The sequence below is a fragment of the Streptomyces sp. NPDC048349 genome (assembly GCF_040651925.1).
Classification (GTDB): Bacteria; Actinomycetota; Actinomycetes; order Streptomycetales; family Streptomycetaceae; genus Streptomyces.
The window spans coordinates 57,235-111,568 of sequence record NZ_JBEZLA010000018.1 but is presented as its reverse complement, the minus strand read 5'-3'; the positions used below and the strand labels follow the sequence as shown (position 1 = coordinate 111,568).

Here is a 54,334-nt window from a genome sequence, read left to right as displayed (position 1 = left end):
CCCCCGTACTGGACGTACTTGGGCTTTCGGCCGGTGCGGCGAGAGTGCGTGCCGGGCACCGCGACGCCGCGGACCTCCGTCAGACACCCCCTAGTGCTCCACGCGACGCACCCGGCAGCGCGCCGGGCCGGCCGGCCGCAGGGTGATGCCGGCGCTGACGGGGATCTCGGTGTCCACGGCCTCGAACTCGTACGCCCGCAGGATCATCGCCAGCGCGATCACCGACTCCAGCATCGAGAAGTGCTGCCCGATGCACGCGCGCGGCCCGCCGCCGAACGGGAACCAGGCGTAGCGCGGGCGGCCGGCCTCGGCCTGCGCGGTGAAACGCTCCGGGTCGAAGCGGTCCGGGTCCGGCCAGTGGAGCGGATGGCGGTGCGTCACCCACGGCGCCAGGATCACGTTCGCGCCCGCCGGGATGGTGTGCCCGTCGATCTCGGTGGCGGCGACGGCGTTGCGGCCGATGACCGGGGCGGCCGGGTAGAGCCGCATCGTTTCCTTCAGGACCCGGGTCAGGTAGGGGAGCCGCTCCAGGTCGGCGGCCTCGGGCGTACGGTCGCCCAGGACACGGGTGATCTCCTGGCGCGCCCGGTCCTGCTCCTCGGGGTGACGGGCCAGCAGGTGCAGGGCGAAGGCCAGGGAGGTGGCGGTCGTCTCGTGCCCGGCGAGCAGGAAGATCAGCACCTGGTCGCGCAGCTCGGAGACGTCGAACTCGGCGTCGTCCGAGCTCTTGGCGGCCGCGAGCAGCGTCAGCAGGTCCTCGCCGGCGCCGCCCCCCGCCGCCGTCGCCCGGTCCGTCGCCGAGGCCGTCCGCGGGCTCGGTGCGCCGCGCACCGATGATCTTGTCGCAGACCGCGTACAGCTCGTCCATCGCCGCGGCCGCCCGCCTGTTGGCCGGGGTCGGCCAGCTGCGCGGGAGGTTGGCGGGGGAGTAGCCGCGGCGCAGCACGTAGTCCGTGATGACCGGAAAGCACCGGTCGACGACGTCGACGGTGGCCTCCACGTCGGTGCCGAACAGGATCCGGGCGACCGCCCGCAGCGCCAGGTGCATCATCTGGTCGGTCACGTCGACGACACCGTTCGGGGCCTGCTCCCAGGAGTCGACGACGGCCTGCGTCTCGGCGGCGACGGCCCCCGCGTACCCGTCCACCCGGCGCCGGGTGAACAGCGGCTGGACCAGCCGGCGCTGGCGCAGGTAGTCCTCGTCCTGGCTGGTCAGCAGCCCGTTGCCGAAGGAGTCGCGGATCTCCTGGTAGAAGCGGTTGTCCTTGCGGAAGTTGGCCGACTCCGAGGCGAGCACCTGCTGCGCCCCCTCCGCGGAGAACACGCAGTACAGCTCGGCCCGCAGCCCGGGCGGCCCGGCGACGATCCGTACGACGTCCCCGTGCTCCTGCCGGGCCCGCAGATAGGTGCCGAGCGAGTCCGACTTCAGCTCGAAGAGCGACCCCAGCAACGGCACCCCCGCCAGCGCGGGCACCTCGGTTCCGACGCCCGTCCCCGCCCCAACCGCCATGGCCGTCCCCCTCGTTCGCGTACCGGAACCCCGATTCTGCCGGTCCCCGGCCGGTGATGGCGAGGATTCCGGCCACCGGGGCCGAATGCCGCGGTGGGCCGGCCCGGCGGGGCAGCGGGAGCCGAGGGGGTGACCGCGTCGCGGCTCAGATGTCCCGGAAGATCTCGATCTGGGCGCCCACCGAGTTGAGTCGCTCGGCCAGTTCCTCGTAGCCGCGGTTGATGACGTAGACGTTGCGGAGCACCGAGGTGCCCTCCGCCGCCATCATCGCGAGGAGGACGACCACCGCCGGGCGCAGGGCCGGCGGGCACATCATCTCCGCCGCGCGCCAGCGGGTGGGGCCCTCCACCAGGACGCGGTGGGGGTCCAGGAGTTGGAGGCGGCCGCCGAGGCGGTTGAGGTCGGTCAGGTAGATGGCGCGGTTGTCGTACACCCAGTCGTGGATCAGGGTCTGGCCCTGGGCCACGGCCGCGATGGCCGCGAAGAACGGGACGTTGTCGATGTTCAGCCCGGGGAACGGCATCGGGTGGATCTTGTCGATCGGGGCTTCGAGCTTGGAGGGGCGGACCGTGAGGTCGACCAGGCGGGTGCGGCCGTTGTCGGCGCTGTACTCCGCGGAGCGGTCGTGGTCCAGGCCCATCTCCTCGAGCACCGCGAGCTCGATCTCCATGAACTCGATCGGGACCCGGCGGATGGTCAGCTCCGACTCCGTGACGACGGCGGCGGCGAGCAGGCTCATCGCCTCGACCGGGTCCTCGGAGGGGGAGTAGTCCACGTCCACGTCGATGTTCGGGATGCCGTGGACGGTCAGGGTCGTGGTGCCGATGCCCTCGACCTTGACGCCCAGCGCCTCCAGGAAGAAGCACAGGTCCTGGACCATGTAGTTGGAGGACGCGTTGCGGATGACCGTGACGCCGTCGTGCCGGGCGGCGGCCAGGAGGGCGTTCTCGGTGACGGTGTCCCCGCGCTCGGTCAGCACGATCGGGCGGTCGGGGGAGACGCCGGTGGCGACCTGCGCGTGGTAGATGCCCTCGGTCGCGGTGATGTCCAGGCCGAAGCGGCGCAGGGCGATCATGTGCGGCTCGATGGTGCGGGTGCCGAGGTCGCAGCCGCCCGCGTACGGGAGGCGGAACTGGTCCATGCGGTGCAGCAGGGGACCCAGGAACATGATGATGCTCCGGGTCCGGCGCGCCGCGTCCGCGTCCATGGCCTCCATGTCGAGGCGGGCCGGCGGGATCAGCTCGAGGTCCACGCCGTCGTTGATCCAGCGGGTGCGCACGCCGATGGAGCCGAGGACCTCGAGGAGGCGGTAGACCTCCTCGATGCGGGCGACGCGCCGCAGCACGGTACGGCCCTTGTTGAGCAACGAGGCGCACAGCAGGGCGACACAGGCGTTCTTGCTCGTCTTGACGTCGATGGCACCGGACAGCCGGCGGCCGCCGACGACGCGCAGGTGCATCGGGCCGGCGTAGCCGAGAGAGACGATTTCGCTGTCGAGCGCCTCGCCGATGCGGGCGATCATCTCAAGGCTGATGTTCTGGTTGCCGCGCTCGATCCGGTTCACGGCGCTCTGGCTGGTGCCCAGCGCGTCCGCGAGCTGACTCTGTGTCCAGCCCCGGTGCTGCCGGGCGTCACGGATGAGCTTGCCGATGCGTACGAGGTAATCGTCTGCCATGGCTGCACCGTATCTCAGATATGAGATGTTGATCGCGTGGGGTAGGCCGAACGGGTGTTACCGACCGTCAGATCCCATGGTGGGGTGGGCGGACGGGTGAGGCCATTTGCAGTTGTCTGCCCCATTTGGCCCCTCGGGTGAGGTGTCGCTGCGCATGTGCGGAGACCCGCCCCGCCATCCTTCGGGCGCGCCCGTCCGTGTCCCGGCTATGTCCCGGCCGTGCCCCGCTTATGCCCGGCCGTCGCGGGCGCACGCGCGGTGCCGTGCGTCGCAAGCGCTTCCCGGCGCGGGTGTACCCCCAGGTGCACCCACACTCGCGACGCGGTCAACTCCCGCTCGCGATTCCCGGCGTACACGGCGCCCGGGCCGGCCGGGCCCCGCCCCCGTGACCGCCGTCACCCCCCACCCCGAACGGATTGCCGACGCAGCGGGGTCCGGGCCGGTCGTGCCGGTCGCGTCCGGGTATGCGGAATGGCCGGCGCGGCGCGCCGTCCCCACATCCCTGGGGGTGCGTGCCTCGTCCCCGCCCCCCGACATGTACTAGAGTTATCTCGACATCGAGATATCTGCCGAAGGCGTACCGCAGCCGCCCCCGCTGGTAAGGGTTACCTAACTTAGCCTGACCTTAGCGGATTGGCCAAGGGGCGTGGCGGCAGGATGCGGTCATACGCGCGAAATTCATGCATGAAGGAGACTGTCGTGTCGGCGAACAGCTTCGACGCCCGCAGCACGCTGCAGGTGGGCGACGAGTCGTACGAGATCTTCCGGCTGGACAAGGTCGAGGGCGCCGCGCGCCTTCCCTACAGCCTGAAGGTCCTGCTGGAGAACCTGCTCCGCACCGAGGACGGCGCGAACATCACCGCCGACCACATCCGGGCGCTCGGCGGCTGGGACTCCCAGGCCCAGCCCAGCCAGGAGATCCAGTTCACGCCGGCCCGCGTGATCATGCAGGACTTCACCGGCGTTCCCTGCGTCGTGGACCTCGCCACGATGCGCGAGGCCGTCAAGGCCCTCGGCGGCGACCCGTCCAAGATCAACCCGCTGGCCCCGGCCGAGCTGGTCATCGACCACTCGGTCATCGCCGACAAGTTCGGCACCAACGAGGCGTTCGCCCAGAACGTCGAGCTGGAGTACGGCCGCAACAAGGAGCGCTACCAGTTCCTGCGCTGGGGCCAGACCGCCTTCGACGAGTTCAAGGTCGTCCCCCCGGGCACCGGCATCGTCCACCAGGTCAACATCGAGCACCTGGCCCGCACGGTCATGGTCCGTAACGGCCAGGCCTACCCCGACACCCTCGTCGGCACCGACTCGCACACCACCATGGTCAACGGCCTGGGCGTGCTGGGCTGGGGCGTCGGCGGCATCGAGGCCGAGGCCGCGATGCTCGGCCAGCCGGTCTCCATGCTGATCCCGCGCGTCGTGGGCTTCAAGCTGACCGGCGAGCTGCCGACCGGCACCACCGCCACCGACCTGGTGCTCACGATCACCGAGATGCTGCGCAAGCACGGCGTCGTCGGCAAGTTCGTCGAGTTCTACGGTGAGGGCGTCGCCGCCACCTCCCTCGCGAACCGCGCCACCATCGGCAACATGTCGCCGGAGTTCGGCTCCACCGCCGCGATCTTCCCGATCGACGACGAGACGCTGAAGTACCTGCGCCTGACGGGCCGCGACGCCCAGCAGGTCGCCCTGGTCGAGGCGTACGCCAAGGAGCAGGGCCTGTGGCTGGACCCGGCCGCCGAGCCGGACTTCTCCGAGAAGCTGGAGCTCGACCTCTCCACGGTCGTCCCCTCCATCGCCGGCCCCAAGCGCCCGCAGGACCGCATCGTCCTCGCCAACGCCGCGCAGCAGTTCGCCCAGGACGTGCGCAACTACGTGGACGACGTGGACGAGGCGGGCAAGGAGTCCTTCCCGGCCTCCGACGCCCCGGCGAACCACCCGAACGGCGCCCCGTCGAAGCCGACCCTGGTCACCCTGGCCGACGGCTCCTCCTTCGAGATCGACCACGGCGCCGTCACCGTCGCCGCGATCACCTCCTGCACCAACACCTCGAACCCCTACGTCATGGTCGCCGCGGCGCTCGTGGCCAAGAAGGCGGTCGAGAAGGGCCTGACCCGCAAGCCCTGGGTCAAGACCACCCTGGCCCCGGGCTCGAAGGTCGTCACCGACTACTTCGACAAGGCCGGCCTGACCCCGTACCTCGACAAGATGGGCTTCAACCTCGTCGGGTACGGCTGCACCACCTGCATCGGCAACTCCGGTCCGCTGGACGAGGAGATCTCGAAGGCGATCAACGAGCACGACCTCGCGGTCACCTCGGTGCTCTCCGGCAACCGCAACTTCGAGGGCCGGATCAACCCCGACGTCAAGATGAACTACCTGGCGTCCCCGCCGCTGGTCGTCGCGTACGCCATCGCGGGCTCCATGAAGGTGGACATCACCACCGAGGCCATCGGCACCGACACCGAGGGCAAGCCGGTCTTCCTCAAGGACATCTGGCCCTCCGAGGCCGAGGTCAACGACGTCGTGGCGAACGCCATCGGCGAGGACATGTTCAACAAGTCCTACCAGGACGTCTTCGCGGGCGACGCCCAGTGGCAGGCGCTGTCGATCCCGACCGGCAACACGTTCGAGTGGGACCCGCAGTCCACCTACGTGCGCAAGCCCCCCTACTTCGAGGGCATGACGATGGAGACCACCCCGGTCTCCGACATCGCCGGCGCCCGCGTGCTGGCGAAGCTGGGCGACTCGGTCACCACCGACCACATCTCCCCGGCCGGTGCGATCAAGGCCGACACCCCGGCCGGCACGTACCTCACCGAGCACGGCGTCGAGCGCCGCGACTTCAACTCGTACGGTTCCCGCCGCGGCAACCACGAGGTCATGATCCGCGGTACCTTCGCCAACATCCGCCTGCGCAACCAGATCGCGCCGGGCACCGAGGGCGGCTTCACCCGCGACTTCACCGTCGAGGGCGCGCCGGTCTCCTTCATCTACGACGCCTCGCAGAACTACCAGGCCGCCGGCATCCCGCTGGTCATCCTGGCCGGCAAGGAGTACGGCTCCGGCTCCTCGCGCGACTGGGCGGCCAAGGGCACCGCGCTGCTCGGCGTCAAGGCCGTCATCGCCGAGTCCTACGAGCGCATCCACCGCTCCAACCTGATCGGCATGGGCGTCCTGCCCCTGCAGTTCCCCGAGGGCGCCACCGCGGCCTCCCTGGGCCTCACCGGCGAGGAGACCTTCTCCTTCACCGGTGTGGAGGAGCTGAACAACGGCACCACCCCGCGCACCGTCAAGGTCACCACCGACACGGGCGTGGAGTTCGACGCGGTCGTCCGCATCGACACGCCGGGTGAGGCGGACTACTACCGCAACGGCGGCATCATGCAGTACGTGCTCCGCAACCTGATCCGCGGCTAAGCACCACCGCGGACCGGTCCGACCGGTGCCACAGGGCCGTATCCCCCGTCAAGGGGATACGGCCCTTCCGCTTGTCCGGCCCGCGGCCCAGGTGTCGGCCAGGTCTCAACTCGGAAAAGCTGGCCGCCATCCGTGTGCATGATCTTGCTCACGTGAGCGGAAGTGGACTATACCTGTGCCCGTCCGGATCACCGCGAGTCAGCGGCCCGGACCGGGGGGATGGGCGGGGACCTGCGGCGATGTCCGCACGCACGGCAACCGCCGTGACGTCCCGGCCTCCTTCACACTTCTGACGAAGGCGAGGACATGAGCATGGGATCCACTGGTGAGGGCCTCGGGCGCCGTGATCTGATCAAGCGTTCCGCAGCACTCGGACTGATCACGGTGCCGACGATGAGCTTCCTGTCCGCCTGCGCCTCCGGCGGCGAGGAGAGCACCAAGGGCCCCGACAAGGGGGTCGTCTCCAAGGAGAACCCCTTCGGCGTCGCCAAGGGCAGCAAGCTGGACGTCGTCGTCTTCAAGGGCGGGTTCGGCGACGACTACGCCAAGGCCTGGGAGGCCGCCTTCGACAAGAAGTGGGGCACGACCAGCTCCCACCTGGGCACCCAGGAGATCACCGCCAAGCTCCAGCCGCGCTTCAACGGCGGCAACCCGCCGGACGTCATCGACGACTCCGGCGCCCAGCAGATCAAGCTGGACGTCCTCGCCAAGGGCAACCAGCTCGCCGACCTCACCGCCGTGCTCGACGCGCCCTCCCTCGACGACCCGACCAAGAAGGTGCGCGACACCCTGGTCGCCGGAGCCGTCGAACAGGGCACCATGGGCGGCAAGTTCGTCACCCTGAAGTACGTCTACGCCGTCTTCGGCTTCTGGTACTCAGGCAAGCTCTTCAAGGAGAAGGGCTGGACGCCGCCGAAGACCTGGGACGAGTTCCTGGCCGTCTGCACCAAGGCCAAGGAAGCGGGCATCGGCGGCCTCGCCCACCAGGGCAAGTACCCGTACTACATCAACGTGGTCATCATGGACCTGATCGCCAAGAAGGGCGGTCTGGACGCCATGAAGGCGATCGACCACCTCGAGCCGAACGCCTTCGAGGGCAACCCGGCCGCCCTCGCCGCGGTCGAGGCGGTCTACGAGGTGGTGGAGAAGGGCCTGCTGATGCCGGGCACCAACGGCCTCACCCACACGGAGTCCCAGACCGCCTGGAACCAGTACAAGGCCGCCTTCATCCCCTCCGGCTCCTGGCTGGAGAACGAGCAGCTGAAGCAGACCCCGGAGGACTTCGACATGAAGTTCCTGCCGGTGCCCCTGCTCGCCGACAGCAAGCTGCCCTTCGAGGCGATCCGGGCCGGCGTCGACGAGCCCTTCATCGTCCCGGAGAAGGCCGCCAACAAGGCCGGCGGCCTGGAGTTCCTCCGCTCGATGCTCTCCCGCGAATGGTCGACGATCTTCGCCCAGCAGGCCAATTCGCTCACCGTCGTCAAGGACGGCGTGGACCCCAGCGTCAAGCTGCGCCCGGGCACCCAGTCGGCGGTGGACGCGCTCAAGGCGGCGGGCACCCAGACCTTCAGCTACCGCTACCCCGACTGGTACAGCGAAATGGACACGGAGATCCAGAACGCGTCCAATGAGCTGATGGCGCAGCGGATCCAGCCAAAGGAGTGGATCAAGCGGGCCCAGGCTGCGGTAGACAAGGCGGCCAAGGACCCGAACGCCAAGAACAACCGCCGCAGCTGAGACCGCAGGGACGGACACCATGAGCCACGTAGCCCAGAGCAAGGGGCGGGCCGGTTTCATCACCGGCTTCCTCTTCGCGCCCCTCGCGCTGTACTTGGCCTTCGTCATCTGGCCGTACGTGCAGACGTTCGGCTATTCCTTCACCAACTGGACGGGGCAGTCCCCGACGTTCGATTTCGTCGGCCTGGACAACTACGCGACGTTGCTGCAGGACGAGGTCTTCCGCGGCGCACTCTGGCACAACCTGCTGCTCCTGGTGTTCGTCCCGGTGATCACCATCCTGCTCGCCCTCTTCTTCGCCTTCATGGTGAACGCGGGAGGGCGCAGCGGGGCCGGCGGAGTCCAGGGCGTCGGCGGTTCGCGCTTCTACAAGGTCGTCTACTTCTTCCCCCAGGTCCTGTCCCTCGCCATCCTCGCCGTCCTCTTCGGCGCGATCTACCGCAGCGACGAGGGCGGCCTGCTCAACGGCTTCCTCATCAAGCTCGGCCTGATCTCCGCGCAGCACCCCGTCGAATGGCTCAACGAGCCCTCCTTCGTGCTCTGGTGCCTGCTGTTCGTGGTCGTCTGGCACGGCGTCGGCTTCTACCTCGTGCTGTTCTCGGCCGCCATGCAGTCCGTCCCGAAGGACATCTACGAGGCCGCCCTGCTCGACGGCGCCGGGCGCGCCCAGACCTTCTTCAAGGTCACGCTGCCCCTCCTGTGGGATTCTGTGCAGACCTCCGCGGTCTACCTGGGCATCGCCGCGATGGACATGTTCGTCCTCGTGTCGACCATGACCTCGGGCCAGTTCGGCGGCGGACCCGACCACCACAGCGAGGTCATGGCGACGGTGCTGATGCGCAACTTCCTGTACTTCGGCAAGAGCGGCTACGCCTGCGCCATGGGCGTGGTCATGCTCGTCCTGACCATGATCCTCTCCGTCATCACGCTGCGTGCCACCCGCCGCGAGCGCATCGAGTTCTGAGCGGGAGACCACCATGACCACAGTGATCAAGGCTCCGGGCGAAGACGCCGCGGAGCGGTCGGGAAAGACCGGCCGGACGGGGGAGGGCAGCCCGCGCCGCTCCGAGGGCGTGGTCCTCAACGTCTTCTCGCACGGGTTCCTCGCCCTGTGGGCGATAATGATCGTGCTCCCGCTGATCTGGCTGGCGCTCGGCGCCTTCAAGACCGACGCGCAGATCGGCGGCTCGGCCCTCAGCTGGCCCTCCAACTGGCATTTCGACGCCTTCGGCCGGGCCTGGGACAAGGGCATCGGCGGCTACTTCGCCAACACCCTCATCGTGCTGGTGTTCTCGGTGCCGCTGACCATGCTGTTCGGCTCGATGGCCGCGTACGTCCTGGCCCGCTACCCCTTCAAGGGCAACCGGATCATCTACTACTTCTTCGTCAGCGGGGCGATGTTCCCGGTGTTCCTGGCGCTCGTGCCGCTGTTCTTCATGGTCAAGCGCTTCGACATGCTGAACACCTACCAGGGCCTGATCCTGGTGTACGTCGCCTACTCGATGCCGTTCACCGTCTTCTTCATGCACTCCTTCTTCCGGACGCTGCCCACGGCGATCCACGAAGCGGCGGTCATCGACGGGGCCTCCGACACCCGCATCTTCTTCCAGGTGATGCTGCCGATGGCCAAGCCCGGCCTGATCAGCGTCGGCATCTTCAACGTCCTGGGCCAGTGGAACCAGTACATCCTGCCCGCCGTGCTGATGCAGCCGCAGACGAGCGGTGAGCCCGAGCGCTACATGCTCACGCAGGGGCTCATCCAGCTCCAGTACCAGATGGGCTACGAGACGGACCTGCCGGTGCTGTTCGCCGGCGCCACCATCGCCGTCATCCCGATGCTGGCGGTCTACCTGTCGTTCCAGCGCCAGATCCAGGCCGGGCTGACCTCGGCCACGCTCAAGTAGGGACGCCCGCCCCGAGCCGGTGGCGGAGCGGGCTTCCTTCTCCGCCTCCCGGCACAGGGCCGGCCAGGTGCCCGGCCATGAGCCCCTCGTTCGGTAGGTGCCACGCGCCCGATAGCGCGGAGCCGCACGGTTACGTGGAGTGGTCACGAGGGGGCGCGGCGTGCGCACAGGGGGCACGGGATGCGCCGGGGGCATGGATGACGTATGCCTGACAGAAGGATCAGGACATGCGGAAGGAAGGGGCGACGCGAAACGCACGGAGGCGCGACGGATCCCCGCGGCCGTGCGCGCTCAGGTAAACGGCCGCAGAGGCCGGCGCCTCAGCGACCGTAACACGATCTCGACGACCGTTCTCTCCCCTTTTTGGTCGATAAGGGTGATGTGGTGCTGTGTCAGCCTCTTGACGTCTGGATGTGCAAAGGCTCGACTTAAGGTTCACAAGTTGGAGAGACGCTGGGGTCTCGGAGCGTACAGCCGTCCCCGGCCGGGGGGCGACGGCTGGCCGTCGCTTATGGGCAGGAGTGGATGAGTCGTGCAGACTCCCGGATCGCAGTCCTCGCTGCATCGCGCGAATCTCGAACGGGTCGTGCGGGCGGTGCGGCTCGCGGGTTCGCTGACCCAGGCGGAGATCGCCCGGACCACCGGACTGTCGGCGGCCACGGTCTCCAACATCGTCCGCGAGCTCAAGGAGGGCGGGACCGTCGAGGTCACCGACACCTCGGCGGGCGGCCGGCGGGCCCGCAGCGTGTCGCTCAGCGGCGATGCGGGCATCGTGATCGGCGTGGACTTCGGCCACACGCACCTGCGGGTGGCCGTCGGCAACCTCGCCCACCAGGTGCTGGCCGAGGAGGCCGAGCCGCTGGACGTGGACGCCTCCTGGGTGGAGGGCTTCGACCGGGCGGAAGCGCTGGTCGGACGGCTGATCGCCGGCCTGGGGGTGAGCCTGCACAAGGCCATCGGCGTCGGCCTCGGCGTCCCCGGCCCGATCGACGTGGAGTCCGGGACCCTCGGCTCGACCGCGATCCTGCCGGGCTGGGCCGGGATCAACCCGCGCGAGGAGCTCTCGCGGCGCCTCGGCGTGCCCGTGTACGTGGACAACGACGCGAACCTCGGAGCCCTCGGAGAACTCGTTTGGGGGAGCGGGCGGGGAGTGAAGGACCTCGCCTACATCAAGGTGGCCAGCGGCGTCGGCGCAGGGCTGGTGATCAACGGCCAGATCTACCGCGGCCCGGGCGGCACGGCGGGCGAGATCGGGCACATCACCCTCGACGAATCGGGCCCCGTCTGCCGCTGCGGGAACCGCGGCTGCCTGGAGACCTTCGCCGCGGCCCGGTACGTGCTCCCGCTGCTCCAGGGCAGCCACGGACCGGAGTTGACGATGGAACGGGTGGTCGAGCTGGCCCGTGACGGGGACCCGGGCTGCCGCCGGGTCATCACCGACGTCGGCCGCCACGTGGGCAGCGGGGTGGCCAGTCTGTGCAACCTCCTGAACCCGAGCCGGGTGGTGCTCGGCGGCTCGCTCGCGGAGGCCGGTGAACTCGTCCTGGCCCCCATCCGTGAATCCGTGGGGAGGTATGCGATTCCCAGCGCTGCCCGCCAGCTTTCGGTGCTCACGGGCTCTTTGGGCGGTCGGGCCGAGGTGCTGGGCGCGCTCGCCCTCGTGCTCAGCGAAATGGGCGATTCGACGCTTTTGTCAGATCATGGAAGTGGAGTGCGAACTCCAGCCGCCATGTCTTCAGTTAGATAACGGATGGCACCGTTGTCATCTCGTTAAGGATTCACTCCTTGACGGCAAACTTGCGGCCGGGGTTGACTCACACCCACCTCGGCCGCAGTGTTGCGGCCTCGTCAGGGAGGTTCAAGTAATGAACACGCGTATGCGCAGAGCCGCCGTAGCCGTCGCCGCTGGTGCCATGGCCGTCTCGCTTGCCGCCTGTGGCAGTGCCAAGGAGGCCGGAGACAAGACCAAGGAGACCGGAGCCGCCGCCGGGGATGCCATCAAGGTCGGTCTCCTGCTCCCGGAGAACCAGACCGCGCGCTACGAGAAGTTCGACAAGCCGCTCATCGAGAAGACGGTCAAGGAACTGACCGGCGGCAAGGGCGAGGTCGTCTACGCCAACGCCAAGCAGGACGCCACCACGCAGAACTCGCAGGTCGACACGATGATCACCAACAAGGTGAACGTCCTCATCGTCGACGCGGTGGACTCCAAGGCCATCGCCGGCTCGGTCAAGAAGGCCAAGGAGGCCGGCATCCCGGTCGTGGCCTACGACCGCCTGGCCGAAGGCCCGATCGACGCCTACACCTCCTTCGACAACGAAGAGGTCGGCAAGGTCCAGGGCAAGGCGCTGCTCGAGGCGCTGGGCGACAAGGCCAAGGACGGCCAGATCGTCATGATGAACGGCTCGGTCACCGACCCGAACGCCAAGCTCTTCAAGTCCGGCGCCCACTCCGTCCTCGACGGCAAGGTGAACATCGGCAAGGAGTACGACACCGTCGAGTGGAAGCCGGAGAACGCCAACACCAACATGGCGGCCGCCCTCTCGGCGCTCGGCAAGGACAAGGTCATCGGCGTCTACTCCGCCAACGACGGCATGGCGGGCGGCATCATCACCGCCCTCAAGGCCGCCGGCCTGTCCACCCTGCCCCCGGTCACCGGCCAGGACGCCGAACTCGCCGGTGTGCAGCGCATCGTCGCGGGCGAGCAGTTCATGAGCGTCTACAAGCCGTACGCCCCCGAGGCCGAGGCCGCGGCGAAGATGGCCGTCGCCCTCGCCAAGGGCGAGAAGGTCACCGGCGTCACCACCTCGACGGTCGACAGCCCGACCACCAAGGGCGTCCCGGCCGTGCTGATCCCGGTCGTCTCGCTCACCAAGAACAACATCAAGGACACCGTCATCAAGGACGGCGTCTACACGGCCGACGAGATCTGCACCGACAAGTACGCGGCCGCCTGCGCCACCCTCGGCCTCAAGTAGGCCCCCGTCGCCCCCCAGGGCGACCCCCCGTGCCTGACCGGCGCCCCGCTCCTTCTTCCCCGCCACCCGCGGGGCGCCGGGCAGAAACGTTCTCCCGAGCTCTCCCAGGCTTTTATTTCCCCCATTCGCCCCGCTCCTGCTCTTTTGCACGACATCCCCGCCGGTCAGGCGGCGAAGGAGATGGTTCATGTGTCCGCTGCGCCCGTGCTGGCGTTGCGAGGGGTCTCGAAGCGGTTCGGCGCCGTTCAGGCCCTGACCGACGTAGAACTCGAGATCCACTCCGGTGAAGTGGTCGCCCTCGTCGGCGACAACGGCGCCGGCAAGTCCACGCTGGTCAAGACGATCGCCGGCGTGCACCCCATCGATGACGGCGTCATCGAGTGGGAGGGCCGCCCGGTCTCCATCGGCAAGCCCCACGACGCCCAGAACCTGGGCATCGCGACGGTCTACCAGGACCTCGCCCTGTGCGACAACATCGATGTCGTCGGCAACCTCTTCCTCGGCCGCGAGCTCAAGCGCCGCGGTGTGCTGGACGAGGTGGAGATGGAGCGCCGTGCCCGCGAGCTCCTGACCACGCTCTCCATCCGGATCCCCAGTGTCCGGATCCCCATCGCCTCGCTCTCCGGCGGTCAGCGCCAGACCGTGGCCATCGCCCGGTCGATGCTGGGCGAGCCCCAGCTCGTGATCCTGGACGAGCCCACCGCCGCCCTCGGCGTCGAGCAGACCGCACAGGTCCTCGACCTCGTGGAACGGCTGCGCGAGCGCGGCCACGCCGTCATCCTCATCAGCCACAACATGGCCGATGTGAAGGCCGTCGCCGACAAGGTGGCGGTCCTGCGGCTGGGCCGCAACAACGGCGTCTTCACCGTCGCCGACACCTCGCAGGAAGAGATCATCTCCGCCATCACGGGAGCCACGGACAACGCCGTGACCCGCCGGGCGGCCCGCACCGGGGAGGCTCGCAAGTGAGCACCGACAACCCAGCCGCCGACCCGCTCGACAAGGCGGCCCAGAACGCCGCCGAGCACGAGGTCGTCAACCCGGCCGCCGCGGCGGACGCCATCCCCGCGGTGGACCCCCGCCTGCTCGTCCGCGAGCAGGGCCTGTCCGGGTACCTGAGCGAGTTCGGGCGCAAGATGAAGGCCGGCGACCTGGGCTCCATCCCGGTCGTCATCGGTCTGATCATCATCTGGTCCATCTTCCAGGGCCTGAACTCGAACTTCCTCTCCCCGGAGAACCTCTCCAACATCGCCATCACGATGGTCGCCACCGGCATGATGGCCGTCGGCATCATCTTCGTGCTGCTGCTCGGCGAGATCGACCTCTCGGTCGGCTCGGTCAGCGGCGTCTCGGGCGCGATCGTCGCCGTCCTCGCCGTCACCCACGGCGTGAACGAATGGCTGGCCATCCTCGCCGCCGTCGCGGGCGGCGCCCTGATCGGCTCCGTCCACGGCTTCTTCTTCGCCAGAATCGGCGCTCCGGCCTTCGCGGTCACCCTCTCGGGCCTGCTCTTCTGGTCCGGCGCCATGCTGCAGATCCTCGGCAGCAACGGCACGATCAACCTCGACTCGGACGGCGTGGTCGGCCAGCTGACCACGTACTTCTTCTCGGACGTGGCCGTCGGCTACGGCCTGGCGGCGGTCGCGGTGGTGGGGTACTTCCTCGCCACCTTCTTCGACAACCGCCGCCGCGAGGCCGCCGGGGTGCCCTCGCGGCCGCTCGGCGAGATCCTGCTGCGCACCGGCCTGCTCGCGGTGTTCACCTTCGGGCCCGCGATCGTGTTCAACCAGTACAAGGGCCTGCCGCTCGCGGTGGTGCTGTTCGTGGTGGCCCTGGTCGCCACCGACTTCGTCCTGCGCCGCACGACCTTCGGCCGAAACGTTTTCGCACTCGGCGGCAGCGTCGAGGCCTCCCGCCGCGCGGGCATCAACGTCACCGGGATCCGCATCGCGGTCTTCGCCATCGCCGGCACCTTCGCCGCCATCGGCGGCCTCTTCTGGGCCTCCAAGATCGCGGCGGCCAACCAGAGCGCCGGCGCCGGCGACCTGCTGATGAACGTGATCGCGGCGGCCGTCATCGGCGGCACCAGCCTCTTCGGCGGCCGGGGCCGGACCTGGAACGCCCTCCTCGGCGTCATGGTCATCACCTCGATCCAGTACGGTCTGGCCCTGGAGGGGATCGCGACTCCGATCCAGTACATGATCACGGGTGCCGTGCTGCTGGCCACCGTGGTGATCGACTCGGTCACGCGCAAGACCCAGAAGACGGCCGGACGGGCCTGACGCCTGCCCGGTCGCCCGGGTCGCCGGTAAGACCCGTCACAGTGCCCGGTGCCACTTCGTGTGGCGCCGGGCATCCGTGCGTGCGCCGCCGCGTGCGCGATCGGGTACGTCTGTGCGGGTATACGCCCGTTCGGGATGTGTGACCCCGCGGCGGTACGTCCATGTATGACAAAGGTGTGACCCTCCGGGGACGGCCCGATGACCGCGCCCGCCGACGGAACATTAGACTCGACAGACCAGCAAGCAACTGCAAGGAGGCACGGGTGCTGCTGACCCGCATCAAGGGACCGCGCGATCTGGACCGGCTCAGCCAGGAGGAGCTCGACCAGCTCGCCGCCGAGATCAGGTCCTTCCTCGTCGACGCCGTCTCCAAGACCGGCGGGCACCTCGGCCCCAACCTCGGGGTGGTCGAACTGACGATCGCCCTGCACCGGGTCTTCGACTCGCCCAAGGACAAGGTCCTGTTCGACACCGGCCACCAGGCCTACGTCCACAAGCTGCTCACCGGCCGTCAGGACTTCGCGGGCCTGCGCTCCAAGGGCGGCCTGTCCGGCTACCCCTCGCGCGCCGAGTCCGAGCACGACGTGATCGAGAACTCGCACGCCTCCACCGTGCTGGGCTGGGCCGACGGCATCGCCAAGGCCAACGAGGTGCTCGGCCGCGAGGACCACCACGTCGCCGCCGTCATCGGCGACGGCGCGCTGACCGGCGGTATGGCCTGGGAGGCGCTGAACAACATCGCCGCCGCCAAGGACCGCCCCCTGGTCATCGTCGTCAACGACAACGAGCGCTCGTACGGCCCCACCATCGGCGGCCTCGCCAACCACCTGGCGACCCTGCGCACCACGGACGGCTACGAGCGCTTCCTGGCCCGCGGCAAGGAGATCCTGGAGCGCACCCCGGTCGTCGGGAAGCCGCTCTTCGAGACCCTGCACGGCGCCAAGAAGGGCCTGAAGGACTTCATCGCCCCCCAGGGCATGTTCGAGGACCTGGGCCTGAAGTACATCGGCCCCATCGACGGCCACGACATCGAGGCCCTGGAGTCCGCCCTGCAGCGCGCCAAGCGCTTCAGCGGTCCGGTCATCGTGCACTGCCTCACCCAGAAGGGCCGCGGCTACACCCACGCGGAGCAGGACGAGGCGGACCGTTTCCACGGCATCGGCCCGATCCACCCCGACACGGGTCTGCCCGTGTCCGCCGACGCCGCCAGCTGGACCTCCGTCTTCGCCGACGAGATGGTCAGGCTCGGCAAGGAACGCAAGGACATCGTCGCCATCACCGCGGCCATGCTCCAGCCGGTCGGCCTGAAGAAGTTCGCGGACGCCTACCCCGACCGCATCTTCGACGTGGGCATCGCCGAGCAGCACGGCGCCACCTCGGCGGCGGGCCTGGCCACCGGCGGAGCCCACCCGGTCTTCGCCGTGTACGCCACCTTCCTCAACCGCGCCTTCGACCAAGTCCTGATGGACGTCGCCCTGCACAAGTGCGGGGTCACCTTCGTCCTGGACCGCGCCGGTGTCACCGGCACCGACGGCGCCTCCCACAACGGCATGTGGGACATGTCCATCCTCCAGGTCGTCCCCGGCCTGCGCCTGGCCGCGCCGCGCGACGCGGAGCAGCTGCGCGCCCAGCTGAACGAGGCCGTCCAGGTCAAGGACGCGCCGACCGTGGTGCGCTTCTCCAAGGGCGTCGTCGGCCCGGCCGTCCCGGCCGTCGGCCGCGTCGGCGGGATGGACGTCCTGCGGGCTCCGGCCCCCGAGGTCACCCGGCCGGACGTACTGCTCGTCTCGGTCGGCGCACTGGCCCCCATGTGCCTGGAGATCGCCGACCTGCTGGACAAGCAGGGCATCTCCACGACCGTGGTCGACCCGCGCTGGGTCAAGCCCGTGGACGAGGCGCTGGCCCCGCTCGCCGACCGCCACCGCGTGGTCGTCACCGTCGAGGACAACAGCCGCGCCGGCGGTGTCGGATCCGCCGTCGCCCAGGCCCTGCGGGACGCGGGCGTGGACGTGCCGCTGCGTGACTTCGGCATTCCGCAGCGGTTCTTGGACCACGCCTCCCGCAAGGAGGTCATGGCCGAGATCGGGCTGACCGCTCCGGACATCGCCCGGCAGGTCACCGGCCTGGTGGCCAGGCTGGACGGGCGCTACGACAGCGAGCCGGCCGCCGCCGTCGACTAGACGGCCCAGGGCGGTATCGGCCACCGGGTCGACGCGCGGTTGCACGTCACGGGCCGGGAGATCACCCTTGAAGGGGTGGGCCTCCCGGCCCGTTCGCGTGCGTCACCTTGTTCGGAGGTGCGTTGGTGAGTACGGATCTGAACAGTCCTTTTCGCACCAAGTCGGTCGAGCAGTCCATCCGGGACACCGAAGAGCCGGAACACGCGCTCAAGAAGTCGCTCTCGGCTTGGGACCTGACCGTCTTCGGCGTCGGCGTCATCATCGGCACCGGCATCTTCGTCCTCACCGGCAAGGTCGCCAAGGAGACCGCCGGCCCCGCCACCGCCCTGGCCTTCGTGGCCGCGGGCGTGGTGTGCGCGCTCGCGGCCCTCTGCTACGCCGAGTTCGCGTCGACCGTGCCCGTCGCCGGTTCCGCGTACACCTTCTCCTACGCGTCGATCGGCGAACTCCCGGCCTGGATCATCGGCTGGGACCTCGTCCTGGAATTCGCCCTCGGTACGGCGGTGGTGGCGGTCGGCTGGTCGGGCTACGTCCGCTCGCTGATGGACAACGCCGGCATCCACCTCCCGGTCTCGCTCCAAGGACCGGACATCGAGGGGGGTACCTTCGACCTGCTGGCCTTCCTCCTGGTGCTGGTGCTCACCGCGATCCTCGTGGTCGGGGTGAAGCTGTCCGCGCGGATCACGGCGCTCGTCGTCGCGATCAAGGTCACCGTGGTGCTGATCGTCATCGTCGCGGGCCTGTTCTTCATCAAGGGCAGCAACTACAAGCCCTTCATCCCGGAAGCGGTGAAACAGGAGGGCGGCGCGGGACTCGACGCGCCACTGGTCCAGCTGATCTTCGGCTACGAGCCCACCAACTTCGGCATCATGGGCATCTTCACCGCGGCCTCCGTCGTGTTCTTCGCCTTCATCGGCTTCGACGTGGTCGCCACCGCGGCCGAGGAGACCAAGCTGCCGCAGAGGGACATGCCGCGCGGCATCCTCGGCTCGCTGCTCATCTGCACCGTGCTGTACGTGGCCGTCTCCCTCGTGGTCACCGGCATGCAGCACTACAGCGAGCTGTCGGTGAGCGCACCACTGGCCGACGCCTTCAAATCCGCCGGGCATCCGGTGTACGGCGGCATCATCAGCTTCGGCGCCGCGGTGGGCCTCACCACGGTCTGCATGATCCTGCTGCTGGGTCAGACCCGCGTGTTCTTCGCAATGAGCCGCGACGGCCTGCTGCCGCGCTTCTTCTCGGTGACCCACCCGAAGTTCCGCACCCCGTACCGGCCGACGATCCTGCTCGGTGTGATCATCGCGATCGTCGCCGGGTTCACCAGCATCAACGAGCTGGCGACGCTGGTGAACATCGGCACGCTCTTCGCCTTCGTCGTCGTGGCCCTCGGCGTGATCATCCTGCGGCGCACGCGCCCCGACCTGCACCGGTCCTTCCGCACCCCGTGGGTGCCCGTGGTGCCGATCCTGTCGATCGCCGCCTCGGTCTGGCTGATGCTCAACCTGCCGGCCGAGACCTGGCTGCGCTTCGGCATCTGGATGGCCATCGGCATCGTCGTCTACTACGCCTACGGGCGCAGCCACAGCCGGCTGGGCCGGCTCGGCCCCGACGCGAAGTACTGACCACGTGCCTAACCCTTGGCGGGGGAGTCCTTCGCGGAGGCCGGGATCTTCTGGTCCTTGCGGAGGGCTTCCCACAGCTGGGTCGCCTGCGGCTCGGCCACGACCACCCGGTTGGGGTCGACCTTGTCGTAGGCGACCGGCAGCATGATGGTCTCCATCGTCTCCGGGTCCACGCCCTTCATGCTCTGCGCGAAGTCGGAGAGCGCGGTGAGCGAGGCGAGGTCGCGGTCGGTGGTCAGCGACTTGGTCGCGGCGTCGGCGAGCTTGTACAGGCGGGCCGGGTTGCCGAAGGCGTCCTGCTTCTTTATCTCGGACAGCATCGCCATCATGAACTGCTGTTGCAGCCCGATGCGTCCGAGGTCGCTGCCGTCCCCGTAGCCGTAGCGGGTACGGACGAACCGGAGCGAGTCGGTGCCGTTCAGCCGGTGCGTGCCCGCGTCCAGCTTGAGCCCGCCCTTGGCGCCGGTCATCGGCTTGTCCAGGGTGACGGTGACCCCGCCCAGTGCGTCGACCAGGCCCTTGAAGCCGGCGAAGTCCACCTCGACGAAGTGGTCCACGCGGACCCCGGACAGCTGCTCCACGGTGTTGACCACGCAGGCCGGACCGGCCAGCGAGTACACCGAGTTGAACATGACCCGCTTGGCCGACGGCAGGGTCTTGCCGTCGTTGGTCTTGCACTCGGGCCGGGTGACCAGGGTGTCGCGGGGGATGCTCACCGCGGTCGCCTTGGCCCGGCCCTCGGGTATGTGCACCAGCATCGCGGTGTCCGAGCGGGCCCCGCTGACGTCGCCGTGGTCGAGGTCGCCGTTGGCGCCGGCCCGCGAGTCGGAGCCGATCACCAGGATGTTCTGCGCGTTCGCGACCACCTTCGGCGGCCGGTTGTCGCCGATCGCCTGGTCCAGGTCGACGCTGGAGATGTTGCCGTCGAGGTGGCTGTACGCCCACCAGCCGGCCCCGGCCGCACCCAGGACCAGCACGGCGACCAGCAGCAGGGTGATCCGCAGAATGCGGCGTCGGCGGCGCCTGGGCCGCGCGTGCGTGTCCGTCATGGGGGTGAATCTTAGACAGATATTCGAACGGCTGAAGCCCGCCCCCCGAAGGGGGCGGGCCAGGCCGTGGATTACCGGTCCGCGACCCGGACTAGGCCGGGACGCTCGCCAGGCCGGGGGCGAGGAACTTCTTGCCGTTCACGCGCTCCGAGACGCCTTCGCGGTCCAGGTACGGCGTGATGCCGCCCAGGTGGAAGGGCCAGCCGGCACCGGTGATGAGGCAGAGGTCGATGTCCTGGGCCTCGGCCACGACACCCTCCTCCAGCATCAGGCCGATCTCCTGCGCCACCGCGTCCAGGACGCGGTCGCGGACCTGCTCCTCCGTCAGGACGCTGTCGCCCTGCACCAGGAGGGCGGCGACCTCGGGGTCCAGCTCCGGCTTGCCGGAATCGTAGACGTAGAAGCCGCGCTTGCCGGCCTTGACGACGGCCGCCAGGTTCGGGGAGACGGTGAAGCGCTCCGGGAAGGCGCGGTTCAGGGTCTCGGAGACGTGCAGGCCGATCGCCGGGCCGACGAGCTCCAGGAGCACCAGCGGGGACATCGGCAGGCCGAGCGGCTCGATGGCCTTCTCGGCGGTGACCACCGGGGTGCCCTCGTCGATGACGTTCTGGATCTCGCCCATGAAGCGGGTCAGGATGCGGTTCACGACGAACGCCGGGGCGTCCTTGGTGAGGACCGCGGTCTTCTTCAGCTTCTTGGCGACACCGAAGGCCGTGGCCAGCGAGGCCTCGTCCGTCTGCTCACCGCGGACGATCTCCAGCAGGGGGAGGATCGCGACCGGGTTGAAGAAGTGGAAGCCGACCACGCGCTCGGGGTGCTGGAGCTTGGAGGCCATCTCCGACACCGACAGCGAGGAGGTGTTGGTGGCGAGGATCGCGTGCGCCGGGGCGACCGCCTCGACCTCCGCGAACACCTTCTGCTTGACGGACATCTCCTCGAACACGGCCTCGATGATGAAGTCCGCGTCCGCGAAGCCCTCGGCCTTGTCCAGGACGCCGGTCACCAGCGCGGTCAGGCGGTTGGCCTTGTCCTGGTTGATGCGGCCCTTGCCGAGCAGCTTCTGGATCTCGGCGTGGACGTAGCCCACGCCCTTGTCCACGCGCTCCTGGTCGATGTCGGTGAGGACCACCGGCACCTCCAGGCGGCGCAGGAACAGCAGCGCCAGCTGCGAGGCCATCAGGCCCGCGCCGACGACGCCGACCTTGGTGACCGGACGGGCCAGGGACTTGTCCGGGGCGCCGGCCGGGCGCTTGCCGCGCTTCTGGACCAGGTTGAAGGCGTAGATGCCCGAGCGCAGCTCGCCGCCCATGATGAGGTCGGCCAGGGCCGTGTCCTCGGCGTCGAAGCCGGCCTGCAGGTCGCCGTCCTTGGCCGCGGCGATGATGTCCAGCGCGCGGTAGGCGGCCGGAGCGGCGCCGTGCACCTTGGAGTCCGCGATGAAGCGGCCCTTGGCGACGGCCGCGTCCCAGGCCTCGCCGCGGTCGACCTCGGCGCGGACGACCTCGGTGGTGCCGTTCAGCACGTTCGCGGTCCACAGGAGCGACTGCTCCAGGAAGTCCGCGCCCTCGAACAGCGCGTCCGCGATCCCCAGGTCGAAGACCTGCTTGCCGCGCAGCTGCTTGTTCTGGTTGAGCGAGTTCTCGATGATCACCGAGACCGCGCGCTCCGCGCCGATCAGGTTCGGGAGGATGGCGCAGCCGCCCCAGCCCGGAACCAGGCCGAGGAAGACCTCGGGCAGGGAGAAGGCCGGGATGGCCTTGGAGACGGTGCGGTAGGTGCAGTGCAGGCCGACCTCGACACCGCCGCCCATCGCCGCGCCGTTGTAGTAGGCGAAGGTCGGGACGGCCAGCGCGGAGAGGCGCTTGAAGACGTCGTGGCCGCCCTTGCCGATGGCGAGCGCCTCGTCGTGCTTCTTCAGCAGTTCGACGCCCTTGAGGTCGGCGCCGACGGCGAAGATGAACGGCTTGCCGGTGATGCCCGCGCCGACGATGGAGCCGGCGGTGGCCTCCTGCTCGACCTGGTCGATGGCCGCGTTCAGGTTGGCCAGCGACTGCGGGCCGAAGGTGGTCGGCTTGGTGTGGTCGAAGCCGTTGTCCAGCGTGATGAGCGCGAAGCGCCCGGCGCCGAACGGCAGGTCCAGGTGGCGGACGTGCGCGGACGTGACGACCTCGTCCGGGAACAGCTCGGCCGCGCCCTTCAGGAGCTCAGCGGTGGTGCTCACTTGGAGTCTCCCTCGGCGTTGAAGTTCGGGTTCTCCCAGATGACCGTGGCGCCCATGCCGAAGCCGACGCACATGGTGGTCAGGCCGTAGCGGACGTGCGGCTGCTCCTCGAACTGGCGGGCCAGCTGCGTCATCAGACGCACGCCGGAGGAGGCCAGCGGGTGGCCGAACGCGATGGCGCCGCCGTACTGGTTCACGCGGGCGTCGTCATCGGCGATGCCGTAGTGCTCCAGGAAGGCCAGGACCTGGACCGCGAAGGCCTCGTTGATCTCGAACAGGCCTATGTCCTCGATGGACAGGCCGGCCTGGGCGAGGGCCTTCTCGGTGGCCGGGATCGGGCCGTAACCCATGACCTCGGGCTCGACACCCGCGAAGGAGTACGAGACCAGGCGCATCTTGACCGGGAGGTTGTTCTCGCGGGCGAAGTCCTCGGACGCGATGATCGCGGCGGTGGCACCGTCGTTGAGACCGGCGGCGTTGCCCGCGGTGACCCGGCCGTGCGTACGGAACGGGGTCTTCAGGCCGGCCAGGTTCTCCAGGGTGGTACCCGGGCGCATCGGCTCGTCGGTGGTGACCAGGCCCCAGCCCGTCTCACCCGCGGCCTCGTTGGTGTTGCGCACCGAGATCGGCACCAGGTCCTGCTGGATCTTGCCGTCGGCGTACGCCTTGGCGGCCTTCTCCTGCGAGCGCACGGCGTACTCGTCGGCGCGGAGCTTGGTGATCGTCGGGTACCGGTCGTGCAGGTTCTCGGCGGTCATGCCCATGAACAGGGCGGACTCGTCGACCAGCTTCTCGGAGACGAAGCGCGGGTTCGGGTCCACGCCCTCGCCCATGGGGTGGCGGCCCATGTGCTCGACACCGCCGGCGAGGGCGACGTCGTACGCACCGAAGGCCACGCCGCCCGCGACGGCGGTCACGGCGGTCAGCGCGCCGGCGCACATGCGGTCGATCGAGTAGCCCGGGACGGACTGGGGGAGACCGGCGAGGATGCCCGCGGTACGGCCCAGCGTGAGGCCCTGGTCGCCGATCTGCGTGGTCGCGGCGATGGCGACCTCGTCGATCTTCTTGGGGTCCAGGTCCGGGTTGCGGCGCAGCAGCTCCCGGATCGCCTTCACGACGAGGTCGTCGGCGCGGGTCTCGTGGTAGATGCCCTTCGGGCCCGCCTTGCCGAACGGGGTGCGGACGCCGTCGACGAAGACGACGTCCCTGACGGTACGAGGCACGTTGGCTCTCCTCCAGGTACGGGATGGCGCTGCTGCGCGGGGGCGGCTCGGCCGGTGTGGCTGAGCGCCCGCTCACCCGGCCCATGCTACTTGCGGGTAACCCTTGTGCACACCCCCTCCCCCAACAGCGGTGAACGTCACACTCCCGCACCGCGTGCGCACCCCGTGCGCTCCCCGCGCGCGCCCGTCCGATCGGAGCGCGCCGGGCTACCCGAACGGGTCGAACACCGTCCCGCACGGTCGCGTCGACGGTCCGTCGCAGGCCGCCCCTCCCGATCCTGGCCCGGTCTCGGCTCTCCGGCGACCCGACCGGACCGAGCGGACCGAAAGGGGCCCGCCATGGATGTCATCACCACCGACCACGCCGTACCCCACGTCTCCCAGCTCCCCGTCAACAAGGGGGAGACCATCAACCTCTTCGTGCGCGAGCGCGACGGTACGAAGAACCCCGCGGAGCGCACCGCGGTGCTGATCTTGCATGGCCGCAGCATCCCGGTGCTGCCCGGCGCCGACTTCGGCACGGGCAAGTACAACTGGATGATGTTCTTGGCCGACGCGGGCTACGACGTCTTCGCCATGGACCTCCAGGGCCACGGCCGCTCGTACCGGCCCCCGGTGATGGACGACCCCCGCAACGCCAACCCCAAGCAGCAGGGCATCGTCCACGACGGCCACCCGCTGCCGGGGCCGGGACCGGACCCGGTGCAGGACCCCCGGCAGCTCGGTGACACCCGCAGCGACGTGTCCGAGGTGCACACCGTCGTGGAGTTCATCAAGAAGCGGCACAACCTGAAGAAGGTCGCCCTCCTGGGCTGGTCCGCCGCGGCGCAGGCGTTCGGTCCCTATGCCATCCAGTACCCGGAGAACGTGACGAGCCTGTTCCTCCTGGCGCCGGTCTTCCCGCCGGACGGCCCGGCCGCCCTGAGCGGGACCAACTGGGATCCGCCGCTCGGGCTGCCGCGCACCACTCCTGTCGAGACGTGGGGCTTCCCGATGAACCTCCTCAGCAGGAAGGGCTTCGCGGACGCCTGGGCCAAGGAGCTGGGCTGTCCCGGCCAGCGCGACGACGGCATCGAGGACAAGGTGTGGGCCGCGATCATGGAAAGCGACACGCTGGGGCGCACCTGGGGTCCGACCGTCTCCGGGGCGCCGCAGGGGGTGCTCCGCTACCGGAACCCCTTCTGGTGGGGCTGGAACAAGACCGGGGCCAAGCTGCACGGCGTGCTCGGTGACAAGGTGCCCGTGCTGATCGCGTACGGGGAGCGCGACAAGACGGTCAACAGTCCGCCGGGAACCGTGCCCTTCCTCTCCGTCACCGAGCTCTACAAGACCATTCCGGGCGCGAGGAAACTGATGTTCAAGGTGGCCTGCGCCGGTCATCAGATCCCGTGGGAGCGGGTGTCCAAGCACGTCCACCACCTGTCCCGCGAATGGCTCAAGCACACCGCGATCGACGGGCACACCCAGGGCAGCTTCCTCATGGACAAGGACGGCAACATCACCTCCGCGCCCTGAGACGCGCGCAGGCCCCCGGCGGGGAGCCGGGGGCCTGCGCGTGGTGGAGCGGGATCAGGCGGTCGCCGCCAGGGCGGTCAACAGGGCGGCGGTGACCTGCTCGATCTGCCACGGGCGGGCGCCGTAGCCGGCCAGGGCCTCGGCCACCGCGTCCGCCTCGAGCCGCTGCGGCGGCTCCCAGCACAGCCGGCGGACCGTGTCGGGGGTGATCAGGTTCTCCTGGGGGAGGTTCAGCGCCTCCGCGAGCGCCGACACGGCCGCGCGGGCCGCCGACAGCCGGGCCGCGGCCGCCGGGTCCTTGTCGGCCCAGGAGCGCGGCGGCGGGGGACCGGCCGGCGAGGTGCCGGGCTGCGGCAGCTCGTTCTCGGGCAGGGCCTTGGCCCGGTCCACGGCGGCCATCCACTGCTCGAGCTGGCGCCGGCCCATGCGCTGCCCGTAGCCGGGCAGGGCGGACAGGGTCTGCACGTTCGCCGGCAGGGCCAGGGCGGCCTCGACGATCGCGGCGTCGCCCAGCACCTTGCCGGGTGACACGTCACGCCGCTGCGCGATCCGGTCCCGCGACTCCCACAGCTCCCGTACGACCGCCATCTGCCGGCGGCGGCGCACCTTGTGCATGCCGGAGGTGCGGCGCCACGGGTCCTTGCGCGGCGGCGCGGGCGGTGCGGCGGCGATCGCCTCGAACTCCTGGCGGGCCCACTCCAGCTTGCCCTGCCGGTCCAGCTCCTTCTCCAGGGCGTCCCGCAGGTCGACCAGCAGCTCCACGTCCAGGGCGGCGTAGCGCAGCCACGGCTCGGGAAGCGGGCGGGTCGACCAGTCGACCGCGGAGTGGCCCTTCTCCAGCGCGTAGCCGAGCACGCTCTCGACCATCGCGCCCAGTCCGACCCGGGGGAAGCCGGCGAGGCGGCCGGCCAGCTCGGTGTCGAACAGGGAGGTGGGCACCATGCCTATTTCGCGCAGGCACGGCAGGTCCTGGCTGGCGGCGTGCAGGATCCACTCGGTGCCGGACAGGGCCTCCCCGAGTGCGGAGAGGTCGGGGCAGCCCACGGGGTCGATGAGCGCGGAGCCCGCGCCCTCGCGCCGCAGCTGCACCAGGTAGGCGCGCTGGCCGTAGCGGTACCCGGAGGCGCGCTCGGCGTCGACGGCCACCGGGCCGGTGCCGGCCGCGAAGGCCGCGACCACACGGGCCAGGGCCTCGGCGTCGGCGACGACCGGGGGGATCCCCTCGCGGGGTTCGAGCAACGGAATCGGCGGCCCATCGGACGAACTGACGACGTCGTCCGGGGGGCCGCCCCCGGTGGTGGTGCGCAGGTCTGCTGCGGTCTCTTGGGCGTCGGTCACCGGTCAAGGGTATCCGTGGATGCGCCGCGCCCGTCGCCGGAACGATCCGTCGACGGGCGCGAGGAGGGAAGGCGGACGTTTCCCGGGGTTTCCCCGGCATTCGCCCGGGAGCCCCGGCCCGGAGCCGGGACGCGTCCTAGTGGATGATCCCGGTCCGCAGGGCCACGGCGACCATCCCGGCCCGGTCGCCGGTGCCCAGCTTGCGGGCGATCCGGGCGAGGTGGGACTTGACGGTCAGGGCGGACAGGCCCATCGAGACGCCGATGGCCTTGTTGGACTGGCCCTCCGCGACGAGGCGCAGGACCTCGACCTCGCGGCCGGAGAGCTCCCGGTAGCCGCCCGGGTGGCTCGGGGCACCCGGGGGGCGGCGGTGCATACGGGCGGCGGCGGCGCCGATGGGGGCGGCGCCGGGCCGGCTGGGCAGCCCGATATTGGTCCGCGTGCCGGTGACGACGTAGCCCTTCACTCCGCCCGCGAGGGCGTTGCGCACGGCGCCGATGTCGTCGGCGGCGGACAGGGCCAGGCCGTTGGGCCATCCCGCGGCGCGGGTCTCGGAGAGCAGGGTGAGACCGGAACCGTCGGGCAGGTGTACGTCGGCCACGCAAATGTCGCGCGGGCTGCCGACGCGGGGGCGGGCCTCCGCGATGGACGACGCCTCGATCACGTCACGTACTCCGAGGGCCCACAGATGGCGGGTCACGGTGGAACGCACGCGCGGGTCGGCCACGACGACCATGGCCGTCGGCTTGTTCGGGCGGTAGGCGACCAGGCTTGCGGGCTGCTCGAGAAGAACGGACACCTAGGCCTCCTGGGGGAGTGGCGGGACGGCCGGCTCGGGGAAGGAAGCCGGTGCGAACCGTGCGGATGGTCACTGACTCCTTCGGCACGTCACCCGCCCGGCTTTAGGGAATGATCACGATTTGGTGAGTAACAATTCGGGCAATTCGGACGCACGATCGATCATAGGGTGATCAGAAGCCCACAACGGACGCCGTGTTCCGACACGTCATCGAGGACTTCGACCGGATGTTCCCCGCTCCTCGCGCGCCGTCGGGCCGGGCGGCTACGGGTGGTGCGGACCGCGCCGCTGCGGCAGGGAGACCACGCCCGTGACGCTGTCGGTCGGCCCGACCGGCGGCAGCCCCGCGATCTGGCACAGCAGCTCGCACCACGCCGACAGGTGCGCCGAGGTGTCCGGGACCCCGCCCACGCCCTCGCGCGGCGTCCACGAGGCCCTGATCTCGATCTGCGTGGCCGGGCGCCGCTCCGCGAGCCCGCCGAAGTAGTGCGAGCTCGCCATGGTCACGGTCCCGCTGGCCTCCCCGTAGGCCAGGCCGCGCGCCTCCAGCGCCCCCGTCAGCCAGGACCAGCACACCTCGGGCAGGAGCGGGTCCGCGGCCATCTCCGGCTCGAGTTCCGCCCGTACGAGCGTCACCAGCCGGAAGGTCCCGTGCCAGGCCTCGTGCCCGGCCGGGTCGTGGAGCAGGATCAGCCGGCCGTCGGCCAGGTCGTCCTCGCCCTCGACGACGGCCGCCTCCAGGGCGTAGGCGTACGGCGCCAGTCGCTGGGGCGGTTTGGTGGGGTCGATCTCGATCCCCGGACGCAGCCGCGCCTTCTTCAAGCCGTCGACCGCCCGCCGGAACGGGAGCGGGACGGAGCTCTCCTTCGCGCTGTCCATACCGTCGGCGCCATCTGAAAATCGTCCCTGAGCCGCAGCCATGCGGGGAAGACTAGGCGGAACGGGCGCCCGTACGGCGCAGGGACACCCGCACCGGGCCGGACAACTCTTCATACGTGCGAAGATTCGGGTCGTGAGCGCCAACGACCGCCCGACGGGCCAGCCGAGTCAGACGTACGATTCCGCCTTCCTGAAGGCGTGCCGGCGGGAGCCGGTGCCGCACACCCCGGTGTGGTTCATGCGGCAGGCCGGGCGCTCGCTCCCCGAGTACCGCAAGGTGCGCGAGGGGACCCAGATGCTCGAGTCGTGCATGCGGCCCGACCTGGTCACCGAGATCACGCTGCAGCCGGTGCGCCGCCACAAGGTGGACGCGGCGATCTTCTTCTCCGACATCGTGGTCCCGCTGAAGGCCATCGGGGTCGACCTGGACATCAAGCCGGGCATCGGCCCGGTCGTCGCCCAGCCCATCCGCCGCCGCGAGGACCTCGCACAGCTGCGCGACCTCACCCCTGAGGACGTCCCGTACGTCACCGAGGCGATCGGCATGCTCACGGGTGAACTGGGCTCCACGCCGTTGATCGGTTTCGCGGGTGCGCCTTTCACCCTCGCGAGCTACCTGGTCGAGGGCGGCCCCTCGAAGAACCACGAGCACACCAAGGCCCTGATGTACGGCGACCCGGAACTGTGGGCCGACCTGCTGGACCGCCTCGCCGAGATCACCTCCGCCTTCCTGAAGGTCCAGATCGAGGCCGGGGTCTCCGCCGTCCAGCTCTTCGACTCCTGGGTCGGCGCGCTCGCCCCGGCGGACTACCGCCGCTCGGTGATGCCGGCGTCGGCGAAGGTCTTCGAGTCGGTGGCCTCGTACGGCGTGCCCCGCATCCACTTCGGCGTGGGTACCGGAGAGCTCCTCGGCCTGATGGGCGAGGCCGGCGCGGACGTCATGGGCGTCGACTGGCGGATCCCGATGGACGAGGCCGTCCGCCGCGTCGGCCCCGGCAAGGCCCTGCAGGGCAACCTGGACCCGGCCGTGCTGTTCTCCACCCCCGAGGCCGTGGAGGCCAAGACGGACGAGGTCCTGGCCGCGGCGGCCGGCCTGGAGGGCCACGTCTTCAACCTGGGCCACGGCGTCCTGCCGACGACGGACCCGGACGCCCTGACCCGCCTGGTGGACTACGTCCACACCAAGACGGCCCGCTGAGCGAACGGTTAGCCGGCCGGGACCTCCCGGCCGGGTCGGCCCCGCGCGGGGAAACCGCTGGTGGACCGGGGACGCGCTGGGCAGGGTGTGTGTATGAATCAGGTAACCCACTGGATCACCACGCCCCTCACCCCCGACCTCCTGCGCGGAGCCCTGGAGGTGGAGCGCACCGGGCGCGGGCTGCTGCCGCACCGGTTGCCCGCCCGGGCCCGGGCCCAGTTCGCCGACGGGCAGCTGGCCAGGGTCGAGGCCCAGCCCTCCGGCGTACGGCTGGCGTTCCGCACGCGGGCCACCGCCGTCGAACTGGACGCGCTCCGCTCGAAGTTCGCCTACCAGGGCGCCCCGCCCCGGCCCGACGGCCTCTACGACCTGCTCGTCGACGGCCGACCCGCCGGGCAGGGCCGGGTGAGCGGCGGCAACGTCCTGCTGGTGGACATGGTCACCGGCTCCGTGGAGACCCGGCCCGGCCCGGCCGGCACCGTGCGGTTCTCCGGCCTCCCGGACCGCCTCAAGGACGTCGAGGTCTGGCTGCCGTACAACGAGATCACCGAGCTGATCGCGCTGCGCACCGACGCCCCCGTCGAACCCCTGCCGGAGACCGGCCGCAGGCAGTGGGTGCACCACGGCAGTTCGATCAGCCACGGCTCCGACGCCGCGAGCCCCAGCACCACCTGGCCGGCGCTGGCCGCCTCGCTCGGCGGAGTGGAACTGACCAACCTGGGCCTGGGCGGCAACGCCCTGCTCGACCCGTTCACCGCCCGCGCCCTGCGCGACGCCCCCGCGGACCTGATCAGCGTCAAGATCGGCATCAACCTCGTCAACACCGACCTGATGCGCCTGCGCGCCTTCGGGCCCGCGGTGCACGGCTTCCTCGACACCATCCGCGAGGGCCACCCGACGACTCCGCTGCTGGTCGTCTCCCCCATCCTGTGCCCCATCCACGAGGACACCCCCGGTCCCAGTGCCCCGGACTTCAGCGGCCTCGCCGAGGGCAGGCTCCGGTTCCGCGCGGTCGGCGACCCCGCGGAGCGGGCCGCCGGGAAGCTGACGCTGCGCGTCATCCGGGAGGAACTGGCCCGCCTCGTCGCGCAGCGGGCGGCCGACGACCCGCACCTGCACCACCTCGACGGCCGCGAGCTCTACGGGGAGAAGGACGCCGCCGAACTGCCGCTGCCCGACGATCTGCACCCGGACGCGGCCACCCACCGGCGCATCGGCGAACGCTTCGCCGCGCGGGCCTTCGGCGACGGCGGCCCCTTCGCCGGGCCGACGCCCTGATCCGGCCTGGTCCGCGCCCTGATCTGACCTGATCGGGCCTGATCCGCCTCGATCCGGCCTGATCGCGGGGCCGGCCCTAGACCGCGGCCCGCACGGCGGAGACGGCCTTGCGGGCCGCGACCAGGACCGGGTCCCAGACCGGGGAGAAGGGGGGTGCGTAGCCCAGGTCCAGGGAGACGACCTGTTCCACCGTCATGCCCGCCGTGAGCGCGACCGCCGCGACGTCCACCCGCTTCGCGGAGCCCGCCCCGCCGACGATCTGGACCCCCAGCAGGCGGCCCGTGCGGCGCTCCGCCAGCATCTTGACCGTCATCTCCGCCGCGTCCGGGTAGTAACCGGCCGTCGTGGTGGAGGTGATGGTCGCCGTGACGAACCGCAGCCCCGCCTCCAGCGCGTCCTTCTCGCGCAGGCCCGTACGGGCGATCTCCAGTTCGCAGACCTTGCTGACGGCCGTGCCGACGACCCCGGGGAAGGTCGCGTAGCCGCCGCCCACGCCCGAGCCGATGACCTGGCCGTGCTTGTTGGCGTGCGTGCCGAGGGGGATGTGCCGGGTGCGGCCCGCGACGAGGTCCAGGACCTCCACGCAGTCGCCGCCCGACCAGATGTTCTCGTGGCCCCGGACCCGCATCGAGAGGTCCGTGAGGAGGCCGCCCGAGGGGCCGAGCGGCAGGCCCGCGGCCCGGGCCAGGGCCGTCCGGGGCTCCACGCCGATGCCGAGCACGACCACGTCCGCCGGGTACTCCTCGCCCGCCGCCGTGGCCACCGCGCGGGCCCGGCCCTCCTCGTCGGTGAGGATCTTCGTCACCTCGGCGCGGGAGACCGTACGGATCCCCATGCGGTTCATCGCGCTGTGCACCAGGCCGCCCATGTCCGGGTCCAAGGTGGCCATCGGCTGCTCGCCCCGGTGCAGGACGGTCACCTCGTACCCCCGCCCGACCAGGGCCTCGGCCATCTCCACACCGATGTAGCCCGCTCCGACCACGACCGCCCGACGCCCTTGCGCACGCGCGAGGGTGTCCATCAGGCGCTGGCCGTCGTCCAGGGTCTGGATGCCGTGGACCCCGTGCGCGCCGATGCCGGGGAGCCCGGGGCGGACCGGTCGGGCGCCCGTCGCCAGGACGAGCTTGTCGTAGGCCGTCCAGGATTCGGCTCCGGAGTCCAGATCGCGGGCGCGGACCCGGGAGCGGGGCAGGTCGAGCTCCACCACCTCCGTACGGGTGCGCAGGTCGATGTCCCGGGCCCGGTGCTCCTGCGGGGTGCGGGCGATCAGGTCGTCCCGCTCGGGCACCAGGCCGCCCACCCAGTACGGGATCCCGCAGGCGGAGTACGAGGTGAAGTGCCCGCGCTCGAAGGCGACGATCTCCAGCTCCGCCGGGCCCTTGAGCCGCCGGGCCTGTGACGCGGCGGACATGCCCGCCGCGTCACCGCCGACCACCACCAGTCGTTCCCTTGCCGCCGCCATCGTCCGCACGCCCCTTCGCCGCCGCCCACCGGATGGTGAACACGCTACGGGCGAACGCGCGTTCAGTCGCGCGCGTCGGCCTCGGCGGGGTCCTGCGACGGCGGCGGGGCAGTCGCCGGACGGGCCGCCGGGACCGCGACCGCCGGGGTCGGGCCCGTCTTCGGCTTCGCCGGACGCAGCCGGCGGTACAGCCGGAAGCCGAGCCCCACCAGCGCGGCCGCCAGCGCGAACGGCAGCAGCGCGCCGACCGCCACCGTCAGGTAGCGCACGATCCTCGTGAAGACCTCCCAGCCGCCGCCCAGGGCGCCCAGGAACGTCGGGTCCTTCTCCTTCTCCTTCTGCGCCGCCGGCTCCGCGGGCGGCTCCGAGACCTCCAGCGTGATCGTGCCCAGCGAGGTCTGGTCCTTCAGGGCCGTCTGCTGCGCCAGCAGCGACTCCAGGTCGGACTGGCGCCGGCTCAGCTCGCTCTCGAGCATCACCACCTCGCTCAGCGCCGACGCCTTGCCCATCATCTCCCGCACCCGGGCGACGCTGGCCTGCTGGGACGCCACCCGGCTGCCGATGTCGGCGACCTTCTCGGTGACGTCCTGCGCCTCGACCTTGCGGTGCAGGAGCTTGCCGCTGCCCTCCATGGCGCCGAGCACCGCGTCGTAGCGCTCGCCCGGCACCCGCAGGGTGAGCGTGGAGGTCATCCGGCCGTCCCCACCGCGTTTGGTCGACTCGTTGCCGACGTAGCCGCCGGCCCCGTCGGCCGCGGTGCGGGCCGCGGCGAGGGTCTTCTGCACGTCCTGCGTCTCGATGCCGAGCGTCGCCGTGCGGATCACGTTCGGGCGGACGGCGACCGGCTGCTGCCCGCTCCGGTCGGCGGAGACGGCGCCGGACGCCGCCGGGGCGGGGGCCGCGGCGGCCCCCTTCGCACCCTCCGGGGCCTTGTGGTCCTGGGCGGGTGCGACCGCCGCCGTGTCGTTCGCGCTGCCCCGGCTCTCGCCGGAGGCGCCGCAGCCGGTGAGCGTGAGCGCCCCGGCCAGGAAGAGGGCGGCCGCCAGGCCCGCCGCAGAGCGATGCATCGTGTCAAACCCCCGAGTTTCGGCTGGTGTTGCCGTTTCGACGTACAGGGTCCCGTCGCGGGTTTCACCTCGGCGGTTCCGGGCCGGTCCCGATGCGGTCACGGTCCGGCCTCGGCGCGCGGCCGGTGATCGGTCTGAGACGATGTGTCCATGCACGAAGCGGACATGCGTACGGATCGCCCCGGCCGGACCCGGCACGTCGTCGTCATCGGCGGCGGCATCGCGGGCCTGGCGGCGGCCCACAGGCTGCTCGCCGAGGGCGTCCGCGTCACGCTGCTGGAGGCCGGCCCGCGGCTCGGCGGCAAACTGCGGTCCGGGGAGCTCGCCGGCGCCCCCGTGGACCTCGGCGCCGAATCCGTGCTGGCCCGCCGCCCCGAAGCCGTGGACCTCGCCAAGGCCGTGGGCCTCGGCGGGGCCCTCCAGCCGCCCGCCACCGCCACCGCCCACCTGTGGACCCGCGGCGCGCTGCGGCCGATGCCGCGGGGGCACGTCATGGGCGTCCCCGGGGACCTCGGGCCGCTCGCCGCGTCCGGCGTGCTCTCCCCCGAGGGCCTGGCCCGGATCGAGGCCGAGCACGCGCTGGCGCCCGCCGAGGTCGGCGAGGACGTCGCCGTCGGCGCGTACGTGGCCGCCAGGATGGGCCCCGAGGTCGTCGACCGGCTCGTGGAACCGCTGCTCGGCGGGGTGTACGCGGGCAACGCCTACCGCATCTCCATGCGGGCCGCCGTGCCCCAGCTCTTCGAGGCCGCCCGTACGCACGCCCTGCTGGGCGAGGGGGTGCGGGAACTGCAGCGCCTGGCGCAGGCCCAGTCCCCGACGGCCGGGCCGGTCTTCGCCGGCATCGAGGGCGGGATCGGCCGGCTCCCGGTCGCGGTGGCCGAGGCCTGCCGCGCGGCCGGGGCGCGGATCGCCACCACGAGCCCGGTCCGCGAGGTCCTGCGCACCCCCGAGGGCTGGCGGGTCGTGGCCGACGCGGAGGTCATCGAGGCCGACGGCGTGATCCTGGCGACCCCCGCCGGTCCCGCCGCCCGGCTGCTCGACGGGCTCGCCCCGGCCGCCGCGGCGGAGCTGCGCGGGGTCGAGTACGCCTCCATGGCGCTGATCACCATGGCCTTCCGCCGCTCCGACCTGCCGGCCGCCATCACCGGGGGCGGCGCGAGCGGGTTCCTCGTACCGCCCGTCGACGGACGGACCATCAAGGCCTCCACCTTCTCCAGCAACAAGTGGGCCTGGGCCGGGACCGATCCGGAGCTGTTCCTGCTGCGCACCTCCGTCGGCCGCCACGGCGACGAGAAGGACCTCGTGCGCGACGACGCCGAACTCGTCGACGTCTCGCTCGCCGACCTCGGCGCGGCCGTGGGCCTCGCGGCCCGGCCGGTGGCCTCCACCGTCACCCGCTGGGACGGCGGGCTGCCCCAGTACCCGGTCGGCCACCTCGGCCGGGTGGCCCGGATCCGCACGGCCGTCGCCGCCCTGCCGGGCCTGGCGGTGTGCGGCGCGCTGTACGACGGTGTGGGCATCCCGGCGTGCATCGCCGGCGCCGACCGGGCCGTGGACGCGGTGCTCGCCGCCTTCGCCGCCGGTTCGGCACCCCTGGCGCAGACCACTGATCAGCACACGGGACAATAGGCACATGACTGCACCAGAGAAGATTCCCAACGCGGGGAAGAAGGCGAAGGACCTCAACGAGGTCATCCGCTACACCCTGTGGTCCGTCTTCAAGCTGAAGGACGTCCTCCCGGAGGACCGCGCCGGCTACGCCGACGAGGTCCAGGAGCTGTTCGACCAGCTGGCCGCCAAGGACATCACCGTCCGCGGCACCTATGACGTCTCCGGCCTGCGCGCCGACGCGGACATCATGATCTGGTGGCACGCGGAGACCGCGGACGAGCTGCAGACCGCGTACAACCTGTTCCGCCGCACGAAGCTGGGCCGCGCCCTGGAGCCGGTCTGGTCGAACATGGCCCTGCACCGCCCGGCCGAGTTCAACAAGTCGCACATCCCGGCCTTCCTGGCCGACGAGGTCGCCCGCGACTACGTCAGCGTGTACCCCTTCGTGCGCAGTTACGACTGGTACCTGCTGCCGGACGAGGACCGTCGCCGCATGCTCGCCGACCACGGCAAGATGGCCCGCGGTTTCCCCGACGTGCGCGCCAACACCGTCGCCTCGTTCTCCCTGGGCGACTACGAGTGGCTGCTGGCCTTCGAGGCCGACGAGCTCTACCGCATCGTCGACCTCATGCGTCACCTGCGTGCCTCCGAGGCCCGTATGCACGTCCGTGAAGAGGTGCCCTTCTACACCGGACGCCGCAAGTCCGTCGCCGATCTGGTGGCCGGGCTCGCCTGATACCTCCCCTGGGGGGAAGGGCCGGAGCACCGCTCGTGACACAAGAGCGGCCTCCGGCGGATCGGGAGGCCCTGCCCCCGAAACGACGCAGCCGGAGACCCCGCCCGGAAGTTCAGACGACTGGCGGCAGCACTGCCCCGAGGGCACGTGCTGCCCGGTCGTCCAGCGACACCGGTGCGGGCTCCGGATGCGGCGCACACGTGACACGCCACCCCGAGGTGTCACCTGTCAGCAGATACCGCTCCACGTGACGGTCCACGCAGTCATTGCGTCCGCCGAAGACTCCGTGGCTGCCGGCCCCCATCTCCGTGACCAGCGCGGCCTCGGCGCCGAGCCGCCGCTGGAGCTCCAGCGCGCCCGCGTACGGGGTCGCCCCGTCCCGTTCCGCCGCGACGACCAGGGTGCGGGGCAGCCGGGACGAGGGGGCGCCACCGACCGCCACCGGCCGCTGCCGGGCCGCCACCGGCCAGGAGGCGCAGGGCAGGTTCAGGAAGCCGTTGGACCAGGTCTCGAAGGGGGCCGTGCGAGCCAGCGCGGTGTGGTCGCGGTCCCAGGTCTCCCAGTCCTCGGGCCAGGACGCGTCGTTGCACAGCACCGCCGTGTAGACGGCCGTCGCGTTCTCCGCCTCGGTGGCCGCCGCCGGGTCCGGGGCCGCCTGGCCGGTCAGCGGCTCGGGATCGCCGCGCAGGAAGGCCGCCAGGGCCGCCGCCCGCTCCGGCCAGACCTCGTCGCGGTAGGCCGTCTCGAGGTACGCCGCGTGCAGCTCACCGGTGCCGATGTTGCCGCCCGCCGGAGTACGGGCCAACGCCTCCCGGACCCGGTCGTAGCTCGCCTGCACGGCAGCCGGGGTGCTGCCGAGGCCGTACGCGGCGTGGTGGCGGGCGACCCAGGACCGGAAGTCGTACCAGCGGCGCTCGAACGCCGGGGCCTGGTCGAGGTTGTTGCGGTACCAGACGCGGGCCGGGTCGGGGTTGACCGCCGAGTCCAGCACCATGCGGCGGACGTGGCCCGGATACAGGGTGGCGTAGACCGCGCCCAGGTAGGTGCCGTACGAGGCGCCCGCGAAGGTCAGCCCCTCCTCGCCGAGCGCGGCGCGCAGCACGTGCAGGTCGCGCACGTTGTTCAGCGTCGTGTAGTGCCGCAGGGCGGCGCCGGCCCGCTCGGCGCAGCCGCGGGCGTACGCCCGGGCGGCGGCGCGGCGCCGCTCCTTGTCCGCGGGGGAGGGGCGGACCGGGACCTGGGTGGGGCCCGTGGAGCGGGCGGCCGGGTCCTGGCAGGACAGCGGGGCGGAGCGGCCGACGCCGCGCGGGGCGTAACCGACGAGGTCGTAGGCGGCTGCGATGCGCCGCCACGCGGGGAGCGGGGCGAGCAGCGGGAAGTACATGCCGGAGGCGCCGGGGCCGCCGGGGTTGTGGACGAGCGCGCCCTGCCGGGCGGCGCCGCCGGCGCGGCTCGCCGGCACCCGGCTGACGGTGAGGGAGATCTGCGGGCCGTCGGGACGGGCGTAGTCGAGCGGGACGCGCAGGACCGCGCAGCGCACCGGGTCGGGCAGTGCCTCGACGGCGGGGCACGTACGGAAGTCCAGGCCGGAGGCGGCGGCACGGCGGGCGGCGAGTGCGGCGCCGGCCGACTCGGCGTCGGGGGCCGCTGCCGCCGGCGCGGGGGAGGAAGCGGTGGCAGCGGTGGTGATGGCGGTAACGATGGTGACGTTGGTGCCTGCGGTGCCTGCGGTGCCTGCGGTGCCTGCGGTCCCTGCGGTCCCTGCGGTGCCTGCGGTGCCTGCGGTGCCTGCGGTGGCCGCGAAGGCGGTGGCGGCGGTGACGGCGGTGGCCATCAGGGCGAGGGCTGCCGCTGCGGCTGCGTGACGTGCGGGCGTCGTCCGCATGGCGGCCCCTTCTCCCCGGCGGCGTTGGTCCGATGAGATGACCAGGGCGCCGGGCGGAAGTAAAGGATCGGCGGGTGGTGTCGTCCTCAATGGCCCCGTTGCCCCGGGATCCGTCCCCGGTTGCCGCACCGCAGCGCCGCCCGCAGCTCGGGCTCGGCGACCGCGCGCGTCCCGCGCACGGCCGCAGCGGTCAGCGGTTCGCCCGCGGCCCGCTCGCGTTCCAGCGCGTGGAGCAGCCGCTGCCCCGCGGGGGAGGCCCAGCGGGAGTACGGGTGCGTCTCGAAGCGGGCGATGGCCAGGCAGCCGGCGCCCAGCAGCAGCGGCAGGGCGAACCAGCCCAGGACGATGGTCGTCGTGCTCCCGCCCGTGGGGGCCGCGAGGGCGGCCCCGGCCATCGCGAGGACCAGCAGGGTGGCGGCGCGGACCGCCCGGACCCCCTCGCCGACGCCGAGCGCGGCATCGGCGGGCGGGGCCAGGCCCGCTTCGCCCAGCCGCTCGGCGAGGGCCCGTACCGCGTCGCCCGCCGCCACCGCGGACCGCAGGTCCGGCACCGGGGACTGGCCGTCGGGACCGAACGCCCCGAGGACGGACCGCTCGTGCGCGTCGCGGCCGACCGGGTCGAGGACGGTCGCCCAGCCGGTGTGGGCCAGCAGCAGCCGGCGCTGACGGTGCATGGACAGCAGCGTCAGGTCGGCCACCCGGCCCGGGCCGCCGGCGAGGTACGCGGCCTCGTACAGGTTCAGCTCGTGGTGGTGGTACGGCGCGGCGGCGCCGGCGGGCGGCTCCGCCGCACGGGAGGCGGCCCTGAGCAGCAGGGTGCAGGACGTCAGCACCCCGGCCCAGGCCACGAGGAGGAACAGGACCCAGAACATGGGTGAGTTCTATAGGCGTTTGATATGCCCGGTCGAGGGGGCGTCTGTAGGAACTCAGGAGCTGGAGCTGCTGGAACAGCTGGAACCGGACGAGCTGCTGGAACAGCTGGAACCGGACGAACTGCTGCAGCCCGAACCGCCGGAACTGCCTCCGGAGCAGCTGGAACCCCCGCCCGAGCAGCTCGAACTGCCGCTTCCGCAGCCGGAGCCCCCTCCGCAGGAGGACCCGGAGCCGCCCCCGTCGCTCCCGGCGCACCACAGCATCGGCAGCATCTCGGTGGAGGACCCGGACGAGGAGGCGGAGCGGTGCGCGGGCCGTGACCCCGACTGGGCCGCGGCCAGGCGCGTGCCGCGTGCGGCGGGCACCAGCTGGGCCCGCAGGAAGGGGTCGCGCAGGCCGCGCAGCCCGAACAGCGCGGTCTGCACGTGCGGGGTCCGGTCGTTGACGTAGTGGGAGCGGATCTCGCGCAGCGCCCGCCGCCCCGCCGGGGTGATCCGCCGCTTGGCCGCCGCGGCGCACAGCGCGCCCACGATGATTCCGCCGAGCAGGACGGGAAGCACCTTGGCGATGAACGGCACCTGCCCGTCCGGCTCCAGGGCGAACGCGACGAAGGTCAGCGGCAGCGACATCGGCACCAGGAATCCGCACACCACGGCCTGGGTCAGGCCCCAGCGCCGCCAGGTCCGCCCCCAGCCGGGCGGCGAGAGCAGCCCGCGGGCCGCCAGCGCGTCCCCGGTCTCCTGGACGGCCGGGTCGAGCATGGCGGCGTACCGCACCTGGTAGAGCCATCCCGAGGGCGCGCCGCGGTGGGCCTGCAGGACGGCGCGCTCCGCCGGGTCGGCCGCCCGCGCCCCGGGGCGTACGTGGACGATGCCCGGGCCCCCGGCCATCAGGCGGCCGTCCCCCAGCATCGAGACGAGGGCGGTGTCCACGACGGCGCCCGGCCCGCCCGCCATGAACGCGGCCTCGGACAGGTCGTGGAGGACCGGCGCTGGACCGGTCGACCGGGGCCGGGACCGGTACAGGCCGAGGGCCAGCAGCCCGCTGGACGCGGCGACGGCGATCCAGATCGCCAGGGCGAGCAGGTTCACGCCGCCCTCCCCACGAGGGCGCGGGCCCAGCGCACGACCCGGCGGGGCGGCCGCGCCCCGGCCCGGTCCCGCCACCACACGGTGAGCCGGCGCCGGGCGGCCGGGTCGGCCGGCAGGTCCTGGATCAGCAGGTGCTCGGCGAAGTCCAGCGCGTCCCGGCGGTATCCGGCGGTCATCGGGCGGCCCTTGGCGTAGGCGAGGAAGGCCGTACGGTACGGCTCCCCGCCGCCCAGGACCTCGGGCAGCTCGGGAGCCAGCCGGGCCACCACATCGGCCCGCTTGGCGGCCAGGGCCCGGGACTGCACCCGGATCCGCTGCCGGTCGAAGCCCTCGGGGACCGGAGTCCCGGCCACCAGCGCCGACAGCAGCGCCGCCTGCCCGAGCCCCAGCCGGGTCCGCGCGGCCTCGTCCGGCTGCGCGTGCGGGGCGTCCGCCGCGGCCGCGGGCCGCGGCTCCGCGGGGAGCTCCGGCCCGGCCGCCACGACCGCGCGGATCGCGGCCAGCTCGGCCGCCAGTTCCGGCTCCGGCGGGAAGTCGTCGTCCCGCTCCAGCAGGACGCCCGGCGGGTCCACCCGGGAGCGGAGCGCGGCCAGCAGGTCGAGGACGGCCGGCGGCACCGGGTGCGCGTGGGTGTCGTGCCAGACACCGCCCCGTTCGACGCCGCCGGCCACGTGGACGTACGCCAGTGCCTCCAGCGGGACCGCGTCCAGTACGGCGGCCGGGTCCTCGCCCCGGTTGACCCGGTTGGTGTGCAGGTTGGCCACGTCGATGAGCAGCCGCACGCCGGTCCGCTCGACCAGCTCCGTCAGGAACTGCCCCTCCGTCAGCTCCTCGTCCGGCCAGGAGAACAGCGCGGCGATGTTCTCCAGCGCCAGCGGCACGGGCAGCGCGTCCTGCGCGATGCGCACGTTCTCGCACAGCACGTCCAGCGCGTCGCGCGTGCGCGGCACCGGCAACAGGTGGCCGGCCTCGAGCGCGGGCGAAGAGCTGCGGACGAAGGCGATGTGCTCGCTGACCAGCGGCGCCCCCAGCGCCACCGCCCGCTCCCCGAGCGCCGCCAGCTTCTGCGGGTCCGGCCGGTCCGCGCCGCCGAGGCCCAGTGAGACCCCGTGCGGCACCACGCGGACGCCGCGCTCGCGCAGCCTCAGCAGCGAGTCGGGCAGATGGCCCGGGCAGACGTTCTCGGCCACCACCTCGACCCAGTCCAGGCCGGGCAGCCGCTCGACCGCGTCCGCGATCTCGGGCCGCCAGCCGACGCCCACCCCCAGGTGTGCCATGGGCTTCATGTCCCTCGCCCCCCTTTCAGCACGGTTCCATGCACCGTGTGCCGATGTGATGGCCCCGGCGGAGTCCGGCCAACCGCGGAGGAGGGACGTTCAGAGCAACATTTGAGGTTCCCGCGGACCCGGAGGTCCGTCAGAGCCGCGCGCGCAGCGCCGGGTGGTCGGCCACCACCGTCGCGCTGCCGGGTGCGATCTCCGTGAAGCCTGCGTCGCGGACCACCGGCAGTCCGCTGCCGCTCAGTTCCGCCCACCGCTCGCGCGGAGCCGTCCGCACGGCCAGCCGGAAACCGCAGGCCTGCCACCCGCCGCGCTCCGCTTCCGTCAGCTCCCACCAGGCCAGCTGCGCCGCGTGCCCGGCCTGGGCCATCGCCTTGCCGGCCGACATGTCGAGGGCGGGGTTGAGCCACAGCACGGGCAGGTCCGGCTCGGTGACGGCGGCGACCGGCTCGGGGTCGTCCAGGTCGGTGCCCGACACCTGGAGCTTGGCCAGCTCCTTGGGCCAGCCGTCCAGGGGCACCGGCGGGAACACCCGTACCTCCGAGGTGTCACCGTGCACCGTGACACCCGGCAGGGCGCCGGCCTTGCGCCACTCCGCCCCGCGCGCCCGCCGGACCACCTTGCGGATCCGCGCGTCCTGCCAGTCGCGCACCGCCCCCGCCCACTCGCCCTCGCCCCGCGACCGCTCGTCGGTCAGCAGGACCAGCACGGCGCGGGCCGCCGTCTCCAGGGCGTCCGTCCGCGCCGGCGGCTCGGCCTTCTCGATCCGCACCACCAGCGGCAGGACGAACTGCGGGGCCTCGTCGCGCAGCGCGTGCTCCCGCCGGAAGGGGCTGTCCGCGCCGACCGCGGGTACGTCTGTGGCGTCGTGCGTGTGCTGGCTGCTCATCCCGCCAAGGATGCCAGCCTCCCCCCTCAGGATGATGCCGCGGGGGTCCGGGCCGGGCGAGGATCACAGCCATGAAGAGCGACCTTGCCATCGTGCCCCCGAGCGAGCTCACCGGGACGGAGGCGGCCCACTGAACCTGACCGGCGTGGGCCGGCGCCACGGCCCGCGCCGGCCCTGGGTCCTGCGCGGGGTCACCCTGGACCTGCCGCCCGGCGCCCTCGTGCGGATCGAGGGCGGCAACGGCGGCGGGAAGTCCACGCTGCTCAGGCTCGTCGCCGGCATCGACACCCCGACCGAGGGCCGCGTCCGGGGCCGTCCGCGCCGCACCGCCTACGTGCCCGAACGCTTCCCGGCGGCGCTGCCCCTGGACGCCACGGCCTACCTGACCCACCTGGGCCGGATCCACGGACTGCGGCGCGCCGAGGCGGTCCGCCGGGCGGGGGCGTGGCTGGAGCGGCTCGGCGCGGCCGCGTACGCGCGCACCCCGCTGGCCGAACTGTCCAAGGGCAGCAGCCAGAAGGTGGCCGTCGCCCAGGCGCTGCTCGGCGAACCGCAGCTGCTCGTCCTCGACGAAGCCTGGACCGGACTGGACTGCGCCGCCCGGGCGGAGCTGGACCTCGCCGTGACCGAACGCACCGCCGCCGGCGCCGTCGTGGTGTTCGTCGACCACGATCCGCGGCGGCTCGCCGCCGCCACCGACGCCCGCTACCGGATCGAGGGGGCCGCCGTCCTGCCGACGGCCGCGACGCACGGGCCCCGCGTACGGATCCACGCGTCCGGCCCGCCCGGCAGCACGCCGCCCCCCGGACTGGCCGCGCAGCCCGCCCCTGACGGCGGCGTCCTGCTGACCGTGGACGCAGCCCGCTCCGACACCGTCCTGCGGGACCTGCTCACCGCCCGGCCGCCCTGGCACATCCGCGCCGTGGAGGAACTGCCGTGACCGCACTGCTCCGTTACCAGTGCGCGCTGCTGCTGCGCTCCCAGCGCTGGCTCGCGCCCCTGGCCGCCTACGCCGCCTTCGTGGCCATCGGCATCAGGCCCGGGGACCCGGTGGCGGACTCCCTCGGCTACGCGGCGGCCGGCCTGGTCCCGCTCGCCGCCTGGCTGGTGCGGATCTGCGTGGCCCACGAGCCCGACGCGGCCCGCGCCTGCACGGCAGCCGCCCGCGGTCCACTACGGGTGCACGCGGCGGCCCTGCTCACCGCGCTGGCCGGGGCGCTGCTTCCCGGGACGGCGGCCGCCGCGGCGGCGCTGTTCCTCGGCGACCGGGCCGGAGCCGCCCCGGGCCGGGCGGCCCTGGCCGGGGCGCTGGCGGTGGCGGTGTGCGCGCTGACCGGCGCGGCCGTGGGCGCGCTGTGCAGCCGGCCCCTGGTACGGCGCCGGGGGTACGCCGTGGCGGCGGGCAGCATCGGTTCCCTGCTGGCCCTGGTCCTCGCGGGCTCCCCGGCCCGCGGCGCGGTGTCCGCCCTGGTCGCGGGGGCCCGCGCGGGCGCCGTACCGCTGCCGCTGACCGCCCTGGCGGGCGCGCTGCTGTTGGCTGGCGCGGCGGGGGCGGCGGCCTGCCTGGCTGCCGCGCGGCGGGGCGGCCCGTAGGGGCCGGTGCGCACCGCGGCCGATTCACCGGTGCGCACCGCGGCCGTTCAGTGGAGGAACGCGGGCGAGGAGGCGCCCGGCGCCAGGAGGCGGGGCGGTCCCGTGCCGTCCGCCGGGACGGAGCGGACGTCGCCGTCGAGGCCGTAGCCGACGGTCGCGTCGTCCAGCCAGGCGGGCTGGTCGTCGACGCTGTGCGGCTCGGCCAGCGGGTGTTCGCGCATCGTCGCCAGGTCCAGCACGTACAGCCGCCAGGGTGCCCGGGGATCGTCGGAGACCTTCTTCTTGAAGGCGACGCGGGTGCCGTCCGGTGAGAGCGAGGGGCATTCGGCGTTCTCGCGCAGCGCCTTCGCCGACCAGTTCCGCAGGTCGCCCTCGACGAGGTGGGTGCGGCCCCCGGTGGAGACGGTGGCGTAGAAGCGGTTGTCGTCGCGGGCGAAGCTCACGCCCCAGTAGTTGACGTCGGAAGCGTGGTACCGGGCCCCGTCCACGGTCAGCGGGATCTGCTCCATCGACTTGACCAGGTAGCCGGTGCGCAGGTCCAGGATCGAGGTCCGGGTCGAGAACGCGGAGGTGTTGTACGCGTCTCCGGTCGTGAAGGCCGTCCAGGACAGCAGCTGCCCCGAGGCGGAGACGCGGGCCCGGTTGGGGATGCCGGGCACGGTCACCCGGCGGACCTCGCGCAGCTGCCGGTCGAGCACGAGGGCCTCGGTGCGGGGCGGGGCGCCGGGCAGCAGGCGCAGGCACAGGGCGTGTTCCCCGGCGGCGTGGAAGCGGTCGCAGGAGGGGCCGCCGGGCACGCGGGGCGCCTCGGGCCCGGGCAGGTGCGCGACCCGCCCGGTGGCCGTGTCGCGGAAGTAGAGGCCGGGCTGCGCGAGGCTGAAGGAGGCGTCGGCCGCGCTGTGCGGGGCGGGGCGTTCGCGGTGCCTCGCGTGCAGGACGTAGCCCAGCGAGCCGCCCGCGAGGAGGAGGACGGCGGCGAGGACGAGGAGGGGGCGCAGCCGCCCGTGGCGGAGGTTCACGAGAGCTCCCGGGAGGGGTCGGGGCCGGGCAGGAAGCGCCGGGCGGCCGCGAGTGCCGCGGCCAGTGCGAGGGCCGCCGCCCACAGGGCCGGCCGCTGCCCCCACAGGGTCCACGCCGCCCCGAAGCCGGCGGCGCCGAGGAGCCGGGCCAGTGCCTGGCCGCTCTGCAGCAGGGCGAGGCCGCCCGCCCGGCCGTGCGCGGGCAGCAGGGGCGCGGCGAGGGCCATCAGGACGCCGTCGGTTCCGGCGTAGAAGACTCCCAGCAGGGCCAGTACGGCGACGACGCTCGGCCAGGAGACGGGCGCCAGCAGCACGGCGTACGCGCAGAGCAGGGCGCCGTGCCCGAGCAGGAAGGCGGGCCGCCGCCCGGCCCGGTCGGCGATCCGGCCCGCCGGGACGGCGAGCAGGAGGTAGACGGCGCAGGCCCCGAGCGGCAGCAGCGTGAACAGGGCGGGCGGCAGGTCGAGTCCGCGCAGGAGCAGCAGGTACAGGAAGGCGTCGCCGATGGTGGTGGCGCCGAGGAGGGCCGCGGCGTACAGGACGCGGCGGAAGGCGGGGTCGCGGAGGGCCGCGGTCTTGGGGACAGGGGCGGGCCGGGCCGGGGCCGGAGTCGTGGGCCGGGCCGCTCCCGCGGGGGCCGCCGGGACGTACACGACGAGCAGGAGCACACCGAGCAGGCCCACGCAGAAGCTGACCGCGAACACCGCGTCGTAGGCGTCGGCGGTGGCCGCCAGCACGGCGAAAGCGGCGAGCGGGCCGAGGACGGCGCCGGTGGTGTCCATGGCGCGGTGGACGCCGAACGACCGGCCGAGTGCCTCCGGCGGCCCGCTGAGGGAGATCAGCGCGTCGCGCGGGGCGGTGCGGATGCCCTTGCCGAGCCGGTCGGCGGCGAGCGCGGCGGCGATCCCGGCGGTCGCGCCCCCGGCGAGGAGCAGCCCGAGCCGGGACAGTGCGGAGAGCAGGTAGCCGGTCCCGGCGACGCGCTTGTGGCGGCCGCCGCGGTCGGCGAGGCGTCCGCCGAGCAGCCGTACGAGCGCGGTCGCGCCCTGGAACATGCCGTCGAGGAAGCCGAACTGGAGGGGTGAGAGGCCGAGCCCGAGGACGAGGTAGAGCGGCAGCACCGCGGTGACCATCTCCGAGGAGACGTCGGTGACCAGGCTGACCGTGCCGAGCGCGAGGACGGCGGCGGGGACGCGCCGCCGGGCCCCCGGGGTGCGGGGCGGCGCGTCCGGGCGGCCGTGGGCGGCCAGGTACATCAGTGACAGCTGTACTTCGGGCTGGTGTCCTTGACCTGGCCGTCGGTGGCGACGTACGTCCACCCGTAGCCGGAGTCGGTGAACTCCAGCTTCACCACGCCGTACGGGCCGCTGATCCGCTTCTGGCTGTTCGGCTGGACCTCCTCGATAGGGTAGGGCTCGGCGCCGCCCATCCCGCCGACGACCTCCACGATCCCGTCGGCGGTGGCCCTGCCGTCGGGGTCCTGCGGGGCGAACCGCTCGTAGTGGTGGTCGTGGCCGTTCAGGACGAGGTCGGCCTTGGCGGCGTACAGGATCTTCCACACCGGCTTGGAGACCGGGTCGTTGCCGTGCCCGCCCGAGGAGAACAGGGGGTGGTGCCAGTAGGCGGCGACGCACGGCTTGGCGGTGGCGGCGAGATCGGCCTTGAGCCAGTCGGTCTGGGCGGCCTGGTCGAAGGCGTTGGAATCGAGGGCGACGAAGTGCCAGTTGCCCTCGTCGTAGCTGTACCAGCTCTTGCCCTGCGGGAAGGCGATGCTTCCGAAGTAGGCCTTGTACCCGGCGAGGGAGCCGGCCGGGTCGTACGTCTCGTGGTTGCCCGGCACCGGCCGGGTCTTGGCCTTGAAGGCGCCCCAGCTCTTGTCGTAGTAGTTCCGGAAGTCGGAGAGCCGGGCGTCGTCGTACTGGTTGTCGCCCATCGTCAGATAGAACTTCGGGTCGATCCGCTGGGCGAGCGCGGCGGTCCTGGGGTGCGCGCAGCCGCTGTCGGAGGCCGTGCACTGCGCGGCGATGTCGCCGGCCGCGACCACCGTGAAGGCGCCGCCGGGCGGCGGTCCGCCGTCGAGGGTGCCGTACACCTCGGTCTCGAACAGCGAGTAGCCGTAGGTCGTGCCGCGGGCGGTTCCGTAGACGCGCAGGTACCGGCCCTTGCCGGAGAGGCCGGTCCAGTCGTCCACGCCGCCGTTGCCCGCGGCCTCCGTGGCGAGCGGGGTCCAGGAGGCGCCGTCGGCGGAGATCTCGACCCGGTAGGCCTTGGCGTAGGCGGCCTCCCAGGTGAGCCTCACCCGCGAGACGGCGGCGGTGGACCCGAGGTCGACCCGGATCCACTGCGGGTCCTTGCCCTCGGCGCTGGCCCAGCGGGTGGCCGGGTCGCCGTCGAAGGCGTTCTTCGCGCCCAGGGACGAGGTTTCGACGGAGGACGCCGTGGCCGGCTTCCCGCGCGATATGAGGGGGTCGGCGGCGGCACCGGCCCGTTCGGGCCAGGCGAGAAGGAGCCCGCCGACGAGGACGAGTACGGCGGTGCCGGTGAGGAGGAGGGTGTGGAGCCTGCTGCGGAAAGAGGGGGGCGGAGCGGAAGCGTTCAGGTACATGCCTGGACTCCCTGGCCTTGGGGGCGGCGAGAGCTGGACTCTGGCGCGGAGCAGCGCACTTCGGCCCGCGAACGGGCAGGGGGCGTTGCACGGCGGCCGGGTCAGAGCTCTCGCTGAGCGCGTCATGCCCATGGGGCCGGGCACCGCGCCAAGCCGCCGCCCGGGAGACTAACAGGAAGGAAAGTTTCCTACCAGTACCGGGGATAGGATCGTCCCCATGGATCAGCCGCAGGAGAACCCGTCGTACTGCCCCGCTCCCGCCGCCCCGGCCGGGCAGGTGCCCGGCCCGCCGTACGCCGACTGCCTGGAGTGCGGCAAGCCCACCGAGTACGGCGTCGCCACCCCCGGCGTGGTGCTCTGCCCGGTGTGCGAGTGGCAGGACGCCGAGCGCTCGGCCTGTTCCGGCTGAGCCCCCTCGCTACGTTCCGATCAGCTCGGAGACCTTCACGAACCGGTAGCCGCGCTTGCGCAGCTCCGGAACGATTCTGCGGACGGCCTCCTCGGTGACGGGGGCGGCGCTGCGCGTGCAGTGCATGACCACCACCGAGCCGGGCCTGACGCCCGCCAGCACCTGCTCGGCCACCGCCTCCGGATCCTGGGCGAAGGCGTCCCCGCTGACCACGTCCCACTGGACGGCCGTGACCTTGGCCGTGGACAGGGCCCGCAGCGCCCGGTCGTCGTAGCAGCCGCCGGGGAAGCGGAAGTAGGGGACGGTGTTGACCGCGCCGGCCGTGCGGAAGGCGGCGAAGGCCCGGTCCACGTCGGCGCGGGCGGCGGCTGCGTCGAGCGCGGGCAGTCCGTAGCAGGGGGACGTGAAGGCGTGGTGGCTGTACGAGTGGTTCGCGACCTCGAAGACCGGGTCGGTGCCGATCGCCTTCGCCTGGTCCGGGTACTCCTCGGCCCAGCGGCCCGTCATGAAGATCGTCGACGGCACCTGGAGGGCGCGCAGGGTCGCGATCAGCTGGGGGTTGTCGAAGCGCTCCCCGCCCGCCGCGCGCGGCCCCTGGTCGGCGGTCATGTCGGCGTCGAAGGTCAGCGCCACGGTCTTGTCGGTGTGCTGCTTCGCCCGCTCGAAGACCGGGGCCAGGCCGTTCGGGCCGGGAGCCAGGGTCGGGGGTTTGGCGGGGGCGCCGGCCTGCGGGGCGGACCCGCCCGCCGAGGGCGGGGCGGAGGCCGGAGCGGACGCGGCGGCGGACGCCGCGGGGGTCCCCAGACGGGCCTCGCGGCCGGCGTCCGACCTGCCGGTGCCGCCCCCGCATCCCGCGAGGGCGGCACCGAGGACGGCACTGAGCACGGCAGCGGACGCCGCTTTGCGCACGGAAATGGTCACACAGGCAAAATATATGACTATGTGGCAAGTAGTCGTGCGCGGCACTCCCCGACGTCGAAGTCACCCGGGGGATACCTCGGACCGATCTCCTCGAGGTGCTCCAGCAGCAGTCGGCTCACCGCCCAGTTGCGGTACCACTTGCGGTCCGCGGGGACGACGAACCACGGTGCGGCGTCACTGGAGCAGCGCTCCAGGGCCAGCTCGTAGGCCTCCTGGTACGCGGGCCACAGGGCCCGCTCGTCGATGTCGGCCGTGCTGAACTTCCAGTGCTTGTCGGGGTTGTCGAGCCTCGCCAGGAGCCGTGCGCGCTGTTCCTCGTACCCGATGTGGAGGAAGACCTTCACCACGCTCACGCCGTCCTCGGCCAACGACTCCTCGAAGCGGTTGATCTGCGCGTAGCGGCCGTCGATCCGGCTGCGCGGCGCCAGCTCGCGGACGCGGGCGATGAGGACGTCCTCGTAGTGCGAACGGTCGAAGATCCCGATCTCGCCCGGCTGGGGGAGGGCCTTTTCGATGCGCCAGAGGAACGGGTGCTCCCGCTCCTCTGGGGTGGGCGCCTTGAAGGACTGGATGCGGCAGCCGGAAGGGTTGAACAGGCCGATCACGTGCTTGACGGTGCCGCCCTTCCCGCTGGTGTCCATGCCCTGGAGGACGAGCAGCAGCCGGCGCCGGTCGCCCGCGGTGCTGGCCGCGTAGAGCCGCTCCTGGAGCGAGGCGAGCGGCCGGGCCATCGCGGCGGTGGCCGCGCGCCCGGCCGTCTTGTCCGCGGGTCCCCCCGGGGTCGCGGCCGGGTCGATGCGGCCCAGGTCGGGCCGCTCGCCGACGGGGACGCGCAGCAGCTCGCGCAGCGGCCGCGCCGTCATTGCCAGGGCCCCGTCACCGCGAAGGTGGTGCCCGGCGCGTAGGCGTTGACGTACAGGGTCCCCCCGTCGGGCGAGAAGGTGACCCCGGCGAACTCCCCCCACTCCGGGGCCCCCGGCGGCCCGATGTCCTCGGCGTTGCGGGCCACCGGGTACACCTCGCCGCCCACCGTCACCCCGAACACGTACTGCGCCCCGCCGCCGTCCTCGCACACCATCAGGCCGCCGTCCGGGGCCAGGCAGATGTTGTCGGGGGAGTCCCCGGGCAGCCGGACGTCGGAGGCCGGGCCGAACAGCACGTCCAGCCGGAGCCGGGCGCGCCGCGGGTCGTAGAACCACACCTGCCCGTGGTGGTCGGCGCCGGCGCCCTCGCCGCGGCGGGCGTAACTGGAGACGAAGTGGACGCCGGAGCCGCCCCAGTAGCAGCCCTCCAGCTTCTGCGCGTGGGTGATCCCGCCGGGCCCGAAGTCCTGGAACCGGATCGCGGTCGCGGCCGCCGAGGGGTCGGGTACGCGGACCCACTCGACGGGGAACTCCGCCCCGGGCCGGTCCACCACGGCCAGGTCCGCCAGGCCCGGGACGCGCAGGGCTTCCAGGACGCCCCCGGCCCGCAGCGAGCCGGGGCCGCCGAGCGGCCGCGCGGGCAGGAAGCGGTAGAACAGCCCGAAGGGCCGCACGAAGGCGTCCTCGGTCTCGTAGACGACCCCGCGGTAGGGGTCCACGGCGACCGCCTCGTGCGCGAAGCGGCCCAGCGCGGTGAGCGGGACGGCCCCCGAGCGCCGGGGGTCGGCGGGGTCCACTTCGAAGACGTATCCGTGGTCCCGGGCGTAACCGGAGGTGCCCGCCCGGTCCTCGGTCTCCTCGCAGCTCAGCCAGGTGTTCCAAGGGGTCCGGCCGCCCGCGCAGTTGACGGCGGTACCGGCGAGGGCGACGCGCTCGCCGGTGACCCGCCCGTCCGGGCCGAGTTCCAGGGCCGTGCAGCCGCCCAGGGCCCCGGGGTCGTACGTCAGCCCCGCCACGGCGGGCACGCGCAGCGCGGCCGTGGCGCGGTTCTCGTGGTTGCGGACCAGCCGTACGCGGCCGCCGCCCGCGTCGAAGGCGGCCATGCCGTCGCAGTGGGCCGGGACGGCGCCCTCACCGGAGCGCAGGGGATCGCCCGCGCGGGACAGCACCCGGTAGGAGAATCCCGCGGGCAGATCGAGCAGGCCGCGCGGGTCGGGCAGGAGCGGCCCGTATCCGTGCGTCGGCCGGACGGCGCCGGCCCGGCCGGTGAACAGGGCGCCGAGCGCCCCGCTGAAGGCGATCGCGCCGGCGGCGAGCAGGCTGCGTCGGGTGACGGACATCGGCAACTGGTACCACGGCGGAACGCCCGCCGCGGGCCGCCGCGCCGCAGGGGGCCGGTGCGCCGCCCGGGCCCGCTGCCCGGGCCCGCGCGAGAGCCGGCCGGGACCGGGGCGGCCGGTCCCGGCCGCCCCGGTCCCCGCGGGGCGTCAGGCGAGCTTGGCGCTCAGGGTGATCGTCGTGCCGGTCAGGGCCTGGCTGACGGGGCAGTTCTTCTTCGCGTCCTCGGCGGCGGCGACGAAGGCGTCGTCGTCCAGACCCGGCACGTCGCCCTCGACCGTGAGGTGGATGCCGGTGATGCCCTTGCCGGGCACGAAGGTGACGGCGGCCGAGGTGGTCAGCTTGACGGGCGGGTTGCCCGCCTTCGCCAGTCCGTTCGAGAAGGCCATGTTGAAGCAGCTGGAGTGCGCGGCGGCGATGAGCTCTTCCGGGCTGGTCCGCCCGTTCGCCTCCTCGTCGGTGCGCGCGGGCCAGGAGACCGGGTAGCTGCCGAGGCCGGACGAGTCGAGGGTGACGACGCCCTTGCCCTCGAACAGGTCGCCTTCCCAGACGGCGTGTGCGTTGCGTGTGGCGGCCATGGGGGATCCCTTCGCAGAAGTGGAAACGGCCGGGCCCCCGGAAGGGCGCGGCGTTCCCAAACCTACTGCGACACCAGGGGCTTCGCGTCGCGGGCGAGCGCGGTGAGCCGCGATATCGCGCGGAAGTACTTCTTCCGATAGCCGCCGTTGAGCATTTCTTCACTGAACAGCTTGTCGAAGGGGACCCCGGAGGCCAGGACGGGGACCTCGCGGTCGTACAGCCGGTCGGCGAGCACCACCAGCCGCAGGGCCGTCGACTGGTCCGGCACCGGGCCCACGTCGGTCAGGCACACCGCCGTGATCCCGTCGGTCAGCGCTCCGTAGCGGCTCGGGTGCACCCGGGCCAGGTGCTCCAGCAGGCCGGGGAAGTCGTCCAGGCTCGCGCCTTCGGTCGCGTACGCGGCCTTGGCGACCTGCTCGTCGGAGAACGGGGCCGGGGCCTCGGGCAGCCCGCGGTGGCGGTAGTCCTGCCCGTCGATCCGCAGCGGCCGGAAGTGCGCCGACAGCCCCTGGATCTCCCGCAGGAAGTCGGCGGCGGCGAAGCGGCCCTCGCCGAGCTTGCCGGGCAGCGTGTTGGAGGTCGCGGCCAGCGCCACGCCCTGCTCGACCAGGCGGCTGAGCAGCGAGGACACCAGGACCGTGTCGCCCGGGTCGTCCAGCTCGAACTCGTCGATGCACAGCAGCCGGTGCCCGCCCAGGGTCTGCACGGTCTGCTGGAAGCCGAGCGCGCCGACCAGATTGGTCAGCTCCACGAAGGTGCCGAAGGCCTTGAGCGCCGGCTCGGCGGGGGTGGCGTGCCACAGGGAGGCGAGCAGGTGGGTCTTGCCGACGCCGTAACCGCCGTCGAGGTAGACCCCGCGGGGGGCGGCCGCGGCCGCCGGCTTCTTGCTGAACCAGCGCCGCTTGCCGGCGCCGCTCGCGTGCGCCCCGCCCAGGCCGGCCGCGAAGCCGCTGAGGACGGTGACCGCCTCGGACTGGCTCGGCTGGGTCGGGTCCGGGTTGTACGTGTCGAAGCGCACCGAGTCGAAACGCGGCGGCGGCACCATCTCGGCCACCAGCCGTTCGGCGGGTACCCGGGGCTCGCGGGCGCACAGGGCCTGGGGCCCCGCGTCGGCTATCTGAGGCCGACCGGACGTGGCACCGGAGGTGGAGAGTGATGTTGACACAGCACTCAACTCTACGGGTCGTGGCACACTGCACCGATGCGACGCCTGTTCCCTGTGACCGATCAGACATCAGCTCCGTCCCAGGCCACGGCCGACCGCGAGTGGTCCCTCGACGAGCTCGCGGAGGCGTACGCGTACCCCGCCCTCGACGACGGCGCCCACTGGCTGCGGGCCAACATGGTCTCCACCCTGGACGGCGCCGCCCAGCACGAGGGCCGCTCCCAGCCCATCTCCGGCGAGACCGACATGCGGATCTTCGGCACCCTGCGGGGCCTGGCCGATGTGGTGGTCGTCGGAGCGGAAACGGTTCGCCAGGAGGGGTACCGCCCGGCCCGGGCCCGGGAGGTCTTCGCCGCCCGCCGGGAAGCCGCCGGCCAGGGCCCCGCCCCCGCCATCGCGGTGGTCACGGCGAGCCTGGACCTGGACTTCACCCTGCCCCTGTTCACCTCCCCGCTCGTGCCGACCCTGGTGCTCACCGGGGCCACCGCGCCGGCCGGCAAGGTCGCCGAGGCCGTCGCGGCCGGGGCCGAGGTCGTGGTGGCGGGCGAGGGGGCCGGCGTGGACCCGGCCCGCGCCCTGCGGGAGCTCGCCGCGCGGGGGCTGCGCCGCCAGCTCACCGAGGGCGGGCCCCGGCTGCTGGGCCAGCTCGTGGCCGCCGACGCGCTGGACGAGCTGTGCCTGACGATCTCGCCGGTGCTCACGGCGGGTGGCGCCCAGCGGATCGCCGGCGGGCCCTCCGTCACGGTTCCGCACCGGCTCGCGCCGGCCTCCGTGCTGGAGGAGGCCGGGTTCCTCTTCACCCGTTACCGTCGGATCTGAGAAGGAGCGGAATTTCTCGTTCCGCTTAGCTTCCGACGGGCACAAATCTGGGCACATATATCTGCGCAAGGCCCCGCGCGCGAGCGGGGCAGGATGGTTTCCGCAGGGGCCGGCCAGCCGGCCAGGGCCCATGAAGGAGAGGGCGTCCGTGTTCACGAGCGTATTGATGATCGAGCAGCCGCTGACCACGGTGGACGTGGACTTCGTCACCACCCTGCACGGAGACGACCCGGTCTCCTTCGTCGTCCTCATGCAACCCCGCGGCGACCAGGACCGACTGCTGCGCGCCATCGACGACGTCGCGCTCGGTGAGCTCCCCGAGGCCATCCGCGAGGGCGACGAACCCGAGGGCGAGGAAGCCCTCGGCCCGGCCGCGCACGCCCTCGCGCACTCCCTGAACGCGCTGCGCGCCAAGGGCGCCAAGGCCGTCGGGCAGATCGTCGAGGACCACCCCCTCGACAAACTGAAGGCCGTGGTGGAGGGGACCGGCGCCGACGAGGTGATCGTCCTGACCGCTCCGCACTTCGTGGAGGAGTTCTTCCACCGGGACTGGGCCTCCCGGGCCCGCCACAAGGTGGGCGTTCCGGTGCTCAAGCTCTTCGCCCACAACGAATAGGCTGGGGCGGTCAGAGCTCGAAGCACCACCCTCGATCCTGGAGCGACCTGAATGAAGCCCGGCCTGCCGACCGCCATGGAACGGCCCCACTTCATCGGCATCGGCGGCGCCGGCATGTCCGGCATCGCGAAGATCCTCGCCCAGCGCGGCGCGCGGGTCGCCGGCAGCGACAGCAAGGGCGACTCCGAGACCGCCGAGGCCCTGCGCGCCCACGGCGTCACCGTCCACGGCGGCCACGCCCCCGGCAACCTCGCCGACGACTCCACCTGCGTGGTCGTCTCCAGCGCCATCCGCGCCGACAACCCGGAGCTGGCCCGCGCCGCCGAGCTGGGCGTCCCCGTCGTGCACCGCTCCGACGCGCTCGCCGCCCTGATGGACGGCCTGCGCCCGATCGCCGTGGCCGGCACCCACGGCAAGACCACCACCACCTCGATGCTGGCCGTGTCCCTGTCGGCCCTGGGCCTGGACCCCTCGTACGCCATCGGCGGCGACCTGGACGCCCCCGGCTCCAACGCCCACCACGGCGAGGGCGACATCTTCGTGGCCGAGGCGGACGAGAGCGACCGCACCTTCCACAAGTACGCCCCGCAGGTCGCGATCATCCTCAACGCGGAGCTCGACCACCACGCGAACTACGCGTCGATCGAGGAGATCTACGAGTCCTTCGAGACCTTCGTCTCCAAGATCGTGCCCGGCGGCACCCTGGTC

Annotated in this window: 43 protein-coding genes and 1 pseudogene (1 of these 44 cut by a window edge); 21 read left to right on the top strand and 23 right to left on the bottom strand. The window is 72.2% G+C overall.

Going from position 1 to position 54,334, the window contains the following annotated elements; translation table 11 throughout:
- Positions 1-90 precede the first annotated feature (90 nt).
- Positions 91-1,510: pseudogene (locus AB0D44_RS13120) on the bottom strand (cytochrome P450).
- A 145-nt stretch (positions 1,511-1,655) separates the two neighbouring features.
- A complete protein-coding gene (locus AB0D44_RS13115) occupies positions 1,656-3,185 on the bottom strand; it encodes a UDP-N-acetylglucosamine 1-carboxyvinyltransferase (protein ID WP_362588850.1) in 1,530 nt (509 codons plus the stop codon).
- A gap of 699 nt (positions 3,186-3,884) precedes the next feature.
- Between AB0D44_RS13115 and acnA the strand changes: the two genes are divergently transcribed.
- The 10 genes from acnA (at position 3,885) to AB0D44_RS13065 (ending at position 19,305) form a co-directional block, all read left to right on the top strand.
- Positions 3,885-6,602, top strand: coding sequence for an aconitate hydratase AcnA (acnA, locus tag AB0D44_RS13110; protein WP_362588848.1), 2,718 nt, complete (start codon positions 3,885-3,887; stop codon positions 6,600-6,602).
- Positions 6,603-6,908: 306 nt separating this feature from the next.
- Positions 6,909-8,339, top strand: coding sequence for an N-acetylglucosamine/diacetylchitobiose ABC transporter substrate-binding protein (gene ngcE / locus AB0D44_RS13105; RefSeq protein WP_362588845.1), 1,431 nt, complete (start codon positions 6,909-6,911; stop codon positions 8,337-8,339).
- A 19-nt stretch (positions 8,340-8,358) separates the two neighbouring features.
- Entirely contained in the window at positions 8,359-9,303 is a 945-nt protein-coding gene (locus tag AB0D44_RS13100; protein ID WP_362588843.1) for a sugar ABC transporter permease, read from the top strand.
- Positions 9,304-9,316: 13 nt separating this feature from the next.
- Positions 9,317-10,243: a carbohydrate ABC transporter permease gene (locus AB0D44_RS13095; protein ID WP_362588840.1), complete on the top strand. Its 927-nt coding sequence runs from the start codon at positions 9,317-9,319 to the stop codon at positions 10,241-10,243.
- 532 nt (positions 10,244-10,775) lie between these two features.
- Positions 10,776-11,990 carry an ROK family transcriptional regulator gene (locus AB0D44_RS13090; RefSeq protein ID WP_362588837.1) on the top strand — a complete coding sequence of 405 codons (1,215 nt, stop codon included), beginning with the start codon at positions 10,776-10,778 and terminating at the stop codon, positions 11,988-11,990.
- Between the two features lie 118 nt (positions 11,991-12,108).
- The gene (locus tag AB0D44_RS13085; RefSeq protein ID WP_362588834.1) at positions 12,109-13,221 is read left to right on the top strand and encodes a substrate-binding domain-containing protein; all 1,113 of its coding nucleotides are present in this window, start codon (positions 12,109-12,111) and stop codon (positions 13,219-13,221) included.
- A gap of 180 nt (positions 13,222-13,401) precedes the next feature.
- A complete protein-coding gene (locus AB0D44_RS13080; RefSeq protein ID WP_362588831.1) occupies positions 13,402-14,190 on the top strand; it encodes an ATP-binding cassette domain-containing protein in 789 nt (262 codons plus the stop codon).
- 92 nt (positions 14,191-14,282) lie between these two features.
- Complete coding sequence (locus AB0D44_RS13075; protein WP_362588864.1) at positions 14,283-15,503, top strand: sugar ABC transporter permease; 1,221 nt, start codon at positions 14,283-14,285, stop codon at positions 15,501-15,503.
- 263 nt (positions 15,504-15,766) lie between these two features.
- The gene (dxs, locus tag AB0D44_RS13070) at positions 15,767-17,683 is read left to right on the top strand and encodes a 1-deoxy-D-xylulose-5-phosphate synthase (RefSeq protein WP_362588828.1); all 1,917 of its coding nucleotides are present in this window, start codon (positions 15,767-15,769) and stop codon (positions 17,681-17,683) included.
- A 125-nt stretch (positions 17,684-17,808) separates the two neighbouring features.
- Complete coding sequence (locus AB0D44_RS13065; RefSeq protein ID WP_362588825.1) at positions 17,809-19,305, top strand: amino acid permease; 1,497 nt, start codon at positions 17,809-17,811, stop codon at positions 19,303-19,305.
- Positions 19,306-19,313: 8 nt separating this feature from the next.
- On the opposite strand, the gene AB0D44_RS13060 is transcribed toward AB0D44_RS13065, so the two are convergent.
- From AB0D44_RS13060 to AB0D44_RS13050, 3 genes are all read right to left on the bottom strand, one after another.
- The gene (locus AB0D44_RS13060; RefSeq protein WP_362588823.1) at positions 19,314-20,354 is read right to left on the bottom strand and encodes an LCP family protein; all 1,041 of its coding nucleotides are present in this window, start codon (positions 20,352-20,354) and stop codon (positions 19,314-19,316) included.
- Between the two features lie 91 nt (positions 20,355-20,445).
- Positions 20,446-22,575, bottom strand: coding sequence for a 3-hydroxyacyl-CoA dehydrogenase NAD-binding domain-containing protein (locus AB0D44_RS13055; RefSeq protein ID WP_362588821.1), 2,130 nt, complete (start codon positions 22,573-22,575; stop codon positions 20,446-20,448).
- Complete coding sequence (locus AB0D44_RS13050; protein WP_030234769.1) at positions 22,572-23,798, bottom strand: acetyl-CoA C-acyltransferase; 1,227 nt, start codon at positions 23,796-23,798, stop codon at positions 22,572-22,574. Before AB0D44_RS13050 ends, AB0D44_RS13055 begins: the two co-directional genes overlap by 4 nt.
- 339 nt (positions 23,799-24,137) lie before the next feature.
- On the opposite strand from AB0D44_RS13050, the gene AB0D44_RS13045 reads away from it, so the two are divergent.
- A complete protein-coding gene (locus tag AB0D44_RS13045; RefSeq protein WP_362588819.1) occupies positions 24,138-25,313 on the top strand; it encodes an alpha/beta fold hydrolase in 1,176 nt (391 codons plus the stop codon).
- 54 nt (positions 25,314-25,367) lie between these two features.
- Here AB0D44_RS13045 and AB0D44_RS13040 read toward each other — a convergent pair whose 3' ends face one another.
- The 3 genes from AB0D44_RS13040 to AB0D44_RS13030 all read right to left on the bottom strand — a co-directional run bounded on the left by AB0D44_RS13040 (position 25,368) and on the right by AB0D44_RS13030 (position 28,371).
- On the bottom strand, positions 25,368-26,651 hold the full coding sequence (locus AB0D44_RS13040) for a ribonuclease D (protein ID WP_362588817.1): 1,284 nt from the start codon (positions 26,649-26,651) through the stop codon (positions 25,368-25,370).
- Between the two features lie 136 nt (positions 26,652-26,787).
- The gene (locus AB0D44_RS13035) at positions 26,788-27,450 is read right to left on the bottom strand and encodes a response regulator transcription factor (protein ID WP_069922445.1); all 663 of its coding nucleotides are present in this window, start codon (positions 27,448-27,450) and stop codon (positions 26,788-26,790) included.
- Between the two features lie 264 nt (positions 27,451-27,714).
- Positions 27,715-28,371: a DUF3000 domain-containing protein gene (locus tag AB0D44_RS13030; protein WP_362588814.1), complete on the bottom strand. Its 657-nt coding sequence runs from the start codon at positions 28,369-28,371 to the stop codon at positions 27,715-27,717.
- Positions 28,372-28,462: 91 nt separating this feature from the next.
- Between AB0D44_RS13030 and hemE the strand changes: the two genes are divergently transcribed.
- Together hemE and AB0D44_RS13020 are read left to right on the top strand one after the other, a co-directional pair.
- Positions 28,463-29,527 carry a uroporphyrinogen decarboxylase gene (gene hemE, locus AB0D44_RS13025; protein WP_362588811.1) on the top strand — a complete coding sequence of 355 codons (1,065 nt, stop codon included), beginning with the start codon at positions 28,463-28,465 and terminating at the stop codon, positions 29,525-29,527.
- Positions 29,528-29,620: 93 nt separating this feature from the next.
- Positions 29,621-30,805, top strand: coding sequence for a GDSL-type esterase/lipase family protein (locus tag AB0D44_RS13020; protein WP_362588808.1), 1,185 nt, complete (start codon positions 29,621-29,623; stop codon positions 30,803-30,805).
- Positions 30,806-30,881: 76 nt separating this feature from the next.
- Here AB0D44_RS13020 and AB0D44_RS13015 read toward each other — a convergent pair whose 3' ends face one another.
- The gene (locus tag AB0D44_RS13015; protein ID WP_362588805.1) at positions 30,882-32,267 is read right to left on the bottom strand and encodes an FAD-dependent oxidoreductase; all 1,386 of its coding nucleotides are present in this window, start codon (positions 32,265-32,267) and stop codon (positions 30,882-30,884) included.
- Between the two features lie 62 nt (positions 32,268-32,329).
- On the bottom strand, positions 32,330-33,334 hold the full coding sequence (locus tag AB0D44_RS13010; protein ID WP_362588802.1) for a DUF4349 domain-containing protein: 1,005 nt from the start codon (positions 33,332-33,334) through the stop codon (positions 32,330-32,332).
- Between the two features lie 165 nt (positions 33,335-33,499).
- Between AB0D44_RS13010 and hemG the strand changes: the two genes are divergently transcribed.
- Positions 33,500-34,963 (top strand): protoporphyrinogen oxidase, encoded by a 1,464-nt coding sequence (gene hemG, locus AB0D44_RS13005; RefSeq protein ID WP_362588799.1) that lies wholly within the window; start codon positions 33,500-33,502, stop codon positions 34,961-34,963.
- 4 nt (positions 34,964-34,967) lie between these two features.
- On the top strand, positions 34,968-35,681 hold the full coding sequence (hemQ, locus tag AB0D44_RS13000) for a hydrogen peroxide-dependent heme synthase (RefSeq protein ID WP_362588796.1): 714 nt from the start codon (positions 34,968-34,970) through the stop codon (positions 35,679-35,681).
- Between the two features lie 112 nt (positions 35,682-35,793).
- Here hemQ and AB0D44_RS12995 read toward each other — a convergent pair whose 3' ends face one another.
- From AB0D44_RS12995 to AB0D44_RS12975, 5 genes are all read right to left on the bottom strand, one after another.
- A complete protein-coding gene (locus tag AB0D44_RS12995; RefSeq protein ID WP_362588793.1) occupies positions 35,794-37,566 on the bottom strand; it encodes an alpha/beta hydrolase in 1,773 nt (590 codons plus the stop codon).
- Positions 37,567-37,652: 86 nt separating this feature from the next.
- Positions 37,653-38,438, bottom strand: coding sequence for a TIGR04222 domain-containing membrane protein (locus tag AB0D44_RS12990; RefSeq protein WP_362588790.1), 786 nt, complete (start codon positions 38,436-38,438; stop codon positions 37,653-37,655).
- A 54-nt stretch (positions 38,439-38,492) separates the two neighbouring features.
- Positions 38,493-39,530, bottom strand: a complete 1,038-nt coding sequence (locus AB0D44_RS12985; RefSeq protein ID WP_362588787.1) for a TIGR04222 domain-containing membrane protein — start codon at positions 39,528-39,530, stop codon at positions 38,493-38,495.
- A complete protein-coding gene (locus AB0D44_RS12980; RefSeq protein WP_362588861.1) occupies positions 39,527-40,807 on the bottom strand; it encodes a DUF692 domain-containing protein in 1,281 nt (426 codons plus the stop codon). Before AB0D44_RS12980 ends, AB0D44_RS12985 begins: the two co-directional genes overlap by 4 nt.
- A 139-nt stretch (positions 40,808-40,946) precedes the next feature.
- Positions 40,947-41,699, bottom strand: coding sequence for a peptidyl-tRNA hydrolase (locus AB0D44_RS12975; protein WP_362588784.1), 753 nt, complete (start codon positions 41,697-41,699; stop codon positions 40,947-40,949).
- 130 nt (positions 41,700-41,829) lie between these two features.
- On the opposite strand from AB0D44_RS12975, the gene AB0D44_RS12970 reads away from it, so the two are divergent.
- On the top strand, positions 41,830-42,639 hold the full coding sequence (locus AB0D44_RS12970; protein WP_362588858.1) for an ATP-binding cassette domain-containing protein: 810 nt from the start codon (positions 41,830-41,832) through the stop codon (positions 42,637-42,639).
- On the top strand, positions 42,636-43,292 hold the full coding sequence (locus tag AB0D44_RS12965) for an ABC transporter (protein WP_362588781.1): 657 nt from the start codon (positions 42,636-42,638) through the stop codon (positions 43,290-43,292). The genes AB0D44_RS12970 and AB0D44_RS12965 overlap by 4 nt, the downstream gene beginning before the upstream one ends.
- Before the next feature lie 47 nt (positions 43,293-43,339).
- Here the strand turns inward: AB0D44_RS12965 and AB0D44_RS12960 are convergent, their stop codons facing one another.
- From AB0D44_RS12960 to AB0D44_RS12950, 3 genes are read right to left on the bottom strand one after another with little or no spacing between them, the layout of a single operon-like run.
- Entirely contained in the window at positions 43,340-44,311 is a 972-nt protein-coding gene (locus tag AB0D44_RS12960; RefSeq protein WP_362588778.1) for a hypothetical protein, read from the bottom strand.
- Positions 44,308-45,567: an MFS transporter gene (locus AB0D44_RS12955; RefSeq protein WP_362588775.1), complete on the bottom strand. Its 1,260-nt coding sequence runs from the start codon at positions 45,565-45,567 to the stop codon at positions 44,308-44,310. Before AB0D44_RS12955 ends, AB0D44_RS12960 begins: the two co-directional genes overlap by 4 nt.
- A complete protein-coding gene (locus AB0D44_RS12950; protein ID WP_362588772.1) occupies positions 45,567-46,916 on the bottom strand; it encodes a discoidin domain-containing protein in 1,350 nt (449 codons plus the stop codon). Before AB0D44_RS12950 ends, AB0D44_RS12955 begins: the two co-directional genes overlap by 1 nt.
- 217 nt (positions 46,917-47,133) lie before the next feature.
- On the opposite strand from AB0D44_RS12950, the gene AB0D44_RS12945 reads away from it, so the two are divergent.
- Positions 47,134-47,325 (top strand): hypothetical protein, encoded by a 192-nt coding sequence (locus AB0D44_RS12945; RefSeq protein WP_362588769.1) that lies wholly within the window; start codon positions 47,134-47,136, stop codon positions 47,323-47,325.
- A gap of 9 nt (positions 47,326-47,334) precedes the next feature.
- Here AB0D44_RS12945 and AB0D44_RS12940 read toward each other — a convergent pair whose 3' ends face one another.
- From AB0D44_RS12940 to zapE, 5 genes are all read right to left on the bottom strand, one after another.
- Complete coding sequence (locus AB0D44_RS12940; RefSeq protein WP_362588767.1) at positions 47,335-48,246, bottom strand: polysaccharide deacetylase family protein; 912 nt, start codon at positions 48,244-48,246, stop codon at positions 47,335-47,337.
- Between the two features lie 17 nt (positions 48,247-48,263).
- A complete protein-coding gene (locus AB0D44_RS12935; protein ID WP_362588764.1) occupies positions 48,264-49,109 on the bottom strand; it encodes a PPK2 family polyphosphate kinase in 846 nt (281 codons plus the stop codon).
- Positions 49,106-50,449 (bottom strand): alkaline phosphatase PhoX, encoded by a 1,344-nt coding sequence (locus AB0D44_RS12930; RefSeq protein WP_362588761.1) that lies wholly within the window; start codon positions 50,447-50,449, stop codon positions 49,106-49,108. The genes AB0D44_RS12935 and AB0D44_RS12930 overlap by 4 nt, the downstream gene beginning before the upstream one ends.
- A 147-nt stretch (positions 50,450-50,596) precedes the next feature.
- A complete protein-coding gene (locus AB0D44_RS12925; protein ID WP_362588758.1) occupies positions 50,597-51,025 on the bottom strand; it encodes an OsmC family protein in 429 nt (142 codons plus the stop codon).
- 62 nt (positions 51,026-51,087) lie between these two features.
- A complete protein-coding gene (zapE, locus tag AB0D44_RS12920; RefSeq protein WP_362588755.1) occupies positions 51,088-52,191 on the bottom strand; it encodes a cell division protein ZapE in 1,104 nt (367 codons plus the stop codon).
- 36 nt (positions 52,192-52,227) lie between these two features.
- Between zapE and AB0D44_RS12915 the strand changes: the two genes are divergently transcribed.
- The 3 genes from AB0D44_RS12915 to murC all read left to right on the top strand — a co-directional run.
- A complete protein-coding gene (locus AB0D44_RS12915; RefSeq protein ID WP_362588752.1) occupies positions 52,228-53,010 on the top strand; it encodes a pyrimidine reductase family protein in 783 nt (260 codons plus the stop codon).
- 148 nt (positions 53,011-53,158) lie between these two features.
- Positions 53,159-53,626, top strand: coding sequence for an indole-3-glycerol phosphate synthase (locus AB0D44_RS12910; RefSeq protein ID WP_362588750.1), 468 nt, complete (start codon positions 53,159-53,161; stop codon positions 53,624-53,626).
- Between the two features lie 51 nt (positions 53,627-53,677).
- A protein-coding gene (gene murC, locus AB0D44_RS12905; RefSeq protein WP_362588747.1) for a UDP-N-acetylmuramate--L-alanine ligase crosses the window boundary here: on the top strand, positions 53,678-54,334 show its 5' portion. It continues 741 nt past the right edge of the window; only the first 657 of its 1,398 coding nucleotides appear in the window; the start codon lies at positions 53,678-53,680; its stop codon lies off the right edge, out of view.

Bases quoted from the DNA above. Each gene is read 5' to 3' on its own strand.
- AB0D44_RS13020 (WP_362588808.1), top strand. From the start codon at position 29,621: ATGAATCAGGTAACCCACTGGATCACCACGCCCCTCACCCCCGACCTC.
- AB0D44_RS12915 (WP_362588752.1), top strand. From the start codon at position 52,228: ATGCGACGCCTGTTCCCTGTGACCGATCAGACATCAGCTCCGTCCCAG.
- AB0D44_RS12945 (WP_362588769.1), top strand. From the start codon at position 47,134: ATGGATCAGCCGCAGGAGAACCCGTCGTACTGCCCCGCTCCCGCCGCC.
- AB0D44_RS12975 (WP_362588784.1), bottom strand. From the start codon at position 41,699: ATGAGCAGCCAGCACACGCACGACGCCACAGACGTACCCGCGGTCGGC.
- AB0D44_RS13115 (WP_362588850.1), bottom strand. From the start codon at position 3,185: ATGGCAGACGATTACCTCGTACGCATCGGCAAGCTCATCCGTGACGCC.
- AB0D44_RS12955 (WP_362588775.1), bottom strand. From the start codon at position 45,567: ATGTACCTGGCCGCCCACGGCCGCCCGGACGCGCCGCCCCGCACCCCG.
- AB0D44_RS13100 (WP_362588843.1), top strand. From the start codon at position 8,359: ATGAGCCACGTAGCCCAGAGCAAGGGGCGGGCCGGTTTCATCACCGGC.
- hemG (WP_362588799.1), top strand. From the start codon at position 33,500: ATGCGTACGGATCGCCCCGGCCGGACCCGGCACGTCGTCGTCATCGGC.
- AB0D44_RS12930 (WP_362588761.1), bottom strand. From the start codon at position 50,449: ATGTCCGTCACCCGACGCAGCCTGCTCGCCGCCGGCGCGATCGCCTTC.
- AB0D44_RS12935 (WP_362588764.1), bottom strand. From the start codon at position 49,109: ATGACGGCGCGGCCGCTGCGCGAGCTGCTGCGCGTCCCCGTCGGCGAG.
- AB0D44_RS12990 (WP_362588790.1), bottom strand. From the start codon at position 38,438: ATGTTCTGGGTCCTGTTCCTCCTCGTGGCCTGGGCCGGGGTGCTGACG.
- AB0D44_RS13030 (WP_362588814.1), bottom strand. From the start codon at position 28,371: ATGGCTGCGGCTCAGGGACGATTTTCAGATGGCGCCGACGGTATGGAC.
- AB0D44_RS13060 (WP_362588823.1), bottom strand. From the start codon at position 20,354: ATGACGGACACGCACGCGCGGCCCAGGCGCCGCCGACGCCGCATTCTG.
- hemQ (WP_362588796.1), top strand. From the start codon at position 34,968: ATGACTGCACCAGAGAAGATTCCCAACGCGGGGAAGAAGGCGAAGGAC.
- AB0D44_RS13045 (WP_362588819.1), top strand. From the start codon at position 24,138: ATGGATGTCATCACCACCGACCACGCCGTACCCCACGTCTCCCAGCTC.
- AB0D44_RS13095 (WP_362588840.1), top strand. From the start codon at position 9,317: ATGACCACAGTGATCAAGGCTCCGGGCGAAGACGCCGCGGAGCGGTCG.
- AB0D44_RS12980 (WP_362588861.1), bottom strand. From the start codon at position 40,807: ATGGCACACCTGGGGGTGGGCGTCGGCTGGCGGCCCGAGATCGCGGAC.
- AB0D44_RS13010 (WP_362588802.1), bottom strand. From the start codon at position 33,334: ATGCATCGCTCTGCGGCGGGCCTGGCGGCCGCCCTCTTCCTGGCCGGG.
- AB0D44_RS12995 (WP_362588793.1), bottom strand. From the start codon at position 37,566: ATGCGGACGACGCCCGCACGTCACGCAGCCGCAGCGGCAGCCCTCGCC.
- AB0D44_RS13015 (WP_362588805.1), bottom strand. From the start codon at position 32,267: ATGGCGGCGGCAAGGGAACGACTGGTGGTGGTCGGCGGTGACGCGGCG.
- AB0D44_RS12925 (WP_362588758.1), bottom strand. From the start codon at position 51,025: ATGGCCGCCACACGCAACGCACACGCCGTCTGGGAAGGCGACCTGTTC.
- ngcE (WP_362588845.1), top strand. From the start codon at position 6,909: ATGAGCATGGGATCCACTGGTGAGGGCCTCGGGCGCCGTGATCTGATC.
- AB0D44_RS12950 (WP_362588772.1), bottom strand. From the start codon at position 46,916: ATGTACCTGAACGCTTCCGCTCCGCCCCCCTCTTTCCGCAGCAGGCTC.
- AB0D44_RS13080 (WP_362588831.1), top strand. From the start codon at position 13,402: ATGGTTCATGTGTCCGCTGCGCCCGTGCTGGCGTTGCGAGGGGTCTCG.
- AB0D44_RS13085 (WP_362588834.1), top strand. From the start codon at position 12,109: ATGAACACGCGTATGCGCAGAGCCGCCGTAGCCGTCGCCGCTGGTGCC.